Below are 56,196 nucleotides of genomic sequence, written 5' to 3' on the forward strand. Positions count from 1 at the left end.
TTCTCGGCGGCGTCTTTCGATGTCTGTGGCTTCTTCGTCATCTCGATCTCCTAATCGATAAGATGAACCAGAAATCCTCCGTTATTCAAAGCTTCAAATCTGTCCCAATGGTGCTGACGTCAGACACGAGCGCACGCAGCACAAAATCAATAGGTCCGGTGTGGGCTCTTCGGGAACCTTTGCCGCTGATTGCAGCAATGACCGGTCTTAGTCGACTGCGTCACCTTGAGCTCCCAAATACCAAGCAAGCCTGATCCGCCCATGGCAATGCAGTGCTCTCAGTCAGTTGCATGAAAGTGATGGCGGTAACCTCACGCTTGAAAATCAGTCGCCTCAGCACATCCGGCGCAAGATAAGCCAACCTCAACTGCCTGCTGACATGGCGCTCTGCGAGGTTCACGGCGATGGCAAGATCGCGGACGGTGTCGAACTCGCCAACCTCCATGCGCCGCTGCCAGGCCCACGCGCGGCCGATTGCACGCAGGATATGCGGGTTTTGGTTCTGGTCCTCGCTGGGCAGGCAATCAGCGGGCGGCAGAATTTTGGGTCGCCCATTTTTCTTGCGCATTTCAAGGGGGGCGAACACTTGGATGGTATATGGCGCGGACATTATTCTGCGGCCTCAAGCCGGCGCGGTGTCATCATTTCCCGGATTACGCCGGCAATTCCGTCGGTGCGCAGGTCGATGATAAGGCCTTCAGCTGTCACCGTGACGCGCCGGACAAGGAGCTGAATAATACGGGCCTGCTCGCCGGGAAACAGCTGATCCCAAAGCTTGGGGAAGTGCTGTAGAGCGTCAATGACATCCGTTTCAGGGATGTCGTCACGGTTCAATGCGGCAATAACCTGCGCTGTGGTTCCCGGCGTGCCAGAATACGGCAGACTTCTGTGATGACGGCAGCTTCTGCAGTATCGGCTGGCAAACGCCTCGGGATGCCGTCCTCTGGCGTCTCTCGGTTCTTCAGAAGGTCCATGGAGACATAATAGCGATACCGCGCGTGCCTTTCTTGGTACCAGACGGTGTCATTGCTGAGCCAGTGGCCCTGAAGAGCAATCCCTTGAGCAGCGCCGGCGTCTGCGTCCGGCTGTTGTTGGCCCGCTTGCGGGGGCTCTCAATCATAATGTCATTGACTTGTTCCCAAAGCTTTGCGTCGATGATAGCATCATGCTCGCCTGGATATGCTGTGCCTTTGTGCACGGCTTCACCGAGATAAACGCGATTGTTGAGCAGGCGATAGAGATAACCCTTATCGATGAGCGTACCTTGCTTGTTGCGGAAACCGTCACCGCGCAGTTCGCGAGCTAGGACGGTGGCAGAGCCAACTTCCACAAAACGTTCAAAAACCATGCGGACCTTGGCGGCTTCCTTGTTATTCACCAACAGCTTGCTGTCGACGACGTCGTAGCCGAGAGGGACATAGCCGCCCATTCACATGCCCTTCATGCGCGAGGCCTTCACCTTGTCACGGATGCGCTCGGCTGTGACCTCACGCCCAAACTGTGCAAATGACAATAGGATGTTTAGTGTTAATCGCCCCATTGACGTGGTGGTATTAAACCGACTGCGTCACGGAGACAAAAGTGACGCCGTTTCGACCGAACACCTCGAACAGTTTAGAAAAGTCCATGAGAGCGCGGGATAGGCGGTCGATTTTGTAAACGACAACCACGTCAACCAAACCATCCTCAATATCGGCCAGCAACGGAAGTGCTAGCAACCGGTTTGGCGGCACCAGTACCTACAATTGCTACATCGAAAGCCTTTCTGGAGGCGGGACCGTGGGGGCGATCACAGTCACCGCCAATCGCCGAACGTTTAACTGTAACTGTGCTTGCAAATGTTAGGCGCTGACGTGCGCTCCACACAATATGAGCTCTGGCCCATACAGGTCAGTCTCTTTGAGACGCCCATTGAGTGGGATGTGAATGGCCAACTCGCGTGGGCGGCGATTGAGGCTGTCGGATCAATTGACGCCAGCACTATGCAGAAAGCTGCGAAGCGGCGGGTCTGCGGCATTTTAGAGCAGAGCGCGGCTGGCCAAGCGCTCAAGGCCCACCTCTTCGTGAAGTGGTCCGGAAAATTTGGACAGCGTACCAAGGTGTATCCAACGCAGGGAGCCAACTTTACTCCACGCTTTCCGTACCAAAAAGTAAGCTTGAAAGCGCTCCAGCGGATGGCAGCGCTGCAAATTTGGTACGCCCTAAATTTGCCGGGGTGTCGTGATGCTTCCCATTCGCCAACTGCGTCACGACCGAGAGGCTCCAAGGAATAGTTAAAGCTCTGCCTCATAGTCGGTGCTGGCTTGATGACGGTGATCTGTCCTTTTGGCGCTTCTGAACCCCACTCCCAGTGAAGGCCAAAAGTGCCCAAACCAGAACATGGCAGTCGTTAATTCAGGGCAGGGGGTATGTCGCGCCCTTTGTGTTCCGATTGGTTCCCTCGATCAAAAACGGCAGGCTACTGAGCTGCACTACTTCAAATTTCCTAACCAGCGCAGAAACTCGCTTAAGTCTGCAATGGCTGCCGCTGGCACGAGAGAGAGTTGGACGCGTGAGTAATCCGCTCCGCCACAATCTCTCATAAAAATCTCGATCAGCCATTAACTGTTCAGCATCCGGTAGTCTGCTAGTGTAGTCGTTGCACCAGTATAATCGCTGACCTGGCCAGTTGTGATGAAGCAACGGATCGGGCGTCCGCTCGTGTCCGTGACAGCATGCAGTTTGGTGTTCTTGCCACCCTTTGTCTGATCATTTAGACGTCGACGCCCCTTTTTCGGCCACAGGCTTGAGGCTGTGCGGTGTGCTTCCGGATAGGTAGTGGAGAGCGGATAGGTTAAATCCAGTTCGGATAAAGCTACGGCATCACGGCTTGCACATTGCAATCACGAGATCAGGTTCCTGACGGGGTCGTTTTTGTTTCAACGGGGTTTAGCGGAGCAATCCGACTTTCGAAGACTGGTGATCTGGCTGATATCGGTCTCTGAACGCTTCGCGTCTCTTTCCACCCGTCCTTCGGTAAAATCGAGGCGGATTTAAAAAGTACATCCCTTTCAGTGGGTTGGCACGGAGGGCCGCGCCACCGCTGTAGAAGGTTGATCTGCTTCTCGGTGCGAATAGAACCACCCCAAGGCGGCGTGGTTGTTGATCATGTTGCGTATTTCGGCCGAGTTGAACTCTGGCGACCGCGCGTTAGGTCACCCAGAGGACAATATGAGATCGAAAGAATGACAGACTTAATCCCGACCCGCACCGCTGGCGAAGAGCTCTTAGCGGCTTCTGTGCCTCGAATGGGGCGTCGATACGCCAATGGCCGCAATACGGATCATGGCCCAGGCGCACACAAAGCAGTTTCGGTTTTATCCCCCTATATTCGGCGCAGGTTGGTTCTGGAGGCGGATGCGGTCTCAGCGGCGTTAGCCGCCCATGGGCCGCAAGATGCGGAAAAGTTTGTGCAAGAGGTGATCTGGCGCGGCTATTTCAAAGGCTGGTTGGAACAGCGACCGCAGGTCTGGGACAGTTATCGCATGGGGCTGGACGCTGATATTGCCGCGCTTGACCGCGACCGCCGTATGCGCCGCGATGTCGACCGTGCTATGTCTGGGCAAACGGGACTAGAGTACTTTGATGCTTGGGCAGCCGAACTGGTGGAGACTGGCTATCTGCACAATCACGCTCGGATGTGGTTCGCTTCGATCTGGATATTTACTCTTGGGTTGCCATGGAGGCTAGGTGCGGATTTCTTTTTTCGTAACCTGCTTGATGGTGATGCCGCCTCAAACACGCTGGGCTGGCGCTGGGTGGCAGGACTGCACACGCGTGGCAAGCCATATCCGGCCGACGCGCAGAATATCGCGACATTCACAGCCGGTCGGTTTACTCCGCGCCGCAGTGATCTGGCGGTGGTAACCCAAGGTCTTGAGGCAACTGAGCCTGACGGCCTGCCTCCAGTCGTGCCGCTGCGTTCGGTCCTGTCACCGCAACCCGATCTCCCAACGGCACTGCTGATCACGGACGAGGATTGCCGGATCGAGGATTTCGACTGTTCTGCGTTGGATATTCGAACAGCGGCTACGCTTGTGGCGGGTCATCTGCGATCCCCTTTGCCAGTATCCAATCTTGTCCTTCAGTTCGAGAATGGTGCATTGGCAGATGCGGCTGCGCGCGCTGGGTTTGCCTCAGTAGAGATGCAGGCAAACGATCCCAGCGGCTTGGCGCGATGGGCGGCGGATGCGGGTGCAACACAGATCGTTACGCCGTATGTGACGCGCGGTCCTTTGCGAGATTGGCTGGATGCGGCCACTCCATCTTTGGTCAAGCACGGCATAACGCTATGCGAGTGGCAGCGCGATTGGGATAAGGCGATCTGGCCCCACGCCACTGCAGGATTCTTCAAAGTTAAGAAAAATATCCCACGTATCCTTGAACAGGCAGGTCTCGCATGATCGCGGTGCGGATCGGGACTTACGGTCCGGATGACGTTGTGCCGGATGCTCATATTCTGGATCTGACACTTACCATTTCGTCAAATCTTGTGATGGTTCCGCGAGACGAGATGGCGCTTGTGTTTGACTATGACCCGCTCATCCGACGCATCGACACACTGGCGCGCTCACCAGTATGAGACGCAAGAGCGACTGATGACCTGTATCGTCGAAGCCTGCGCTTCCTGAGCCTGTGCAAAGTGCGGATCTGATCGAACGCAACATGATCCCTGTGCGCCATCTCAATGATCTCGCCAACCATCGTAGGGTCGAGGAGATCGCTTTTTCATATGAAGGCAAGTGTCATCGCCTCGAAGAGTCCCTTGCAGCAATGGCCCTTCAAGCATCGCGGGACAGCAGCCTTGACCTGTGCTGGATTGACGGAAGATGTCTTTTTCTGGGTGAGTGTCCGGAAACGGACCTTTTATATTGCTTCTGAAAGGTCGTTGTTAAGCATCATATGTTCAGCGACATCCAGCCACAGTTGATCAATTTGGTCTATAACCTTGGGATCAAATTGATCTGCGACTTTCCAGTATCGTCCATTTGGCACCATGTAGTTTGCGCGCGCTTCGGCGCGCAGTGCACGCTCAATTAGGCTACTTTGAAACCTGATAGGTCGAACAGAGTTTAGGCTTGAATGAACTGCTCTTGGATAAATCAGACGGCTCGTCGGAGCATTCGATAGGTTTACCAAGGCGCAGTTCGACTGAGATGCGAGTGCCAAAAGGCGCGCTGACTTTGCTTCAAGTGATCGCAGGGTGATGTCGTCGCGCAATGGGTCAGCCGTTCCTTGGCCATAGAAATGCGTTGGCCCGGTCTGGGGATAAACCATGTCACAACCGATCATGGCTATAACGCGTGGTTTGAGCGCGGCAAGCGCCCAGTAAGCTGCGGTGAAGGCCATAGTGCCTCCAGCATAAACAAAGCCACCAAATTGGTTTTGAAGAGGTACATAATCATTTGCGCAGATCGTTTTTTGATCTGTTTTAAATAATCGTGGACGTCTGTTTATAGGGAAATCCTCGGGATGAATAAGATAGTCCCAATCGGGGCGTACTTGCCATGCATTGTTGATCGCGACGATGGTTTGGGACGAACTGCGGCGCCAATCTCTTGACTGAAGTGCCCCAGGTCCTGAACCAATAATAATGACTACACCCACGACTTGGACTCCACGTTGCCACTTCTTCTCTGTGTCTGAGATAGGGCAATCCGAGGGTGTAGCAATCAAATGGAGCAACATTCTTTGGTTTTGGCCTAGTCGGCAATCAAGACAGCCGAGGGAATATTAGGACCTTGTGCATCGCTACTCTTGGCGAGTGGTATGCCGATCCAGCGCGAAAGCCGAGTTGACGGCCTCTGTTCCGTAGGCCGCAGGAGATGGGATATTCGCGACGAGTGTGATGCGTCAGCATTGTTGCTGTGTGGCAATCGGAACCAACGGTTAACCCAGTTTTACCAAATCGCTCACGATTGCGGCGGTAGCGGGTGCGAGAGTGACGCCGATGTGGCCGTGTCCAAATGCCATTATCACGTTTTTGTTGTGTTTTGTGGCTCGGATCACGGGGACTGAATCCGGCATGGATGGGCGAAACCCGAACCAAGTTCGACTAGGTTCCCCCAAGGCTGGAAACATGTCACGTGCTCCACGCTCTAGCATTTTTAGTCGGTGTTCAGACTGCGGCAACGAAAGTCCGCCCAATTCGACCGTTCCCGCGATGCGCAATCGTCCGACCATTGGCGAGGCGTAAAAGCCGCGTTTGGCAGAGCATACTGGCCGCGTCACCGGCGGCGTATCCATGTCGAACTCCAAGTGATACCCGCGTTCGGTATCAAGGCGCACAGTCTCGCCCGCCGAGCGAGCCAAAGGTTTCGAAAACGCCCCCGCGGCCACAACCACCTTATTGGCCTGAAGAACGCGGTCTGTGCAGTGAACCTTTATCCGGGTTCCGTCACTGTCGTCGATTGAACGCGCGGCAGTTGGATAGATAGTGACTCCCCGTTCCACCAAATTTCTGGCGAAAATCTTCATAACTTCCCCAAGGTTGTCGATGCTCGTTGCGTCAGGAAAGAAATGAGCGCCGCCCTCAAAGGGCTGTAAATTGGGTTCGTGGCGCAAGACCTCATCGGCGGTTATGACTTCGACCGCAACGCCGTTCTGTCTCCGCAGCCTTTCGTCGTATTTTGCGGCGGCAAAGGCTTTGTTTGACTCATAAAGGTACAAGCATCCTCGCCGATGCAAATGATGTGATGCGCCAAGTTCGAGGCTAAGCTCATGCCACATGTCGCTCGCGTTTTTCAGGAGCGCGCCGATCCTCTGGGCATTGTTTTCAGCTTGCTTGGGGAGGCTTTGGTAGAAAAACTCGATCAGCCAGGGCGCGAGGCTTGGCAAGGTCTGATAACGCAAAGACAACGGACTGTTACGGTCAAAGAACAGACTGGGCAAATTGCGAAGCACATTAGGCGTACCCACTGGAATTGTTGCATAATCTGCAATTGTGCCAGCATTCCCGTAAGACGCACCCATGCCCAATTCATTAGGTTCGATAAGCGCGACCTCTTTGCCTTCTTTGGCAAGGCGAAAGGCTATGCTCATTCCGACGACACCACCGCCGATGACGATGATTTCGTGGTGATCAGGTTTGGGGGTAAGATCAGGCATAAGTGCTCACGTCGCGAAAGCTGACTTCAAGGTCGCCATAGTGCGATTTTAATTTGGCGTGTCAAATTCTCGATTTCGACGCGACGTCTAGCCTAACACGACGAACAGCCGCGTTCGCGTGTGGGGGCGACTGGGGTGTAGCCTTCGCGCAGAATGCGGTTCATGCCGCCTTGGACATCGATCACGGGGCCGTTGATCAATTGGGCGATCTGGCGCGTGGCTTGGGATGTGCGATTGCCCGATCGGCAAACGAGCGCCAGCTTTTGTCCGTCGCGAAGGCGCGGTTGAACGGCTTGAAGGAACGATTGCGGGTCGGTGTAGGTGACGAGCAGAGCGCCCTCAATCACGCCTGTTTGCTTCCATTCTTCGGGGCGCCGAATGTCGACGAGCAATGTGTCCTCTGATGTGGCAAGCGCCTGACCACTGAGCGCTTCTAGCGTGAGGTTTTCGGCGTGAGCCTCAGGTTGATACAGCCCGAATCCGATTGCGGCGGCTGAAATGACGGCGGCGCCCAAGAAAACTCTGCGATTCATCGTTTATCCTCATGAATTTTTGCCACATATAATATAATAAAAATGTAATGTGTAGGGGCCAACTAGCTGCGTTTGGTCGCGGGGTGAGGCAAAAATGACCGACTGAACCCATCAAAAGCATATCCTGATGGGGTATTCTGTCGATTTCATTTGAAATCTCCCTCGCTCTCTGCAAGCTGCGCCAAAGTTCTCTTTGCAAACATAGCAGGAAAAAGATGGAAGTTTCGGTTCGCGACAATAATGTCGAGCAAGCGTTGCGTGTGTTGAAGAAAAAGCTCCAGCGTGAAGGGGTTTATCGCGAAATGCGTCTGAAAGAGTATTTCGAGAAACCTTCCATTCGCAAAGCGCGCGAGCAGAAGGAAGCGATCAGCCGTCAGCGTAAACTGGCTCGCAAACGGGCGCAGATGCTCGGCTAAGCTAGGTTTGTTCGCGCCGAATTGGGCGCGATTATCCAAGGTTGCTGCATTCGTCGAAAGACGTCGATGTAGAACATCACAGAAGCTGCACGACTAGCGCCTGTCATCCTGAACACCGATGTGTCGTTTTGGGGTGAGATCGAGGCGCAAAGTCGGCAGCTTTTTCTGTTTCGCCTTTAAGTCTCTGAATTCACGATAGTTTTAACGCCCGTCTGCTTGACAAAGGCACGTGCTTGTTTGATTGCGGCCGTAGCTGCGTTTGGGATGAAGACATCGCTTCAGGATTTGTAGAAGGTTGGCGGTGGGGCCGTTGGCGTTCGGCTGACGTTTGGGGGTAAGATCACGACCTATAGGCGCCTGTCTGGGCAGTCCGTCGGGTTCTGTCCTGAACCGGACACCTTCGCGCGTCGCTGGAAGGTTGATGCTCGTTTCGAACCCGCGATGGAGGACACGGTCAGAGACCGACGTTACGCAGCATGGAAACGCGCGGTCGCAGCGACGATAAGCGCGGTCTAGCCGATCGGAATACCCGCGAGATGCGCGACGAGCTCCAACCCGTTGCGGGCACCGAATTTGTCCATGAGATTTGCGCGGTGAACCTCGACGGTGCGGGGGCTGATCTCTAGGCGACGGGCGATTTCCTTGGACGTCAGGCCCTCGGCCAGCATCTGCGCCACTTGTCGCTCGCGGCGCGTGAGTTCGGTCACAGGGCGATTGTCCGAAATGTCGGCAAAGCTCCACACCGATTGCGCAAAGGGCTGATCAAGGTCGAGCGATTGCCCTCGAACACGACACCAAAACAGGCTGCCATCCTTGCGACGCATGATGCGTTCGTCGGCATAGCGTCCCAGCCCGCGCATCTTTTCGGCGCCTATCTGGCCAATGCGCTGAAATTCCTCTGAGGAGGGATACAGTTTTGACAGTGAATGCCCCTGAAGTTCGGAGGCCGCAAATCCGAACATTTCGCAAAAACGGGTGTTGCAGCGCTGGATCACCCGATCCTCGGCGTAGATCAAACCGACTGGCGCGCTCTCAAAGGCTAGTGCGGCAAACCTGTCCATCTCTTGTCACCCGTTACGTAGTTTCACGGATCGCGCGGCCCGACCCGCTGGAGTATTCCGATGGAAAGGGAATGGAGGCAAGTATGGACGCAAGAATAGTTGGCTGGGGGCACACCAAATTCGGTGTGCATCGTGACAAGAGCTTAGAGGCGTTAATCCAGCAGGCGGCGTCTGAGGCGATCAAAAGCGCAGGTCTCACGCCGAACGATATCGACGCGATTTGGCTCGGTCATTTTAACAACGGCATGGTGCCTGACGCGTTTGCCGCCTCGCTCGTGTTGGGGATGGATGACGGTTTGCGGTTTAAACCAGCGACCCGCGTAGAGAACGCCTGCGCGTCGGGATCTTCCGCGGTCTATGCGGCGCGCAATGCGATCCGCGCTGGTGACGCGCGTTGTGTGTTAGTGATCGGCGTCGAAAAGATGACCGAACTCGATATTAAAGGCGTGACAGCGGCCCTCGCTGGCGCATCCTATTCCGCCGAAGAAGCAGGCGTGAGTTTCCCGCAAATCTTTGGCCGTATCGCCGCGGGATATTCTGATGCCTTTGGGGATCAGTCCGAAACCCTTGCGCGGATCGCGGTGAAAAACCATCAAAACGCTCTGAGCAATCCGCTGGCCCACCTGCAGCGCGAGGTGACGTTTGATTTCTGCAATAAGGTCAGTGAAAAGAACCCGATGATCGCGGCCCCGCTGCGGCTCACTGATTGTTCGCTGATCAGCGATGGCGCAGCGGCGCTGGTGATGGTGGCAGACGACATGACGGCGGATTTCGACCATGTTGCGGGATTTCGGGCTGCCGTGCAGTTGAACGATTTTCTGCCCATGTCGCGGCGCGATATGACCGAATTGACCGCCGCACGGCGTACCTTTGCAGCCGCATATGAAATGGCGGGGATCACCGTTGATGATCTCGATCTGGCCGAAGTCCATGATTGTTTCACCATCGCTGAACTGATGATCTACGAGGCGATGGGCCTTGCCGAAAAAGGCAAGGGGGCCAGCCTCGTGACTGAGGGCGCGACCCTGCGTGGTGGCCGCCTTCCGATCAACCTGTCGGGCGGGCTAAAGGCCAAAGGGCATCCCGTTGGCGCAACGGGCGTGTCGATGCATGTCCTTGCTGCGCAACAGGTCACGGGGCAGGCGGGCGGCGTTCAGCTGGACGGTGCGGAACTGGCCTGTGTCTTTAACATGGGCGGGTCGGGCGTTGCGAACTACTGCTCAATCCTCGAGGCCGTTCGATGAACCCCGCTGAATGGTTGAAACGAACGGCAACGCGGTCCCCTGATCGTCCTGCGCTCTATTCTGGCGAAACCCTCGTATCGACATACGCGGGTTTTGACCGCGCGGCGGCATCGATTGGGGCTGTGTTGAGGGCACGCGGCATTGGTGCAGGGCATCGCGTCGCGGTGTTCATGTATAACTGTCCTGAGTTTCTCGAAACGCTCTATGGGATTTGGTATGCGGGCGCGGCGGCGGTGCCGATCAATTCTAAACTGCACCCCAAAGAGGCGGCTTGGATCATCGATAATGCGGGCGCTGATCTGGTATTCAGTGATGACGCTTTGGTCGGGGATCTGTCTGATCTGTTGGAGGGGCGAGAGATCATCTCCGTCAACGGGACCGCGTTTGCAGAGATGAAACAGGCCGATCCGATGCCAGTGCCAGTCGGTCTGAACGAGAGCGACCTCCTTTGGCTGTTCTACACTTCAGGCACGACTGGTAAACCAAAGGGCGTGGCCCTGACCTGCGGCAACATAGCTGCGATGACCTTTACTTACTTCACCGATGTGGATGACGTTTTCGCGGAGGACGCGATCCTCTATGCCGCGCCGATGTCGCATGGCGCTGGGCTCTATAACTTTATGCATGTGATGCGCGGGGCGCGGCATCTGGTGCCCGAAAGTGGTGGTTTTGATGCGGCGGAAATCCTGATGCTGGGTAAACGAATGGGGCCGATTTCCATGTTTGCAGCGCCCACGATGGTGCGTCGGCTGGTCGATGCTGCCAAAGCTAGCTCTGAAACGGGCGAAGGCCTTCGGACCATCGTCTACGCTGGCGGTCCTATGTATGAGGCCGATATTTTGGACGCGACCGAGGTGATGGGCGCACGCTTTGTCCAAATCTATGGGCAAGGGGAATGTCCCATGGGCATTACCGCCTTGCCTCGTGGCGACGTGATAGACCGCAGTCACCCGCGCTGGCGGGACCGTTTGAATTCCGTCGGCACGGCGCAGAGTGCGGTGCGCGTGCGTATCGTTGATCGGGACGGCGCAGAGGTCCCTCGAGGTGAAATCGGCGAAATCGTCGTTTCAGGCGCGACCGTAATGCCCGGCTATTGGCAGAACCCCGAGGCGACCCAAAAAGCGATCCGCGATGGGTGGCTTTGGACGGGTGATATGGGGCGCATGGATGACGACGGCTACGTCACCCTGCGGGACCGATCAAAGGACATGATCATTTCTGGCGGCTCAAACATCTACCCCCGCGAGGTCGAAGAGGTTCTGCTGAGCCACCCGAATGTGCATGAGGTTGCGGTTATCGGCACGCCTCATCCCGAATGGGGCGAAGAGGTGATCGCGTTTGTCGTCACACTGCCTGACGCTAACGTTTCGTCCGCTGAATTGGATGCGCTGTGCCTCGACCGCATCGCTCGTTTCAAACGGCCCAAAGTCTATCGATTTATCGATGCACTCCCCAAAAATAACTACGGAAAAGTCCTCAAGACTGAATTGAGAGACCGTATGAAAAAGGAACCCACCACATGACATTCCTGACAGGTAAAACGGCTCTGGTTACGGGCTCTGTCCAAGGCATCGGTTTGGCGATTGCCAAAGAACTGGCGGGTGCAGGGGCACGCATTGCGGTTCATGGATTGGCTGATGCCGCCCTAGCGCAAGCCGCTGTAGACACATTGCTGGCCGCAGGTGCACCTGAGGCGCGGTTCTTTGAGGCGGATATGCGAGATGTGGCAGCCATTGAACGAATGATGGCAGAAGTCGATGAATGGGGTGGGATCGACATTTTGGTGAACAACGCGGGCATCCAGAAAACCGCCATGCTTGCCGATATGGACAAAGAGACGTGGGACGCGATCATCGGCATCAACCTCTCTGGGCCGTTCCACACGATGCGCCTCGGCATGCCAAAGATGGCTGAAAAAGGCTATGGCCGTGTGATCAACATCGCCAGCGTCCACGGCACTGTCGCCTCGGTCGCCAAGGTTCCCTATTGCGCGTCAAAGTTCGGGCTGGTGGGTATGTCAAAGGTCGCTGCCTTGGAGTACGCAGCGGCAGGGTCCAAACGTGATGGCGGCATCACGGTTAACTGTATCGGACCCGGCTGGACCGAGACCTCGATTATTGAACCGCAGATCATCGAACGGGCGGCTAAATACGGTGGCGACCGCGAGAAAGGCATCGCCGAACTTCTCGCCGAAAAACAGCCAAGCCGACGGACTTCTGACCCGACCGAAATCGGGGCCCTTGCCCTCTGGCTGTGCAACCCGATTGCGCACAATGTGACAGGCGCGGTGATCCCTGTAGATGGCGGTTGGACGGCGCAGTAACGGCCCCATCATTAATCTGAAATTAGGCCGCCTCGAAAGGGGCGGCTCGTCATTTGACAAAGGCGCCTCGCAACTACGGAGCGTCAGATTTGGCAATTCAACCCTTGACCTAACTTCGTGTGAGATTTATCTCATGAGTTGTTAAACCTTAAGTGGTGATTTTTTTTACCTCATTTTGATTTCTGCAACGGATCGCTTACCGCTTATTTTGGCGGATGCAGTTGTTACATTTGTATTGATTTATTGGGTTTCCTGCTGCGGCAGGTCTGTTGCTGTGCTTTTTTAAGGCTCATGCAATGCGTTGTTCTGCAATTTACAGAACGACCTCCATACTATCGCTTTGCGCTCTTATCGGTTGTGTCGGCAGTGGTGAGGACGAAACTGACTATTCTTACGGTGGCTCTAGCTCTGCACTGAGCGAGCAATATTCGAAATCGACTTGGGGTCCTGGCGGCGAACTCGGAACTGGGTGGGTTCGTGGGTTCGTGACCGAGTTCTCGATGGCCGCTGTCCGTGCCGTCCGTAATACCGCGAATTTTACCAACAACGTGAATTGGCGTGGTGGCCGTCCGCTTGAAGCGGCGCGTGTCGATTACGCGCGTTCTGTCGGGCTAACGGGGGCAGGGCAAACGATTGCCATCATGGATAATGCGCTCCGTTTGAGCCATGAGACGTTCGACGGCGTGAACGTGACGCACTCTTCCGTATCAAATTTGGATGCGCGCGATGACCATGGCACGGCAGTGGCGAGTATCGCTGTTGGTCGAGGCGGAACTGGCATCGATGCCGTCGAAGGCGTCGCCTCTGGTGCCGATCTATTTCTCGGCACGTGGGATTATCAGACAGGTTCGACGTGGAATGAACGCGCCGTAATGGTGAGTGAAGCCGATACCGCTGGTGCTATTGTGATGAATAACTCGTGGCAGTTGTCGCGTGATTTCAATCAATCGACCTTCGAGTATTACTTTGGCCAGTATTCCGTCGCCTCCTCGTATATCAGTGCGATGCGCGACTATGCACAGAGCGGCGTCGTGGTCTTTGCTCTGTCGAACTACCATGACGAATTGGACGCTTATAACGTCGGGGCTTTGCCGCTCCTTTACCACGACCTCGAAGGGTCGTGGATCACCGTCGTAAATGGTGCGGCGACGTTTGATGAATATGGGATCACCTCGGTAGAGCGTATCTCGTCCGCCTGCATGCAAACCGCGGCGTTTTGCATGACTGCGGATGGGTCGATCTATATCGCGACGGATTACACCGATATCGGCTACACGTCAGGCACGGGCACCAGTTACGCGACGCCGCAAATTTCTGGCGCTGTGGCCCTTCTGGCGGAAGCGTTCCCAGACCTCTCCGCCTCGCAATTGCGCGACCGCCTTTTGGCCTCTGCCGATAACGGATGGATGACCGATTTCACGGGGTCGATCGACTTCGGGTCGGGCGTCACACATGCCTATAACGACGAATTCGGGCACGGGTTCCTTGATTTGCGGGCGGCGCTTTTGCCGATTGGAACGGCCAGCGTTCCAGTTGCCGAAGGACAGAGCATCAATCTGTCCGCGGGGCAGGTGGCTGCTGTATCTGGGGCATTGTCGGGGAACGCCCTTGCCGACGCACTGTCGAGCGAGACCGTTTATGCTTCCGACAGTTTGAACGGCACATTTGATATTGCGGCGTCAGATATCGTTGCAGGGACCGTGGGGTCGCTCAGTTCGATCGACGTTGCTGCGTTGTCAGCAGAGCCGCGCCTTTCGGCCCGCGCTGCGACTGCTCAATCCCTCTCAGCGGGGCAGGGCTATGGAGCGATGATCGAGGCTGAAATCGCCATAAATGCCTATGCGCAAACGGGCAACTACGTGCGCGACCTGACCCTCGGCCAGACCAATCTGCGCGTGATCGAAGGCTCCAACGGGGGCGCTGGTTTAGGCCTCGCTCATACCTTCGCGACAGATGGAGGCTACTTTTCGGCTGGTCTTACTGCGATGCAAGAGGTTGGTTCGGTTGTCGGCGTAACGGCTCCTGGTTTCGAGGATGGCATCCGTGGACGCTCTGCGGCTCTGGACTTTGCCTATGGCGTGCAACTGGCCGACAGCATCGGTCTGCGCCTCGAAGGGGCTGCAGGCAAAGCCGACGGTCACGGGGCAGGGATGCTGGGTCGTTTTAACGACGTCACCTTTAACAGCGTGAAGGTCGCTATGGATCGCGCGATGCCGAACGGCGGGCTGCTCAGTATTTCACTCGCACGTCCGGCAGCGATCACCAGCGGCACGGTGGACGTAAGCCTCGCCAACGAGACGACGGCTCTGGCCGCCGGGTCTGACGCCTTTCGAACGATGCCTGCTGATCTCGCACCAGAGGCCCGTCAAATGGACATCGGCTTTGAATATTCCGCACCGATCCATGCCATCGACAATGCGTCGTTCACCTTTTCCATGGGGCACAGTCTCAACGCTGGTCACATCGAAGGGGCGCATGGAAATATGGTTGGGATCGCGCTTAATTTTAGGCTGTGAAGGTCTCTCGGAGAGTTCACTAATTTGTACCGAAGGCCCAAATGAGGTAATCTAATATTGCTGGTTCCGATGTTAGTTCGGGTAAAGTTTTTGTGGTTAACTCCATTGCCAAAAAGCAAATCTACGTGGGCTATTCGATTACGTTCAATTCCAGTGCCTTAGCCGCACTGCGCAGAATGCGAGCCAAAGCGCCTGCAAACTTTTCGGTCCGATCGCTTGGCACCAAAAGGCTGATGGTACGGTGGGAATCTGGCGTGACCAGCGGCATGACACGCACTTCGCTGCGGTGGATGCCTTGCCTACGGGCGAAAAGGTCGGGAAGGATGCCGATCCCTGCACCCGTCGCTGCCATCAAAACGATTGAATCGAGGCTCGTGCCTTCGTAGTCGTCGGACACAATTGCTCCACTCGCGCCAGCGATGCCGTAGACGATGCGTGACAATCTGTGCCCCGTATCCAACGTCAACAGACGCTGCCCCGTCAGGTCGGCGGCTGTCACGCTCGACCGATGGGCAAGTGGGTGATCCTGCGCGACCGCGACCCAAAGGGGTTCCACAAACAACGGATGTTGCATGGTGTTTGGGTGGTCTTCGGGGGTCGAGATGATCGCATCGAACCGACCGCTGCGGATGCCGTCATCCAACAGGAGGGTGTTTTCCTCGCGCACCACAACGCGCAGATCGGGTTCTGCGTCGTGCAGCGCGGTGATTGCTTGAGGCAACAGATACGGCCCGATTGAGGGCAAAACCCCAAGACGTAACCGACCACCAAACGGCAAGTCCGAGAGCATGGTGCCGCGCAGGGCTTCGACCTCGGCCAAGATACGCTGGGCGCGCTTCACAAAATCCAACCCGCGCGCTGTCGCCTCAACCCCAGCTCGGCTCCGATCAAAGAGCCGAACGCCAAGGTCGCTTTCCACGGCGGCGATTTGGGTCGATAGGCTCGGTTGGCTGACATTCAGCTTTTCCGCAGCGAGGCCAAAGCCGCCCAACTGGTGAACGGTGACGATATATTCCATTTGCCGCAGGGTCGGGCGCATACATAGCCTCAAACTATGAATAGTAATGTTAATTTGTATTTAAGCTATCAATAAATTTAGGGCAACAGGCCGCAAACCTGTTGGAGAGATTAATTATGCAAATGCTCGATAGCCTTGTTGGGAACCTAATGGTGCCAACGATCTTGTTCTTTGTTCTGGGCCTTGTCGCGGCCTTTGTGCGCAGCGACCTGTCCATTCCCGAAGGCGCGGCAAAGTTCATGTCGCTCTACCTGCTGCTCGCCATCGGGTTCAAAGGGGGGCATAGCCTCGCCGAAGGAGGGCTCAGTTTTGAGGTGTTCCTCGCGCTGGCAGCGGGTTTGTTGTTGTCATTCCTTCTGCCGTTCCTCGCCTACATGTTGCTACGTTCGATGACGCGGCTTGATGCGACCACGGCAGCGGCGGTTGCGGGGCACTATGGCTCGATTTCCATCGTGACCTTTGTCGCGGCGTCTAGCCTACTGGACCTGACGAGTCTGTCGGCGGACGGCTACATGGTGGCTGTTGCCGCCGTGATGGAGGTGCCCGCGATCCTCTCTGCGCTTTGGATTGCAAATCGGCTTGGTCGCGACGGCCAAGAGGCCAGCGTCCCGATGCGTGAACTCTTTGCCAATGGGTCAATCGTTCTACTGAGCGGCGCATTTTTGATCGGTGCGCTGACGCAGGACAAAGGGATGGAGATGATCGCGCCCTTCGTTGTGACACCCTTTGTCGGCATCCTCTGCCTATTCTTGCTGGATATGGGTCTGTCTGCGGGGCGGAGCCTCATCACAAACCGTCACCTCCTCAGCTCGGGCCTCTTTGCCTTTGGTATGATCATGCCCCTGATTGGTGCGATCTTCGCCATGGGTCTTGGCTCTGTGATCGGCCTGCAAACGGGTAGCCAGTTTTTGTTGATGGTGCTCTCGGCGTCGGCCTCTTACATCGCGGTGCCTGCGGCCATGAAAATCGCGCTGCCTAAGGCAGAGACGGGGATCTACCTGACGCTATCGCTCGGCGTGACGTTTCCGTTCAACATCACAGTAGGTCTGCCGCTCTACCTCTGGCTGGCCGGCCTCATCTGAGGGACTAGTCGCGCCATCCCCACGTTTGGGCCAAAGCCAAACATTCCGCCGCTGTCTCTACGGTCGTGTAAGTGCCGACCGACCGTAGGCAGGCGGCTGCAGCTGCGTGACCGAGTTTGAGCGCGTCTTGCCCTGTCCATCCTTCGTGAAGCCCGTATTGGAACCCTGCGGCAAAGGCATCACCAGCGCCATTTGCGCCCTTGCGGTCTTTATCCGCGATGCGCACTGAGGGTTGGAAGGTTTCGGTGCCGTCGCGAGTGACCAAAACCGCCCCTTCGGTGAAGTGAACGGCGACGAGTTCCATGGCCCCCATGGCGAGGACCTCTTTGGCGGCGGCTAGCACTTGGTCTCGATCTGTCACGCCGTCCTCAACGGTTTTTCGCCCAGCCAGCGCGCCAATTTCGAAGTCATTGACGACCAAGGTATCGAGATGCGGCAGGCAAGGGTGACCAACCTCTCTGATCTTGTCCTCAGGCCCCGCGACGAATTCAAAGTTCGTCTTTAGCCCTGCAGCCTTCGCCTTGCGCAAAACAGTGACCCAACCATTAGCATCGCCGCCCCACCTTGCGTCCATCTGTTTGTGAATACCCGGAAGCCCGAGGTGTAGAACACGCGCCGAACAGGTCGAAAAATCGTAATGGTCTGGCGTCATCAGGTCCGCGACACCAAAGAACAGGATATGCGTGCGACGACTTGTTTGAGCCGATACATAGGCGTCTGTCACTTGGGTCTGCGCCTCTGACGTGCGGTAAAGGCCACTGCGATCAATGCCGTATTCGTCGGCGATCCCGATCAGGAAATCGCCCATCTCGCCCGCACCAATCAGACCTTGGGTCCAGACGGGCATGTCAGGGTCGAGACGGCGCATATCGACGGCAAAGTTGCAACCAGACCCGCCACCCGCCAGTTCAACCTTTTGAACGGCGGCGATCATGTCCTCTTTGGGCCATAGATCGACGGTAATGTTGCGATCAACGCACCACGTGCCTGCGGTTACAAACCCCTTACGCATGGGTCACACGTTGGGCTTAAGAATGTTTTCCGAAATCACCAGATCGTCGTCGAGCGATCTGAAAGGCGTGATGCCATTGGCCTGAAGATCACCGTGATAAGCCTTCACCGCTTCCTCGCTGGTAACGCCGTCTTCGATCACGTGGCGCATCGCTTTGACCATGAGAACCGAGTCCTCGGAGTAGTAGATCTTGCGCCCGAACAGAGCCACACGTGCACCGTATTTTTCCGCCTGACGGATCAGTTCAAGGCAATCGCGCGTGGTTCCCGCGCCACCGCCAAGAATACCAAAGATCAGGTTCTCAGGATCGTACCCTGCGATTTCTTCGGTCGCGGCGGGACCGTTATAGGCGGCCTTAAGGAAGGCGGGGCGTTCATGGCGCGACACGCCCGCAAGGCAGCGCACGATCATGTCATTGTTGTAGGTCGCAAAGTCGCCGTTGGTTTCGACGGGGATTTGGGGGTTAAAGACCTCGAGGAAGTAATCGACCCCTTCCGCAGAGGCCTCATCACGGAACTTCGCGAACTCTTCGAGCGTTTTATGATCCCGTTCGAGGTCATTATAAAACGTCACCGAATAGAGGCCCAAGGGCGCGACTGCTTTGACCCGATCCAAACGGGCAGAGCGGAAATTCTTCATCATGTGTTTGGGATAGCACCCGCCACGGACGTGCCAAATATCCGTGGTATCGTTCAGGCGCACAGCAGGGGTCACGTGAGATTTGTGGAACAGCCCCTCGGCCTGCATCACCTCTGCGGTCGAGAGGGACATCAGCATGATGTCGACCAAACCAGATTTCGTGACCTTGATCATATCGTCGCGATAGGCACGTAGCGATTTCATGCGGCCATCAGCCCCTTTTCCTGGGGTGGCGCAGCCAAAGGCCATATCGCCGTCTTTGGCGTCCGCAATGATAAAGTCGTTCGGCTTGTATTTGCCCGAACGAATGGCGTCTAACTTACGATCAAGGTTTTTCGGCATAACGTCCTCCACTCTAGGGAAAACGGTATCGCAGTTTCGTGAAATTGATAGCGCTAAACTGTCTGCGAAAAGAAAAGTTTTGCAATGAGCGCGAGGGAGGCTGCGCATATGACTATCAATCTTGGATTGAGGTGCGAACTGCTAACCTAGCCCGTGATGCCTGACATGCAAAAGGGGCGCCGATGGCACCCCTTTCTTTGGTCGTTTCGCCCTCGATTAGAGGTAGCGGTTCACCAGATTTTCCAGACGTTCCTGACGGCCCGAACGGGGTTCTGGGTTAACGTTGTCCGCCAGAACGCGCTCTTGGATCGAGGCCAGATCGCTGCCCAGCATCGCCTTCGCGCCATCGGTATCCCAGCCCGCGTAACGCGCATCACGTGCCGCTTCGAGCTTGCCATCTTCAAGCATCGCAGCCGCCGCCTTGAGGCCGCGTGCACAGCAATCCATGCCACCAATGTGGCTGAGGATCAGGTCTTCTGCGTCGAGCGACTGACGACGGATACGTGCGTCAAAGTTGGTGCCGCCTTTGGTAAAGCCGCCAGCCTTGAGAACTTCATAATAGGCCAGTGCCATTTCCGGGACGTTGTTCGGGAATTGGTCGGTGTCCCAGCCAGACTGGTAGTCGTTGCGGTTCATGTCGATCGACCCCAGCATGCCCAACGACCCAGCCAAGGCCAGTTCGTGTTCAAAGCTGTGACCCGCAAGGATCGCGTGGCCTTGTTCGATGTTCATCTTCACTTCGTTCTCAAGGCCGAAGCGTTTGAGGAAGCCATAAACGGTCGCCACGTCAAAGTCATACTGATGCTTGGACGGCTCTTGGGGTTTCGGTTCGATCAGGATCTGACCGTCCCAGCCCATCTTGTGCTTATACTCGACCACCATTTCGAGCATCCGCGCCGCATGCTCTGCCTCTTTGGTGAGGTCGGTGTTCAGCAGGGTTTCATAGCCCTCACGGCCGCCCCACAGAACGTAGTTCTCACCGCCCAGTTTCATCGTTGCGTCCATGCAAGATTTGATGGTCGCAGCAGAGTAGGCAAAAACCTCTGGATCAGGGTTGGTCGCCGCACCAGCCATGAAACGACGGTGGGTAAAGAGGTTCGCGGTGCCCCAAAGCAGTTTCGTCTTTGAGGTTTCCATTTTCTGCGCAAAGTAATCGACGATCTCTTCGAGGTTGCGTTTGCTTTCGGCAAAGGTCTTGCCCTCGGGGCGCACGTCGAGGTCGTGGAAACAGAAAAACGGCGCGCCGAGGATGTCGAACATCTCGAACGCCACATCAGCCTTCAGTTTCGCGGCATCCATGGAGTCACCGAACCACGGGCGATCAAATGTGCGACCACCGAACGGGTCGCCGCCTTCGTAGGCAAAGCTGTGCCAGTAGGCGACGGCAAAGCGCAGATGGTCTTCCATCCGTTTGCCCATGACGACTTCGTCGGGGTTGTAGTAACGGAATGCAAATTCGTTTTCAGTCTCGGGGCCTTCGTATTTGACGGCCTGAATGCCTTTGAAAAAATCGGTCATAGGAACCTCTAGTTGAGTGTCTTAAGCGCCTTATAGGCCGCTTGATAATCAGCGTGGCGGGCGAGGAATGCCTCTTGCAACGCGGGAACAGGATCAATGGTGCGCGCGATTTGCGGGGCGCTTGCTGCTGCGGTGGTTTCACCTGTTGCTGCCATTAGGCCCAAACGGGCTGCGCCAAACGCGCCACCGTAGTCACCAGCCACAGGCAACCCGATCGGCATGCCGAGGATGGTTGCGATCGCCTGCACCCAGTAGTCAGACTTGGACCCGCCACCGACGGCGATCAACCGTTCGATCTGCGTACCGGTCGAGGTCAGCGCGTCATAACTATCACGCACTGCAAAGGTGACGCCCTCTAGCACCGCGCGTGTCATCGCTGTGCTGTCGGTCGCGTGGTCAAGATGCAGGAACGAGGCGCGGATGGTCGCATCATTGTGCGGGGTGCGTTCTCCGCCCAAGTAAGGCAGGAACAAGGTGCGGGCAGGGGCGGTAAGTGGTCCCAACGCGCCCGTGAGTTCTGCAGGTGCCGCGCCCATGACGCGCCCAAACCAGTTCATCGCGTCCGCAGCTGCGAGGATCACGCCCATCTGGTGCCATGTGTCGGGCAGGGCGTGGCAGAAAGTATGGACAGCGCTTGCCGCGTCAGGGGAATAGGCGTCACAGGCCGCAAAGAGCACACCAGAGGTGCCGAGGCTGATAAACGCATCGCCAGATTTCACAACGCCCACGCCCACGGCGCTCGCTGCGTTGTCACCGCCGCCGCCAGCCACGACGACATTGGCGGGGAGGCCGAATTGTGCTGCGATGTCGGCCCGTAGGGTGCCCGAAACATCGGACCCTTCGACGAGGCGCGGCATGTGATCGCGTGTCAGGTGGGTCGCTTCGAGCAGGTCATCGGACCACGCCCGCGCCCCCGTATCGAGCCACGACGTGCCTGCCGCATCCGACATCTCAGCGACGTGTTCACCTGTGAGCCAAAGGCGCAGATAATCCTTGGGCAGGAGAACCTTGGCCAGCTTGGCAAAGATTTCTGGTTCGTTGTTGCGAACCCAATCGATTTTCGGCGCAGTAAAGCCCGGGAATACGATGTTGCCCGTAAGGGCACGGAACCGCGGGTCAGCATCCAGCGCTGCGGCCTCAGCTGAGGACCGCGTATCGTTCCAGAGGATGCAGGGCCGTAGCACTGCATCCGAGGCATCCAGCAATGTTGCTCCATGCATATGACCAGAGAGACCAATGGCACGCACACCGTCGAGCGAAAGTTTGGACTTGAGAGCACCCAGAACAGTTTGCGCGGCTGTGATCCAATCCGCGGGGTCCTGTTCTGACCAACCATCGGCCTTGCGGCTGACGGTGAGGGGGGCTGTTGCTTCGGCGAGGATAGTTTGGGAATCGTCAATGACGATCCCCTTTAGGCCCGAAGTGCCTAGATCAAGTCCAATGTACATTATGCTGCCAGATGTTCCGGTTTGCGTCCAAGGATGATCATCGCGAGGAGGTCGTCCTCGGTCACTTCATCCACCTTCACAACGCCGACCAACTGACCGTTCTTCATAACCGCCGCACGGTCACATAGCTGTTTTACCGCATGAACATCGTGGTCGATCAAGAAGATACCAAGGCCTTGTTTTTTGAGCTCTTGGATCAGCTCTGCCACCATCTGTGTTTCATGCGGGCCAAGCGCCGCTGTCGGTTCATCCATGATCAGGATTTTGGCGTTGAAATACACCGCACGAGCAATCGCAACCGACTGACGCTGACCACCCGAAAGCGCGCTCACTGGTTCGTTGAACTTGCGGAAGTTGGGGTTGAGACGCGCCATGATCTTGCGCGTCTCAGCTTCCATCTTTGCTTCGTCGAGCATACCCGACTTGGTCACGATCTCGCGACCCAAGAACAGGTTCGACGCTGCATCGAGGTTATCCGCCAGCGCGAGCGTCTGGTAGATGGTTTCGATGTTATAGGAACGGGCATCGCGCGGGTTGTTGATCTCAACGGACTGGCCGTTGATCAGCACTTCACCTGCGTCCTTTTTATACGCGCCCGACAGACATTTGATCAGGGTCGATTTGCCTGCACCGTTGTGGCCCAAGAGGCCGACAACTTCGCCCGGGTAGAGGTCAACGCTGACGTCATCCACGGCTTTGATACCGCCGAATGCGATTTCGATGTTCCGCAATTCGACAAGAGGGTTTTGCGTGTTGGTCATTGTCACGTCTCCTTACTTTGAACGGCTGCGGTAAAGGTTGTCGAGGTAGACAGCGATCACGAGGACGCTACCGACGACGATCTGTTGGACTGCGGTGTCAAAGCCGATCAGGACCATGCCGGTCTGAAGGCTCTGCATCACCAGCGCACCGAGGATCGCACCGTAGATCGTGCCAACACCACCAGCGAGCGAGGTGCCGCCGATCACAGCTGCTGCGATCACGTAAAGCTCGTCCAGAAGGCCAAGAGCGTTGGTCGCGCTGTTCAGACGGGCAGAGGCAACAACAGCCGAGAGGCCAGCCAATGCACCCATCAGTGCGAAGATGCGCAGGGTCATCCAGCGAACGTTGATACCAGCCAGAGCCGCAGCTTCGGGGTTACCACCGATCGCAAAGACGTAGCGACCAAAGCGGGTGCGGGTCATGAGGATGGTCATCAGGATGCCGACCACCATCAGAATGATCACAGGGATAGCAAAGCCGTGGCTGATGAAGAGGCCTTCAGCAGGAACCTCAACGCCGTTTTTCGCCGCCCATTGGTTCACGATGCCTTTCGGCCATGGGTAGGAGTTCACCAGAAGAACCGCACCGACCACAATCGCGCAGCCTAGGCCGCCAACGAACAGTTCAGCCCACATCGGACGCAGCGGGAAGTCGTGCTCGATCCGATTGCGACGACCTGCGTAGATCAGCCAGACGATACCCGCGCAAGCGAGACCGCCAACGATCCAGCTGCCAGTTGCGCCAACGGTGCCGTAAGGTCCGCCGCCCAAAAGCTGGAAGGTCGCGTCAACGGGGGAGATGGTTTTACCATTGTTCGACAGGAATGCAGCGCCGCGCCAGATCATCAGACCACCGAGGGTCACAATGAACGCAGGGATGCCGCGGTAAGCGATAAGCCAGCCGTGGAATGCGCCGATGATCGCACCACACAGGATGCCAACGACAGCGGTGATGATCCAGATCGACGGGTTCCCGAGGCCAAGGTATTGCGGCAGGATTTCGACCTGCAAAATACCCATGATCATACCGGTCACACCAACAAGAGAGCCCACCGACAGGTCGATGTTACGCGTGATGATGACCAGAACCATGCCCGTTGCCATGATCCCGATGGAGCACATCTGAACGGACAAGTTCCACAGGTTGCGTGGTGTGAGGAAGGCGCCAAAATCGTTAAAGATTACGCCATACATGTGAAACCCGATCCAGATCGCCAGCAAAGCGCCGACCATGCCGAGGAGGCGGGTATCAATCTCGGTTGCACGCAGGAATCGCGTGATCGGCCCAGTCTTCGACGCGGAGCCGGTGGGTTTGTTTGTGGTGTCGGTCATGGAACCTTCCAAATATCTGCTTGGTACGCAGGGTGCAGTGCTCAAACCTAGTCTTCGTGGCAAGCGACTGCGGGCGTTTCAGGACGGCAAAGCGTCCGAATGTCGAAAATTCAAAGAGTGTCGGGTGCCAAACCGAGGTCTGGCACCCGTGTCTTAGGCTTAGTTACAGCCGTCAACGCCTGCGATTGCGCCTTCACATGCCTGCTCTTTCGAGATGTGGCCTGCGTCGATTGCAACGCTGAGGTTTGCGCGTGTCAGCGGGGTCGGGGACAGAAGGATCGCGTTCATTTCGATACCTTTTTCGCCGCCCGAGAACTTCACAGCGCCTTCGATTGCGTCGAGAGCGGTGCCCGAAGCCAGAGCCGATGCGATTTCACCAGCTGCAGTGCCGAGCTGACGGGAGTCTTTCCAAACCGAAACGGTCTGGGTGCCACGTGCAACGCGGTTGATCGCAGCCAAGTCGCCGTCCTGACCACCAACTGGGATCACGAGACCCTGAGCGGAGAGAGCAGCAACAACACCACCAGCCATACCGTCGTTTTGAGACAGAACAGCATCAACGTTGTTGTTGTTTGCGGTCAGGATCTGCTCCATGTTTTTCTGAGCATTTTCAGGCTTCCAGCTGTCCGAGAACGCTTCGCCAACGATGTTGATTTTGCCAGCAGCAACGGAGTCGCCGATCACTTCCATCATGCCCTGAAGCAGGAACCCAGCGTTCGGGTCACCTGGGTCACCTTTGATGATCGCGTAGTTGCCTTCTGGAACTTCAGCCGAAACGGTTTCAGCGATGATGCGACCAACGCCGATGTTGTCAAAGGTCAGGTAGAAGGTGCGGTCGTCTTCGATCAAACGGTCGTAGCCTACAACCGGAATGCCCTCAGCCGCTGCCATTTCGATAGCCGGGCCGATTGCGTCTTTGTCCCATGCGTTGATGATCAGTGCGTTAACGCCCTGAGCGATCAGTGCTTCGATGTCAGCAAGCTGTTTGGTGGACGACGACTGAGCGTCTGCGGACACATAGGTGTCGCCAGCAGCTTCGATTGCTGCAACCATTGCTGCTTCGTCGATCTTCCAACGCTCTTCCTGGAAGCTCGCCCAGGATACGCCGATTTTCATGCCGTCTGCCAGAGCAGCAGAGCCGCTGAAGCCTGCAACTGCCACAGCAGCCGCGATAATTGCCTTATGCATAGTGTTTCCTCCCATAGAATTCTATCAACGAAGATCGTTCTCTTCGTAGGCCTCCTTAGCTTGACTGATTAAATTCAATTGTCAAAATAAAAAAATCATAAATTGCGGAAAATTTATGGACAGCGGGCAATTTTCGCCCGAATATTACGCTCACCTGAGGGAAATTCGGAGGAAATCTTCTCGCAGGTGCAGAAATAGTTCAGGAGGTGAACTTATGGAATCTGGGTTGGAGGAGGTCCTTCTCGAATCGCAGCATGCACAGGAAGGGTGCGGGCCGATTAACCTTGTGGGGTTGCGTGATTCCAAATCTCTCCGTCAGCAGGTCTTTGAACAGGTGCGGGCAAATGGGCAGGTGTCGCGGGCGATGATCGCGCGGACTTTGAACGTTTCGCCGGGGTCTGTGACCTCTATTACGGCCGAATTGATCGCCGAAGGGTATCTGCGCGAGGTTGAGGGGGCCGCCCGCGAAGCGGGTCGTGGCCGTCCTCCCGTTGCATTGCAAGTGGTGCCAGAGGTGAAGCGGGTCATCGGGATTAAGATATCTGACGAACGTCACACCGCCGTGCTGACAGATTTCGCGGGGCAGGTGGTTGCCTCTGCCGCGTTGAACATTCCGACCACGAAAAAGCCTGTCGCTACGATCCTCGACGAACTCGAAGAACTGGTGAATCGTTTGATGACCACGGCGGGCCTGCCGTTCTCTGCGGTCTCGGGAATCAGCGTCGGAATCTCTGGTGTTGTCGACCATTCCTGTGGTGTGGTCACATGGTCGCCGCTCATTGTTGAAACCGAAGTCGCGATGGAGCAAGCCATTGCGGATCGGTTCAACTGTCCCGCTCACCTCGAAAACGACGCGAATATGCTGACGCTGGCTGAACTGTGGTTCGGCGCTGGCCGTAGCCGTAAGGATTTTGCGGTTGTCACGGTCGAACATGGCGTGGGTATGGGCATGGTGATCAACAACCAGCTCTATCGCGGCACCCGTGGCATGGGCATGGAACTGGGCCATATCAAAGTGCAACTCGACGGTGCGCTGTGCCGCTGTGGGCAACGTGGTTGTCTTGAGGCCTACCTTGCGGACTATGCTCTGGCGCGTGAGGCATCGACGGCCTTGGGTATTTCGCGGAACAATCCGCAGAGCTTGCCCGTCATGCTCGAAACGCTCTACGAAAAAGCGAAATCGGGCAACCGTGGTGCGCGGACGATTTTCCAGCGGGCAGGGCGCTATTTGGCGGTTGGCCTGTCTAATATCATCAACCTTTTCGATCCCGAGCTGATCATTCTGTCGGGCGAACGGATGCGGTTCGACTACCTTTATGCCGCCGAAGTGCTTGCGGAAACGCATTCCTTGACGCTCAATCAGGCGCGACCAAGAAGTAAAATTGAAATCCAGACGTGGGATGACTTAGTCTGGGCCCGTGGGGCAGCGGCGCTTGCGCTGAGTGAATTGACCAATCGGGTCTTTGGAGAGACGAAGTTACCAGCATGAAATACCTAACGCTCCTCGCGGTCTTTGGCGCGGCTCCGGCCTTTGCGGGTCCAGTTTTCGAAAATATGTCCCAGAATTTGCCGCCCCACGAATACAGCGGCGGCTGGGATCATTTCGTCGGCGGCGGCGTTGCGGTGATGGATTGCAATGGGGATACGCTCCCTGATGTGTTCGCCGCAGGCGGAACGGGGCCAGCATCGCTGTTCATCAACGACGGTGATTTCCAGTTCCACGCAGGTGACTTTCCCGAAATCACAGAGACCACAGGTGCCTATCCGATCGACATTGATGCGGACGGTCACATGGACCTTTTCGTCCTGCGGATCGGCGCGAATAGAGTGCTGAAGGGCGGCGCGGATTGTAGTTTTACTGATGTGACGGCGGATTATGGTGTGCCAGAGACAGATCAGTGGTCCACCTCTTTTACAGCGTGGTGGGTCGATGACGGTCTGCCTCAGATGGCCGTTGGAAACTACGTCGATCGCAGCAACCCAAAGGGGCCGTTTTTCGCCTGTGATAGCAATACCCTGCTGACGCCCGAGAACGGCACATACACTGCTATTAACCTCGAGCCCGGCTTTTGCGCACTCTCCATGCTTGCGGCGCGGGATGCATCGGGTACCCAGCGGCTCCGCATTTCGAACGACCGCCAGTATTACGTGCGCGGCGGTTACGAGCAGATGTGGGACATCGCCGAAGCACGGTTCTTGGGCGAAGAGGACGGTTGGGCGAAAGTCTCCCTCTGGGGCATGGGGATCGCTAGCCGCGACCTGAACGGTGATGGTCGCGACGAGGTCATGCTGACCTCAATGGGCGATCAGCTTCTGCAGATCGCAACGGACGAAGGCCTATATACCGCTGCGCCGTTTAACATGGGCACATCGGCGCATCGCCCATATCTCGGCGATGATGGCCGCCCGTCGACAGGATGGCATGCGCAGTTTGGCGATGTGGACAACGATGGTCGCGCTGATCTGTTCATCGCGAAAGGCAATGTCGATCAGATGCCGTCGAACGCGATCCATGATCCGAATAACCTTCTGATGCAGCAGCCCGATGGTCATTTTGTTGAGGCAGCACTCGAGGCGGGTCTGGCCAGTGGTGAACGTGCCCGTGGTGCTGCGCTAGCCGATTTCGATAATGACGGACGGCTCGATGTTCTGGTGCTGAACCGTCGTGCCCCAATGGAAATCTATCGCAACGTGACGCCTGACACTGGCGCATGGCTCAACGTTGCGCTGGAGCAGGGCGGTGGAAACCGCAATGCGATCGGAGCGCAGATCACGGTTGAGGCAGGTTCGTTTAAAGAAACCCAGCAAGTCACCATCGGCGGCGGTCACGCTGGCGGTCAGGCTGTGCCGTTGCATTTCGGTCTTGGCGACGCGATTGAGGCGACGATCACGGTGGAATGGCCGAACGGGACAGTGACCACGGCCACCGCCCCTGTGAACCAAACGCTGACCCTAACCCATTAAGGGTTAGGGATCGTCAATCCGCTCGGCACCGTTTCGGGAATACCCAAACGACCTGTCTGCGCGGTGGTGTCTGTCAGGCTGTTCAGGAACGCGACAATCGCCGTAACCTCGTCATTCGACAGTTCAACGGGTTCAATGCTGACTGCTGCGGCGATAGCTGCCACCTCTGCGGGATCATCCATGATCCGCCAATCGGCGAACTCGGCCTCGGGCAGCACGACCTGCGAACGATCGTAGGATTCGAGCCCCGCAACGGGATCAATGTGACCTTTGACAAAGGCCGTCAGGTCCGAATAGGCCCCCGCGTGGCCCCATGGCCCAGTGAGTGCTACATTGCGCAATGATGGAGTGCGGAACGCGTAAAGGTCCGCGGGATCGCCTGTCACTCGGAACCGCCCTTCGTCGCGGGCATTGGTTTCAAACCGCGCGCCTTTACCCGGTCCGACCTGAGGCTGCCCCATCGCGTGGAAACTATGATCGGTCAGGAATTTTCCTGCGTGACAGGATGCACATCCAGCCTCGCCATAAAACAACTCCATCCCTAGGGCAGCGGTGTCTGGTAGCGGAGCAGTCCCGCGCAAGGCCGCATCAAATGGCGATGTATCCGACCGCCATTCAAACTCCATAAACGCGGCAATTGCGTTGGAAATATCGGTAAAGGCGATGTCGTCGGGGGACGAAATGTGGTCATACACCGCGCTGAATTTATCAGCGTATTCAGGAATGGCCGCAACGCGGCGCGCGATCAAATCCCATGCACCACCTTCGCCCGTCAACGTGCCCAGACGCACGGCCTGCGAAATCTCGTTCTCGGAATAATGGCCCGCCATTTCATCGGCGGACAAAACGGGGAACATTGTCTGCGCGGAAACGATAGAGGCAAAGCCCGCGACCATCTCGTCCTCAAGAGGGGTGCGAAGGCCATTCGGACGGCTCGGGTCTACTTCAACACGGCCATCGTGAAACAATACTCGGAACTCTTTTGCGCCGAGGTTAAAGAGCGGCTGGGCGTTACGGGGAATCCGTTGTTCAGGCAGGTTCGCCATGTCCAAAACGCGGTTCGGGCCTAGCCCGCGACCACCATCCCCGATGGATAGCGATAGCCCGTCGCCTGTTCCCTCGGACGGATGGTGACAGGTCGCGCAGGCAACCTCTTTGTTACCCGATAGGATGGGATCATAGAATAGCAACTGGCCCAGTTCGGCCTCGTCTTGGCGCACCGGCAGGAAGTCATCATCCGTCAATGGTGCTGGTATGCCCGCCGCCTGAACCATTGGGGCTGCCAAAGCCAAAACTAAGGTCAATGAACGCATTCGATCTCTCCTCTTCCCTTGGCAGTAGAGTGTCGCAAAGCCTTGGGTTTGGAAAGGAAAAGAGGATAGATTTTTCGTATATAAACGGTGTTTTGAACAGAAAGAGGCCCCACCTGATCTCTCGGGCTGGGCCTCTTTGCAGGGAGAAGCAGTTTAGCTGTTTGTGGCGTTGCGATACCACTCCACGATCATCCGACGTTCGTCGTCTTCCATGTAGCTGACGTTCGCGGGCGGCATGGCGTGGGTGACGCCAGCCTGCAGGAAAATCTGGGTCGCGGCGCGAGCAATATCGTGGTCCGTTTCGAGCAGCATTCCCTTGGGCGCGTTGCGGATACCGTCATAAAACGGCTCACGCGCGTGGCACATCGAACAGCGGCCAGGGATCACCGATGCAACGTCCTCGAACCCTTCGGCATTTGCGAACTTCTGTTCGGTCGGGGTCAGCGGACGCGCGTCAGATTCTTCCCACGTGTCGTAGCGCAGCGGTGCGGTCGACAGCCACGCGATCAGGATGAACAGGATCGCAGTCACGGCCCATGTCCAGCTTGGGCTGCCTTTGCGAGCGTGGCGGGTGTTGAAATAATGGCGGATTGTTACGCCCATCAAGAACACCAGCGCTGCGATGATCCAGTTGTAATCGGTGCCAAAGGCCAGCGGGTTGTGGTTCGACAACATCAAGAACACGACCGGAAGGGTCAGGTAGTTGTTATGCGTCGACCGCAGTTTCGCGATTTTCCCGTATTTCGCATCAGGTGTGCGACCTTCTTGGAGGTCTTTTACCACGATGCGCTGGTTCGGCATGATGATGAGGAACACGTTCGCCGTCATGATCGTAGCGGTGAACGCGCCGAGGTGCAGCATGACCGCGCGACCTGTGAACACTTGATTGTAGGCCCAGCCCATCACCACGAGAAGGATGAACAGCAGAACCATCAGGACGGTGGGGCGTTCGCCCAGAGGCGACTTGCATAGGAAATCGTAGACCAACCAGCCGATGCTGAGGGAGGCCGCGGAAATCAGGATACCCTGCCAAAGGGCGAGGTCAGCCTTGGCTGGATCAATGAGGTATAGCTCACCACCCACCCAGTAGATGATCATCAACAGGGCCGCGCCAGAGAGCCAAGTCGTATAGCTCTCCCATTTGAACCACGTCAGGTGGTCGGGCATGTTTTCAGGGGCAACGAGGTATTTCTGGATGTGGTAGAACCCACCGCCATGCACCTGCCATTCTTCGCCGTGCGCGCCCACTGGAAGGTTCGGCACTTTGCGAAGACCGAGGTCCAACGCGATGAAATAAAAGGATGATCCGATCCACGCCATCGCGGTGATCACGTGAAGCCAGCGCACTGCAAAGGCGGCCCAATCCCACAATACTACAAGGTCCTGCATATTTCCCCATCTCCTGTCTTTGCGAAGAGTCTAGTCCTGTGATAGCTTTTCGAGTATTCTTGAAAATCCCAAGGCAGCTTCAAGAAATACGGAAATATCACGTGGCTTACCTCGACAATATCAGAACCTTCATTCGGGTCTATGAACTTGAAAATATGTCGGCGGCTGCACGAGATTTACGCATTTCTGCCGCGGTTGCATCATCTCGAATCTCGCAGTTAGAAGAACACCTTAACACACGGCTCTTCCAGCGGACGACCCGCAAACTCGCTGCTACTGAACAGGGGCGGATGTTTTACGAAGGGGCCTGCCGCATCATTGAGGCCGTCGATATGGCCGAAGCTGACATTAGCACCGCGACCAGCACCTTGCGTGGAACGCTCTACGTCGCGGCACCGCTCGGGCTGGGTCAGCGGGTCATCGCGCCTGCTTTGCCTGCTTTTCGGGCGCAAAACCCGCTTGTGGATATTCGTCTGCGTCTGTCCGACCGCAAATTGGATATGGCCGAGGAAGGGCTTGATGTGTTGTTTTTCCTTGGCAATCCAGAGGACAGCAACCTGCGCATTCGCAAAATCACCGACTGCCAAAGGGTGCTCTGCGCGTCGCCTGATTACCTCGCGCGACGGGGCTATCCGACATCGAGCGCGGAACTCTGCACCGATGCGCATGATTGTTTGAACCTGCGCTACCCCGGCGCGCCAGAGTTTCGCTGGCCTTTGCAAGGTCCAGAGGGTGTGCGTCGTGTCCCCGTGACAGGGCCGTTTGAAACTGACCACGGTGACGTGCTGACCAATTGGGCCTTGGACGGGCAGGGGATCATTCTGAAATCCGTGTTCGAGATTTCAGAGCACCTCGAATCTGGGCGTCTGGTGCCTGTGCTGCAAGACGAACCACCCGTGCCCATTCAGTTGGGATGCCTGTTCATGCACCGCAGACGGCAAGACCCCAAGGCACGGGTTTTTATCGATTTTATGGTCAAACGGATCGACGAACAGCTATCGGTTTAGCTGCCGCGATAGGTCGAATATCCGAAGGGCGAGAGAAGCAGCGGCACGTGGTAGTGTGATGCCTCTGACATGCCGAACCGCAGCGGGATTACATCCAGAAACCGTGGGGTTTCAGGTGGGGTGCCGCAAGCATCGAGGTAGTCGCCCGCATGGAACACCAGCTCATAAACACCCGTCGCAAATTCGGCTGCGGGCAGGATCTGTTCGTCGGTGCGTCCATCCGCGTTCGTCGCAAGGCTACGGATGTGCGTGCGGGTTTCGTTTTCAATCCGATAGAGGTCAATCTTCAGACCCTGCGCAGGGCAGCCACGCGCCGTGTCCAAAACGTGAGTAGTCAAATATCCAGACATATCAGTCTCCTTTTGCCCTTTTTTGCCGCAGTTTCAGAATGAAGCGATACCTGAGCAGCAATAAGGACTTTCAAGATTAAATTGAAACCGTTTCACTGGCTCTCAGAATACAGTGTTGCGAACTGCAGGAGAATTCAATTGCGTCGATATACTCGCAACATGCGCGGATACGGGCCGCAGGCCCCCAATGCGAACTGGCCCAACGGGGCCAAAGTGGCTGTGCAATTTGTTCTGAACTACGAAGAAGGCGGTGAGAACTGCTTGCTCCACGGGGATGCGGGCTCTGAGGGGTTCTTGTCCGACATTCCTGGTGCTGCGCCGTGGGCAGGTCAGCGTCATTGGAACATGGAGTCGATCTACGAATACGGCGCCCGCGCTGGGTTCTGGCGTTTGCACCGTTTGTTTACGGGCGCAGATATTCCCGTGACGATCTACGGTGTCGCCTCTGCCTTGGCCCGCAACCCTGAACAGGTTGCCGCAATGAAGTCCGCAGGCTGGGAAATCGCGAGCCACGGGCTCAAGTGGGTTGAACACAAAGACATGCCCGAGGACGTGGAACGCGCAGCTATTGCTGAGGCAGTCCGTCTTCATACTGAGGTCGTCGGTGAACGCCCGCGCGGTTGGTACACGGGCCGTTGTTCGATGAACACCGTCGCGCTCGTCGCCGAAGAGGGTGGGTTCGACTACATCAGCGATACCTACGACGATGACCTGCCGCATTGGATGGAATTCGGCGACCGCGATCAACTGATCATTCCTTATACGCTCGAGGCAAACGATATGCGGTTTGCGGGTGCACCGGGGTGGGTCACAGGGCAGGACTTTGGCGACTACCTCATTGATGCCTTCGATACGCTTTATGCCGAAGGCGAGGTAGGCGCGCCCAAAATGATGTCCGTCGGGTTACACTGCCGTTTGGTGGGCCGTCCCGGTAAAATCGCGGGTCTCAAGAAATTCATCGACCACATTCAGTCACATAGCGATGTTTGGTGTCCGCGCCGCATCGAGGTCGCAGAGCATTGGGCGACGCATCATCCACACAAACGGATCGAACGACCGAGCCAGATGACCAAAGACCGTTTTGTCAGCCTTTATGGTGGCATCTTTGAACATTCCGCATGGATTGCCGAACGTGCGTTCGAGTTGGAGCTCGGCCCCGCGCATGACTGCGCTGCAGGCGTTCACAACGCGCTATGCCGCATGTTCCGTTCCGCGACCGAGGATGAACGTCTGGGCGTTCTATTGGCGCACCCTGATCTGGCTGGGAAACTGGCTGCGGCTGGGCGTCTGACTGCAGAGAGCACATCAGAACAGGCCAGCGCAGGCCTCAATATGCTCACCGATGAGGAGCGCGAAACCTTTACCGCGCTGAACACGGACTACGTCGCGAAACACGGGTTCCCCTTTATTATCGCTGTGCGCGACCATGATAAGGCGTCGATCCTTGCTGCGTTCAAACGTCGGATCGACAACGACCGCGCGACCGAATTTGCAGAGGCCTGCCGACAGGTCGAACGCATCGCAGAGTTCCGTTTGCAGGATCTCTTCGCATGACAGTCAACGTGACGCCCAAACCCCTCACCGCCGAAGCCTTTGCGCCTTATGGTGACGTGATCGAAGTTTCGGGCGCCCCTGACATGATCATCAATCAGGGCATGTGCGGGCGTCACCACGACCGCGCAAACGTCGATTTCGGCGAGGGTCGCGCGGGCATCAGCCTCTTTGATGCAAAGGCGCGTAGCCTGCCGATGACGGTCGCTTTGGTCGAACGACACCCCTTGGGCAGTCAGGCCTTTGTGCCGATCTCGGGCGTTCCGATGATTGTTGTGGTGGCGGCTGCTGGCGAAACCCCTGGCCCGATCGAGGCTTTCATCAGCCAGCCGGGGCAATCGATCAATCTACATAGAAACACTTGGCATGGCGTTCTGACGCCACTGGATCGCGATGGCCAATACATCGTGATCGACCGAATTGGGGACGGCAATAATCTGGTGGAACACTGGTTCAAAGAGCCAGTGATTATTGGCGTCCCACAATAAACGCTCCCCGCAGAATGGGGGCGACTAACAACAGTCAAAAGGGAGTAACACTATGGCTGATACGTCACTTGGGACAGCTGCACAGCTAAAGGACCCAAATTATACACCTCCATTAGGCCAAGCGATCCCGCTCGGTATCCAACACGTTTTGGCGATGTTCGTCTCGAACGTCACACCTGCGATCATCGTTTGTGGCGCGGCTGGTTTCGGCTTTGGGTCGAACTCGCCTGATTTCCCGCAGATGGTCTATATGATCCAGATGTCGATGTTCTTTGCGGGCATTGCGACATTGTTCCAAACCATTGGTTTCGGTCCTGTCGGCGCACGTTTGCCCATCGTTCAGGGCACATCTTTTGCTTTTATTCCGATTATGATCCCGCTCGTTGCGGGCAAGGGCGTTGATGCTATCGCCGTCCTGATGGGCGGTATTTTCGTGGGCGGTCTGTTCCACGCGCTCCTTGGCACGGTCATCGGTAAAATCCGCTTTGCCTTGCCGCCGCTGGTGACTGGCCTTGTGGTTATGATGATCGGTCTCGCGCTGGTGAAGGTCGGTATTCAGTACGCCGCAGGCGGTGTTCCTGCGATTGGCACGCCCGAGTATGGCTCTGGCGCGAATTGGCTGGTGGCCGGCACGGTGATCGTTGTCACGCTGGGTCTCAAGTTCTTTACCCGTGGTATGCTGTCGATCTCTGCCGTTCTTGTTGGTCTGATCGCAGGCTATGTCGTCGCTTATGCGCTGGGCATGGTGAGCTTTGGCAACGTGGGGCGCGCTGCGGCCTTCTCGCTGCCGAACCCGTTCCACTTTGGCATGGAATTCACCGCGGCGTCGATCATCGGCTTCTGCGCAATGGCGTTCGTGTCGGCTATTGAAACCGTGGGTGACGTATCTGGTATCACCAAAGGTGGCGCTGGCCGCGAAGCGACTGACAAAGAGATCGCAGGCGCGACCTATGCAGACGGTCTGGGCACTGCTGTGTCTGGCCTCTTTGGCGCACTGCCGAACACCTCGTTCAGCCAGAACGTTGGCCTGATCGCAATCACTGGCGTCATGAGCCGTCACGTTGTGACCCTTGGCGCTGTGTTCCTGATCGTTTGTGGTCTGGTCCCCAAAGTAGGCGCGATCATCTCCACCGTTCCGATCGAAGTTCTGGGCGGCGGCGTGATCGTCATGTTCGGCATGGTCGTGGCGTCGGGCATTTCGATGCTGTCGGATGTTGAATGGAACTCCCGCAACATGGTGATCTTTGCGATTGCTCTGTCGCTGGGTCTGGGCCTCCAGCTCGAACCTGATGCGCTGCAGTATCTGCCGGGCACGATCAAGATCTTGGCAACTTCGGGCATCCTGCCTGCAGCTCTGATCGCGATTGTTCTGAACCTCGTTCTACCTGCACACCTCTCAGTTGAAGCAACTGATGAAGTGTCGGGCGGCATGTCGGGCTCCAAGAAGTAATCAAAAACCCTGCTCCGCATTGGCGGGGCAGGGCATAAGGCAAAGCAAAAGCCCCAGAGGAAACTCTGGGGCTTTTCGTTTATCGGGCCAGTGGTGCAAAGGGCATGTGGCGGTTCACGTCCTTGTAGAGGAGGTATCGGAACGGCCCCGGTCCCCCCGCGTAACAGGCTTGCGGGCAGAACGACCGTAGCCACATGAAATCGCCCGCCTCGACCTCAACCCAATCATCGTTGAGACGGTAGACAGCTTTGCCTTCAAGCACATAAAGCCCGTGTTCCATCACATGCGTTTCCGCAAATGGGATCACGCCACCGGGTTGGAAAGTCACGATGTTCACATGCATGTCGTGGCGCAAGTCGGTCGGATCAACGAACCGCGTCGTCGCCCATTTGCCATCGGTGTCAGGCATCGCATTCGGGGCCACGTCCGCTTCGTTCGTGACAAAGGCAGGCGGCATGTCGAGCCCGTCAATCGCTTGATACCGTTTGCGCAGCCAATGGAACCGTAGTGGGGCCGCTTTGGTATTGCGCAGGGACCATGTCGCGTTTGGCGGCAAGAATGCATATCCGCCCTCAGCCAACACATGGGTTTCGCCGTTCAGCGTGAGCGTCATTTCGCCCGCAACGACAAAGAGAACAGCCTCAACGCCCGTCTCCGTCTCTGGGCGATCCGAACCGCCGCCCTCAGCAACCTCAGCGATGTATTGCGAAAACGTCTCTGCAAATCCAGACAGCGGGCGCGCCAGAACCCAAAAACGGGCGTTGTCCCAGAACGGCAGGTAGCTGGTCACGATATCGCTCATCGTGCCTTTGGGGATTACGGCATAGGCGTCTTTGAACACAGCGCGATCCGTGAGCAACTGTGTCTGCGGCGGCAGCCCGCCCGTCGGGGAGTAGTATCGAGATTTTGTCATGATAATCCGAACCTTATAGATCGATCCCACTCAACCTAACTTTGGCGCGACGCACCACAGCGATTTGACGATAAGGTTTCGTAGCTTGGGTTTGATAATCGCGTCTCAAGCCGCAGCCAGTAGCCAATCTCGCAACTCAATCGCCCGCGCAGGGGCGTTTTTCCGAGCGGTGATATAGAACCCATGCGGCGCCTCAATGCTGTCGGGAAAGAGTTTGACCAGCGATCCCGATGAGATCAGCCCGCGTGTGAGCGTTTCCCACCCCAACACCGCACCAACGCCGTCTTGGGCGGCTTGAAGCGCAATGGCGTAGTTGTTCACGTAGTGCGAAGGACCCAGATCAATCGTCACCCCCAGCATTTCGAGAAAGCTCTGCCAGCCCGTCCATCGCGCATCTGACGCGGTTAAGTGGATCAAAGGCATCTTAGTCAAATCGGTCAAATTTTGGGCAGAAAAACGCGCTGCGAACTCTGGTGAGGCAAGAATAGAAATGCGGTCACGGAACAGCAGACGGCAATCACCCGAATTCGGCGCGTCCTCACCATAGAAAATGCACAGGTCACTGGTGGGCGACGTCCCCGGCAAATCGGTGACGTTTTGCGACACTGGGATGTGTCCCCGATGCGCCCAGAACCGTGTCAGACGCGGGGTGAGGAAGAACGCGGATACCGCCGTCGTCGCCTCAATCGTCACCGCGTCATCATCCGCACGAAGCTGTAACTGTTCGATTGCGCTTGATATTTCGCCAAAACCGCGCTGGATTGCGACATAGAGAAACGCGCCTGCCTCGTTCAATTCGACACCACGGTGATACCGGTTGAACACTTGGAACCCCAGTTCGGCCTCCAGCGATTTGACCTGATGGCTGATCGCGGCAGGCGTGACGTTCAAATCATCGGCGGCCTTTTTGAAACTGGCACACCGCGCGGCGGCCTCAAAACTGGCAATCGCGGTGAGAGAGGGGAGCGAACGATAGCGGGCTGGCATGGGGCAATCCTGAGGTGAACTCCAAAACCATTATGGCTTAATTCAAGTAAGTCAATGATAGGTTTTTTGCGATTGCGAGAGACCTGCGTTTTGCGGTTCTGTATCGCTGATTCAACGAAAGACCGACCGATGCATTCGAACAGTGATGTCCTCTCTCTCCTCCTGTCCCGTAAACCGTGGCATTCGCTGCCGCAGGGGCTTTATTTGTCCCAAGCGGCCTATGACGCCGACATGCGCGACCTATGGCACCGCGAATGGATTTTCGCGGCGAGCACTGCGGAACTGCCTGCCGCTGGCAACTATGTGACCGTCACCTTGGGCGATGCGTCGATCATCGTGGTGCGGGGCGCTGATGGTGTCGCGCGTGCGTTCCACAACTCCTGCCGTCACCGTGGCAGCCGCATTTGTTCGGCGACCAAAGGCACCTCTGCTAAACTCGTTTGCCCCTATCACCAGTGGACCTATGACCTCGACGGATCGCTCCTTTGGGCGCGTGAAATGGGTGATGATTTTAACCCCAAAGAACACGGCCTTGGCGTCGTTCACTGTCGCGAAGTGCAGGGTCTGATTTACATCTGCCTCGCCGCCGTTGCGCCCGACAGCGGTGACCTCGCGGATCAAGCTGCCCGTTACCTCGGCCCGCACGACGTGGCCAACCTCAAGGTCGCCTACCAGTCCACCATCGTCGAAGAGGCGAACTGGAAGCTGGTGATGGAAAACAACCGCGAATGCTACCATTGCGCATCGAACCACCCGTCGCTTTGTGTGACGTTCCCTGATGATCCTAACCTTGTTGGCGCGGATGATGCGACGACCAGCAACATGGGCCGCGAACATATCGAAAAATGCGAGGCCGCGAATTTCCCTGCCCGTTACGTGATCGACCCGACCGAAACATGGCGTTTCGTCCGTATCCCGTTCCTGCGTGATACCGTCAGCTATACGATGGACGGTAAGGCTGCGGTGTCAAAACGTATTGGCACAGTGCCCTTTGATGATGCAGGCAGCTGTCTCTATTTCCATTACCCTAACTCGTGGAACCACTTCCTGTCGGATCAAGTGCTGACCTTCCGCGTCATGCCGCTTGGCCCAGATCGGACCGAAGTCACAACGACGTGGCTCGTTCACAAGGATGCGGTCGAAGGCGTGGATTACGATCTGAACCGTTTGACTGAAGTTTGGATTCACACCAACGATGAGGACCGCCAAATCGTTGAGGAAAACCAGCGTGGCGTCCAATCTCCTGGCTATAAACCCGGTCCCTACAGCAAGGCCCAAGAAGGCGGCGTGAACCAGTTCGTGGACTGGTACTGCAAGACGCTGCAAAACCACATGGTGTCGTCATGATTCCGATGCCGAACCGCGCTTCGCCTGTTTGGACCGATGCGGAATTGCTAGAGTGTGTCGCCGTTCTGCCTGAGGCGCCGAACGTAAAAACCTTTAGTTTCCGCGCACCCTCTGGTGCGACATTCGTCTACAAGGCGGGGCAGTTCATCACGCTTGATCTGCCTGTGCCTGGTGGGAATGTGCAGCGGACATTTACCATGTCCTCTTCGCCCCTGTCGGCGGGCTACATCAGTGTGACCGTCAAGGTCCAAGAGGGTTCTGTCGGAAGCCGCTGGATGCATGATCATCTGACGGTTGGCACGTGGATCAAGGCCTACGGGCCTGCGGGTATCTTCCACCTGCCTGACCAGCCCGATGGCAAATACCTCTACATTTCGGCGGGCTCTGGCGTGACGCCGCTCATGTCGATGGCCACGACATTGTATGAATTGGGCAACGATCCCGACATCTGCTTCATACAATGCGCCAAACGTCCGCGTGACCTGATTTTCCGCCAAAAGCTGGAACTAATGACCTCGCGGACCGCTGGCATCGACCTGCATTTTGTCGTCGGTCAAAACGATCCCTACGAGGTTTGGACGGGCTATCGCGGTCGATTTAACCAGTTGATGCTGGGCCTGATGTGTCAGGACTATCTGGAGCGCGATGTCTATTGCTGTGGTCCAGAGAGCTTTATGGACAGCGTGCGCGAAATCCTGATTTCGCTCGGCTATGATATGGATCGCTATCATCAAGAGGCGTTTTCCGCGCCTGTTGATGACCCCGAAGACCTGCCCGAATTCAACGATGTTGAGGCCGATGCCACGGCAGCCGCAGAGGTTACCTTTGCGAAATCGGGCAAGACCGCGATGGGCAAAGAAACGGACACCGTCCTTGCCTTGGCGCGGGCCAATGGTGTGCCGCTGCCGTCTGGCTGTAGCTTCGGTCTGTGCGGAACCTGCAAGATCAAGAAAATCTCGGGCGACGTGCATATGGTCCACAACGGCGGGATCACCGATGCCGAAGTTGACGCTGGCTACATCCTCGCCTGTTGTTCGCACCCCTTGGGCAATGTGGAGGTGGAGGCTTAATCCGCCCCCATATCCTTGGCCTTTTGGGTTGCGGCAGACAGACCAGAGTAGAGCGCGGTGGAAAACCCACCCGTCTCTGCTGTGGTCAGACCCGCCGCCGTCGTGCCTGCATAATCGACAAAGACTTTCACCCACTCGGTCGCGTTCTGCGCCTCACCCCGCAACAACTGCGCCGCGTCACAGATGGTCGCCTCGGTCGCACGCGCGGCAATGTCGGGGCTGACGCCATTGTCCGTTAGAAATTTCATCATCGCAGCAGCCATAAGGGCAGGGTAGGCGGGACCTGATCCCGAAAGCGCGGTCATCAAATCGATATCCGTCTCTGACGCGAGTTCATCACAGGTGCCAAAGGCCGACAGGATGTCATTCGCGGTCGCTTTGTCATCCGCAGTGACCGCAGGTCCAGCGAACCACGGCGAATAGGACGTGCCGATCTCTGCGGCTGCGTTCGGAATGGCGCGGATCACACGATCACCCAAGGTCGCGATGTTCACGCTTGCCATAAACGAAATCGCCAGTTTCCCCTTGGCTTCAAAATTCAGTGCGGGCCAATCCTGTGGCCGCACAGATAGGATGATCACGTCCGAGCGGTTAACCAGATCGGCCACATCCGCCGCCCACGCGACCTGCCGCCCGAAATAGTCCTCGCGCGGACCGCTACGGTTCAGGATCACCAGATCGCTCGGCGCATGACCACGATCTAACAGCGCCTTACCCAAAGCCGAGCCGAGCCATCCCGTGCCGCCGAGAATTCCGATTTTCATAGTGTTACTCCGAACCGCGAATAGAACCGCGCGACTTCGCGTTCATTGGGTTTTTGGCCCGTGTAGACCTCAACATAATTGGCAACGCGGGCCAGTCGTTCGGTCAGCGGTTCGGTTGTTTGCATTGAGATATAGCCAATCTGAACAAGGTAGATCGTCCGCGCCCGCACATCGGCATCTTGGGCGTCATAGCCCCAGACCTCAAGCATCCCGCGCAGCGCATCGAGCCGCCGATTGTCTGCAGCCTGCAGTTCGGTGAGCATCTTTGGGTCTTGGATCGCCCAACTGCGCACCGCGTGTTCCATTCGCGCGTCAAAGGCATCTTCGCGTAGGAAGCAACTGATGACGTTGAACATCGCCTCAGTTCGGGTCTCTGCGTATTCCTTTGTGGCAGCGATCAGGGGGGTTGTCGTGCGGTCTTCCCACAATGCCCTCAACGCTTGGAGTAGCGATCCGCGATTGTCAAAGAACCAATAAAAGCTGGTGCGCGACAGTTTCAGCTGCGCCGCAAGCGGTAGGATTTTCACCGCATCGATGCCGTTCTCGATCAACGCATCATAGGCCGCTTGCAGCCATAATTCTGGCGATCCGCGCCATCCGGTGTCGATGTCTTCAGCCTGAGTCATGCGGGTAGGCTACCTGTGAATGACAGGGTGCTCAAGTAAATGTTCATAGGTGAACCTAAACTTGACAGTTATGAACATTTTCGGAATCCTGCGGCAAATCCAATTGCGGAGTCGCGCTATGTCCAACGATCCACTTCTCCAGCCGTATCAGCTGAAACACCTCACTTTGAAAAACCGGATCATGATTACTAGTCATGAACCTGCCTATCCCGAAGACGGCATGCCCAAGGAACGTTACCGCGCCTATCATGTAGAGCGGGCAAAGGCCGGCGTGGCGCTGACGATGACCGCAGGGTCGGCCTCAGTCGCTCGTGACAGTCCGCCCGTGTTCAACAATATCCTTGCCTGGAAGGACGAAGTCGTCGGCTATATGAAGCAGATGGTCGATGAATGTCACGACCATGGCGCCGCTGTGATGATCCAATTGACCCACCTTGGCCGCCGCACGCGCTGGGACAAAGCGGATTGGTTGCCCGTTGTAGCGCCCAGCCACGAACGCGAAGCATCGCACCGTGCATTCCCAAAACGCATAGAAGACTGGGACATCACTCGTATCATCGAGGACTACGCGGATGCCGCTGAACGTATGCAAGCGGCGGGCGTCGACGGGATCGAGCTCGAAGCTTACGGCCACCTCCTTGAACAATTCTGGTCCCCGCTGACCAACGACCTTGACGCGCCCTATGGTGGTTCGCTCGAAAACCGTCTGCGGTTCACGATGGAGGTTTTGCAAGCCATCCGTGCCCGCTGTGGCGAGAAGTTCATCGTCGGTGTGCGCTACACGGGCGATCAGGATATGGCGGGCGGCATGGGCAAGGATGAGGGGCTTCAGGTTTCTCACATGCTCAAAAACAGTGGCCACGTGGACTTCCTCAATATCGTGAAGGGCCATATCGACACTGACCCTGGTCTGACTGATCTGATCCCGATCCAAGGGATGCGGAACGCGCCGCACCTCGACTTTGCGGGCGAAATTCGCGCGGCAACCAATTTCCCGACCTTCCACGCCGCCAAAATTCCTGACGTTGCCACCGCCCGTCATGCGATTGCGAGCGGGAAGCTGGATATGGTCGGCATGACCCGCGCCCACATGGCCGACCCGCATCTGGTGCGCAAAATCATTGAGGGGCGCGAGGATGACATTCGTCCCTGCGTTGGTGCGAACTACTGCCTCGACCGTATTTATCAGGGTGGCATGGCGCTCTGCCTGCATAACCCCGCAACGGGCCGCGAACTGGAAGTCCCGCAGACGATCACCCCTGCAGACACGAAAAAGCGGGTCACGATCGTCGGTGCAGGCCCCGCAGGGATGGAGGCCGCGCGCGTCGCCGCCGAACGTGGTCACACTGTCACCGTGTTTGAGGCCGCCGACCAACCCGGTGGGCAAATCCGGCTGACTGCGCTGCAGGAACGCCGTCGGGAGATGACGTCGATCATCGCGTGGCGCTTTGACCAATGCACCAAGCGTGGCGTGCAGTTCCATTTCAACACCTTTGCCGACATGGACACCGTTCTGGAAACCAACCCAGACGAGGTTATCATCGCGACAGGTGGTCTGCCCCATACCGAGGTGTTGGAAGCTGGCAATGAACTGGTTTGTTCCGCGTGGGATATTCTGTCGGGCGATGTGAAGCCGGGCACGAACGTGCTGGTTTTTGACGATGCAGGCGATCACGCGGGTCTACAGGCGGCGGATGTGATTTCAGAGACGGGCGCGAAGGTCGAAATCGTCACGCCAGACCGCAGTTTCGCGCCTGAAGTCATGGCGATGAACCTTGTTCCTTACATGCGTAACCTGCAAAAACGCGACACGACCTTTACGGTCACGTGGCGTCTGATGGCGGTCGCGAAAGAGGGTAACCAACTACGCGCCACCTTGGGTAGCGATTACGGCGGGGTGATCCGTGAACAGATCGTGGATCAGGTTGTGGTGAACCATGGCACGCGCCCGCTCGATGACATCTATTTCGATCTGAAACCGCTGTCGTCGAACCTCGGTGAGGTGGACTACGACGCGCTGTCGACAGGTGCACCGCAGACCGTGATGCGCAATCCCAAAGGCACGTTCCGTCTGTTCCGCATCGGAGACGCTGTTTCGGCCCGCAACACCCACGCGGCAATCTATGATGCCCTTCGGATCGGTAAGGATCTCTAACCGATTGGCATCGTAAAGCCGACCTTCACGCGGTCCATAACCGCGCTCGTTCTAAATCGCGCGACGTTTTCTTCTGCAAAGAAGTGGCGTCGCGTGAAATCTTCGTAATCGGCCATGTCTTTGGCTGAGAGGATCAGGATAAAGTCCGCGTTTCCAGTGACATAGTAGCACTGCATCACTTCTGGCGCGGCTTTCATCTTGTCCTTAAAACGGTCCAATTCCGCAGGCCGTTCATTTTGGAGCGTCACCTCCACAATCATGATCAAACCTCGGCCAATAGTCTGCGGATTGAGGATCGCGACCTCTTGTTCAATCGCATCCGATGACCGCAATTTGGCAAGCCGTTTGCGGCAGGCGTCAGGCGATAGCCCCACTTTTTCCGACAGCGCTTCGGCTGTGAGGCGGTTGTTGTGCTGTAGGGCGTCGAGGATGAGTGTGTCAAAGCTGTCCATGTGGGGATTTGGTCGGAATATATGCCCCATGTCACGGGAAATTATCGAATAGGTCCGAAAATCCGCAATTTGTGGCTCAACACGCGGTTTTTCGGCCTCAACATGTCCCTCTTTGCCGAGATCGGATTGACCGCCTGCGCTACTCTCATTGCAAAGTAAAAGGATTCCTAATGCCCAACACACGTCCCAACCCTTTTCGTGGCACTGGCCTGCCGAACATGACGCTTTACCCGACCGCGGACGCCAGTGCCGTGGGTAAACTGTTATCGATGTGCCCCGCGCACGCTCAAACGCCGTTGGTCGAAGCCCCCGAACTGGCCAAGGCCGTCGGTGTGGCCCGCATCACGATCAAGGATGAACGCGGGCGCATGGGCTTGGGCAGTTTCAAGGCGCTCGGCGCGGCATTCGTGATCGCACGTGAGGCGGCAGAGGCCGTGCAGGGCGACGATTGGGGCAGTGCCCTTTCGGGTCGCGTTTTCGTCACGGCGAGCGCAGGCAACCACGGTTTGTCGGTCGCTGCAGGGGCGCACCTCTTTGGCGCGCAGGCGGTGATTTTCCTGTCGAACACCGTGCCCGAAGCCTTTGCCACAAGGCTCAAAGCCAAAGGGGCCCAGGTCGAACGGGCAGGCGCGAATTATGAGGAAAGCATGGAGGCCGCGTTGGTTTGGGCGGCGGAGAAGGGCTACACGCTGCTCTCTGACAGCTCTTGGCCGGGCTACACCGATCCGCCGTTCCACGTGATGGAGGGCTATCTTCAGTTGGCGGCAGAGGCGGCAAAGCAGATCGACACGGCCCCCACGCACATCCTGTTGCAAGCGGGCGTAGGTGGGCTTGCCGCCGCGGCGGCAGTCTATGCGCGGTCGGTTTGGGGCGATGGTCCGCAGATCATCGTCGTGGAGCCTGACCAAGCACCCGCCTTGTTCGATAGCATCGGCGCAGGCGAGCTCGTAACCTCATCTGGCGGCGTGTCCGAGATGGGCCGTTTGGATTGCAAAACCCCGTCGATGATCGCTCTGGCGGGGCTGTCGCGGGATGCCGATACGTTCCTAACCCTGACCGAAAATGAGGCCGCAGACGGGATCGCAGTTTTGGCCCAGCATGGCTTGGCCACGACACCTTCGGGCGGTGCGGGGTTGGCGGCGCTTATTGCAGGGATCGACGGGATCGGGCCTGATGCGCATGTGATGTGTATCCTCAGCGAAGGCCCCGAAGATGTCTGACCGCTCTCTCATTTTTCCGCGCAGTGAATACCGTGGTCGCGTTGATCGACTGCAAGCGCGGATGGCTGTCGCTGGCCAAGATGCGCTGTTGCTGACCTCGCCCGCGGATGTGTTCTACGTCACGGGGTTCCTAACGCGCTTCTGGGAAAGTCCCGCGCGTCCGTGGTTCATCGTCGTGCCTGCGCAGGGTGATCCGATTGCCGTGATCCCCGCGATTGGGGCCGATCTGATGGGGCGGACGTGGATTGACGACATTCGGACGTGGGCCGCGCCTGACCCTGTGGATGATGGTGTTTCGCTGTTGTCTGATACGCTCTGCGATCTGGTGCCTGCGGGCGGCGTCATCGCGACTCCGATGGGGTTGGAGACCTCGGCCCGTTTGCCGTTGGGTGACTTCATGCGGATCGCGGATCGCATCGCGCCGCGTCGATTTGTGGACGGCACCGACACCATCCAGCGCGTTCGCGAGGTGAAATCCGAGGCCGAGATTGCGAAAATCCGCACCATTTGCGGCGTCGCTGATCGCGCCTTTGCCCGCGTGCCAGAGTTCGCAGGCGTTGGCCGTCCGCTCGACCAAGTTTTCCGCGATTTCCAAAAGGTTCTCTTGGATGAAGGCGCGGATTGGGTGAGCTATACCGCAGGCGGCGCAGGGCAGGGCGGGTACGGAGATGTGATCTCTCCCGCTGGGCCAGAGCCGTTACGGACAGGTGATATCCTCATGCTCGACACGGGTGCGGTGAAGGACGGGTATTTCTGCGATTTCGACCGCAATTATGCCGTCGGCGTGCCGTCCGATGACGTCAAACGCACCCAAGCGGCGCTGACCCATTCGATTGATGTTGCGTTAGATATTTTGCGTCCGGGGATGCTGGCTCGGGACGTCCACCGTATCCTCACCGATGCCATAGCGAACAAGGGTGCCGTGGCTGGCGGTGGTCGGCTTGGGCATGGTTTGGGCATTACTCTGACGGAATGGCCGTCCTTTACCCCGCTTGATACGACTGAACTGCGGGCAGGTATGGTGCTCACCCTAGAGCCGGGGGTTGAGATCGCCCCGAACCGCATCCTCGTTCACGAGGAAAACATCGTCCTGCGCGAGGAGGGTCCAGAACTCCTCTCCACCCGTGCACCAGGATTCTTGCCAGAGGTTTGATATGACGACCTATCCCTATGATTTGACGGGCCCGATAGGGTCCACTGCGATCCTCGGTCTGATCGCGCTATCCACCGACGAAACGGTCGAACAGGACTTTTGGCACATGTTCCCCCAACGGGATGTCGCGGTCTATATTAGTCGTGTGGCTGCGGGGGCAGAACTGAACCCAGATACCATCGCGACGATGGCGGGGCACATCACGGGTGCGGCGTCTCTGTTCCCGACCTCTCTGGATTTCGACACGATTTCATATGCTTGCACCTCTGGCACAACGCTGATCGGCGAGGATCGCGTGGCCGATCTCGTCGCTGAGGGGGCCAAGACGCGGAACGTTACGAACCCTCTGACGGCCTCGGTCGCGGCATTGCGGGCGCTTGGGGCTACGCGTTTGGGCGTCGTGTCGCCCTATATCGCCACGGTTGCAGATGCGATCAGGGATGCCTTTGTCGCACGAGGAATTGAGGTGCCAAAAACGCTATCCTTTGGCGAAGAGCTAGAGGCCCGCGTCGCCCGCATTGACCCCAAATCGATCCAAGCCGCCGCGCTGGAAATCGGTCGCGATCCCGAGGTTGACGCTGTGTTCCTATCCTGCACCAACCTGCGCACGATGGATATCATCGACGCGCTAGAGGACGAATTGGGCAAACCCGTTGTCAGCAGCAATCAGGCGCTGGCATGGCATATGGCGCAGTTGGCAGGCTGCAAGGCAGGGCCAAACGCACCGGGGAAATTGTTCCGCCTTTGAACGCTTAAGTAAACAGGCGGGTCAACCTCTGGTCGAGAGGGAAGAGATCCGCCTGAATAGCGTGGTAATGGTCGGGCTTGCCGATGAACTGCTTCTCCGCAGGGTTCCCGTGGGCATCGACCTCATGGAACCAACCGCCGTTTTCGTGGTCGATAAAGAGGTCAGAGGCCGCTTGCCAAAGGCGGCGATACCATGCCTCGTCACTGTCGCGACCGTCGAGTTTGATCAGCGAAACTATGGCCCCGATGGCTTCGGTCAGCGGCCACCAGTAGCGGTCTGTGACTTGCGGCGCGCCAGAATAGTCGAGGGTGTAGACAAACCCGCCGCCCTCAACCCACGCATCGTTCAGCGCGGTTTCGATCAGCGAACGCGCACGATCAACAGAGCCATCATCCTTGCGGCCCGCCAAATCCCAATACTGCAGGTAAAGCCGGCCGAGTTCGAACGAATGCCCCGGTGTTGTGCCGCGCGGACGGAACATTGGGTCGCCTTGATACGTTAGATCGGGCGTCCAATTTGGGGTGTAGTGCTCTGGCAACCGCCAGTCATGCGAGGGCGCGATGGTCTCCATAAAGAACGACAGGATGCGGCCCGCTCGGGTGAGGAACAGCGTCTCGCCCGTCGCCTCATATGCGGCCAAAAGCGCCTCAACCCCGTGCATATTGGCGTTGTAGCCGCGGTAGGTTGAAAACGGTGACCAGTCGCGGTTGAACTCGTCAAAGAACAGGCCTGCACCGTCATCCCAGAACCGCGTGTCCAGCACCTCTGCCGCGTCCGCGATCAGACGGTCAGCATCTGGGTGGCCGATATTCTTTGCGCTCGATCCCGCAAGGAGTACAAAGACATGCCCATAGGCGAGCTTTTTGTCATCGACGATTGCGCCGTCCTTTAGGCCGTAGACATAACCGCCATGTGTTTTATCGCGGTGCTGGTTCCACAGGAACGCCATGCCTGCGTCGATCATGTCGTCGTGCCCCTTCGCCCCCCAGAGCGAGGCCAGCGCATAGGAATGCACCATCCGCGTGGTGTTGTGGAGCTGCTGAGCCGACCCCGCGATAGGGGTGCCGTCAATGGCCAGAACGTCATAGGCCCCATCCGCACGCAACGCCTTGCGATAAAACGCCAATTGCGCGTGGGCGTCGTTTTCCAGAAACGCCCGATGGACGGGATCGTTGATCCAATGGCCGTTGAAACCGTCTGTGCCGATCTGGGTCATGCTGTGCCTATTCGTGCCAAGTGTCACGAATTGATACCGCTAACGCCCGTTACCGCGCAACGCTTACCGCCTTGAGCACCGCAAATACTTTTTGCCCAGCGGTCAGGCCGAGGGTTTGAACCGAACGGCGGGTGATCCGTGACAACAGCGTCGCGCCGCCAACCTCCATCTGGACCATCGCACCGGGGCCGTCACCCATGCGGATCGATTTGATTGTGGCCGGCAGGACGTTGAGGGCCGAGATGCCTTGCGGGGCTTGGGTGGCGATCATCACATCTTGGGCTGCGATGCGCAGGCGAACCAGATCGCCGATCTGACGGCCGCAATTGGGGATGGTGACGACCAGATCGCCGATCAAGAGGTCGCTCAAACCGTCGTCAGAATGGGCGCCAACGCGCGCCTCAATCATCGCGCCAGCCTCGCGCACGCCGACAGGGATCACCGACGGGTCAGAGAGGACTTCGCCCGCTGGCCCCATTTGTTTGACGCGCCCCTGATCCATGACGACCACCGTGGTGGCAAGCCGTGCAACCTCTCCCGCGGCGTGGCTTACATAGACAATCGGGATACCCACCTCGTCGCGGAGCCGTTCGAAATACGGCAGGATGTCATCTTTGCGGGCCTCATCCAGCGCCGCCAAAGGTTCATCGGCGAGGATCAGTTCTGGCCCAGACAACAATGCTCGCCCAATCGCAACCCGCTGCTTTTCCCCGCCAGAGAGGGCTACAGGGCGGCGGTTCAACAGATCACCAAGGCCGAGCATTTCGACCACGGGATCAATCGGAGCCTTCGTCGCGCTGAACCGTTGTCCGTAGGTGAGGTTCTGGCGCACCGACATATGCGGGAATAGGCGTGCGTCTTGGAACACATAGCCGATCCGCCGTTTATGGGGCGGCAGCCAGAAGCCCGTCGCGCTGTCTTGGAGCACATGCCCCCCAATCGCGATACGACCCGCGTCAGGGCGCAGCAGGCCCGCAATGGCGTTAATCACGCTCGTTTTGCCAGAGCCGGAGCGACCAAATAGAACCGTCAGCCCATCAGGCGCGTCAAATGCCACATCAAGGGTAAAGTCGCCCTGTTTATGTGTGATCTGAACCGAAACCGTCATGCCGACACCCTAGCGGCGATGCGTTTCGATACGACCTCGGACAAGAGGAGGGCGCCCATTGCAATGACCACAGCAATGATAACGAGCCTCAGGGCAGAGGCTTCACCACCGGGGACTTGCAGGAAGGCATAGATCGCAGAGGGCAGGGTTTGCGTCTGGCCAGGTATGTTCGACACAAAGGTGATCGTGGCGCCAAATTCGCCCATCGCCTTGGCGAAAGCGAGGATGGAACCCGCCAAAATACCGGGGAGGATCAGAGGCAGGGTCACGGTCACGAACACCCACGCCCGCGATGCGCCGAGGGTTGATGCGGCTTCTTCCAGCTTTGGGTCCACGGCCTCGATCGACAGGCGGATCGCACGGACCATCAGCGGAAACGCCATCATCGCCGCAGCGAGGACAGCTCCCGTCCATCGAAAGGCGACGATGATCCCGAACGTTTGTTCGAGGAACTCACCGACAGGGCCACGCCGCCCAAAGGTTAGCAAGAGCAGATAGCCCGTCACCACGGGCGGCAGGACGAGCGGCAGGTGGACGATCCCATTCAGGATTTGCTTCCCGACAAAGGACCAGCGGGCCAATGCGTAGGCGGTGAATATCCCGACGGGGAGGCTCAGCACGGTTGCCCAAAAGGCAACGCGCAGCGACAGGGATACCGCCTGCCATTCCGCTGGTGAGAGCCAATCCGTCACGCTGTCCGCCTCCATTCCTCGGGCTGACTATTGCGGAGTGACGGCAGAGGAGCAAGCCAGATCAACGTCTTACCGCAGCCCGCAGCCAATCGCGAAAGAGCCTGACCTCGGCGCTGGGCTCTTGACCATCGGGAAGGATCAGGGCGTAGGCATCGCCCGTTTCGAACTTTCGCCCGCTGGCCAGAACCAGAGTGCCACGGTCGAGCGATTGCCGTGCAATCACATGCGGCACGATGCCAACGCCAAGCCCCGCAATCGCGGCATCAATCACCATGTCGAAATGGTCGAGCCGCGCCCCCCGTAGCGCCCGACGCGGGTCCGCCTCTCCATCGCGAAACCAGTCGAGCCAGAGGGTGGGTCGAGTGGATTGCTGCAACAGGGGCAGGTTCAACAGGTCGGTGTCCGACAGATTTGATGCCCCTTTGAGCAGTGCAGGGGAGGCCACGACAACCAGATTTTCGGGCAGGATGATCTCTGCCGTAGATCCTGTCGGTTGATGCGTATTGCGCATGATCGCCAGATCGACGGGATCGCGGATGAAATCCACGGGGTCGAGGCGGGCAGAAATGTCGAGGCTGATGTCAGGTGCAATCGCCGTAAATCCTGGTAGGCGCGGGATCAGCCAGCTGCGGACAAAGCTGGGCAGGGCGGCGATCCGCAGGATCGATGTGCGGCCACCAAAGGCCATTACGCCAACCGAGGCATCATCGAGTTGCGCTAATATGGCTTCGGCCTTGTCTAGAAAGGCATGGCCGGCAGGGGATAGCACCAACCGTTTACGGACGCGGTTAAAGAGGGCAACGCCCAAACGATCCTCAAGCGTGGCAAGTGACCGCGATACCGCGCTCTGCGTGAGGTTCAAATGGCCCGCGGCGAGCGTTGTGGTGCCCAGTCGTGCACAGGCGGTGAAAGACTGCAGTTCAGGAATGGATGGGGTGTAACTCTGGCGCATGTTCATGACTATAACTCATCAAATTCAATTTTTAAATCGTTTGTTTTTTGGCGCTCTTACGGGCACTCTCTGCACAACTTCAGACGAAAGGTTTCCCCCATGCCCGCACTCAAGCCCAAAGACGCCCCTGATCTTGGTTCCTTTGACTGGACCGATCCGCTGCGCATGTCTGGTCAGCTGACCGAAGATGAACGCATGATCGCAGAGAGTGCGCGGGCCTATGCGACCGAAAAATTGCTGCCACGGGTGAAGGACGCCTTCCTGACCGAACACACCGATCCCGCGATTTTCCGCGAGATGGGCGAGATGGGCCTTTTGGGCGTCACCGTGCCAGAGGAATACGGCGGGCTTGGCGGGTCGTATGTATCTTACGGCCTCGTTGCGCGTGAAATCGAACGTGTAGACAGCGGCTATCGGTCTATGATGTCGGTGCAGTCCTCGCTCGTTATGTATCCGATCTACGCTTACGGCACCGAAGAGCAGCGGATGAAATACCTGCCGAAACTGGCGTCGGGCGAATGGATCGGCTGTTTTGGCCTGACTGAACCCGATGCGGGTTCTGACCCTGCGGGCATGAAAACCCGCGCGGAAAAGACCGCGAATGGCTACAAAATCACTGGCTCCAAAATGTGGATCAGTAACTCGCCCATCGCGGATGTGTTTGTTGTTTGGGCAAAGTCCGAAGCACATGACGGTAAGATCAAAGGCTTCGTCCTTGAAAAAGGAATGAAGGGTCTGTCGGCGCCGAAGATCGAAAACAAAGTATCCCTGCGGGCGTCGATCACGGGCGAGATTGTCATGGACGGCGTTGAGGTGGGCGAAGATGCGCTGTTGCCCAATGTGTCGGGCCTCAAGGGGCCGTTCGGCTGTCTGAACCGCGCACGCTATGGCATCGCGTGGGGCGTTATGGGCGCGGCAGAGTTCTGCTGGCACGCGGCACGCCAATACGGTCTGGACCGCGAGCAGTTCAACAAACCGATCGCGCAGACCCAACTGTTCCAGAAAAAGCTCGCGGATATGCAGACCGAGATTACGTTGGGCCTTCAGGCTGCGTTGCAGGTCGGTCGTTTGATGGATGCCGCTGAGGCCGCGCCAGAGATGATCAGCCTGATCAAACGCAACAACTGCGGTAAGGCGCTCGATGTGGCGCGTCACGCACGCGACATGCATGGCGGCAACGGGATTTCGGCTGAATTCGGTGTGATCCGCCATATGGTCAACCTTGAGACGGTGAACACCTATGAGGGCACGCATGACATTCACGCGCTGATCCTTGGCCGTGCGCAAACTGGTCTGCAGGCGTTCTTCTGATGCAACCCTTGAACGGTGTGAAAGTCGTCGAGTTGGCGCGGATTCTGGCTGGTCCTTGGGCTGGTCAGGTTCTGGCCGACCTCGGGGCTGAGGTTATCAAGGTCGAAAGCCCTAACGGCGACGATACCCGCACTTGGGGGCCACCGTTCATGGATGACGGCACCGCTGCCTATTACCATGCGACGAACGCTGGAAAATCGGTGGTGACTGCTGATTTCCGCACCGAAGAAGGGCGGCAGATCGTGATCGACCTGATCCGTGACGCCGATGTGGTGATCGAGAATTTCAAGGTCGGTGGGCTGGCGAAATACGGGCTCGACTATGCGGGGCTGTCGGCGATCAATCCGCGGCTGGTCTATTGTTCGATCACAGGGTTCGGGCAGGATGGGCCTTATGCCGACCGTGCGGGCTATGATTTCCTGATCCAAGGCATGGCGGGCTGGATGGACCTCACAGGGGCGCCAGACGGTGAGCCGCAAAAGGTCGGTGTGGCTTTTGCCGACATTTTCACGGGGCTCTATTCGGTGATCGGTATTCAAGCCGCGCTGAAAGCTCGCGAAACCACGGGGCGCGGGCAGCACGTCGATATGGCGCTGCTCGATTGCGCGGTTGGGGTGCTGGCCAATCAGGGGATGAACTACCTCGTGTCGGGGAATGCGCCGCGCCGTATGGGCAATGCGCATCCAAACATCGCCCCGTACGAAGTTCTTCCGACGTCGAATGGCGATATTATCGTGGCCGTCGGCAACGATGGCCAATTCCGTCGGTTCTGCGACGTGCTGGGTCTGGAGGAGGATCCGCGCTTTGCAACCAATGCGCTGCGCGTGGCGAATAGGGTGCCCTTGCGGGACAAGGTCGTGGTGGCCTTGTCGCGCTGGGATCGGTCCGAGCTGTTGTTGGCGTTGGAAAAGGCGACTGTGCCAGCTGGCCCGATCAATTCGGTCGATCAGGTCTTTGCCGATCCGCAAGTCGTCGCGCGGGGGATGCAGGTTATGGAAAACGGCATTCCCGCAATCCGAACGCCTATTCGTCTATCAGAGACACCGCTCCGCCGCTAACGCTGGATTGGCTCTAGTGGGTCATAGGGTGGGGCGTCCGCGTCCCCCCATGCCACAGCCGCGAGGCTATCGGGCTTGACCCTGAGTTTCGACATTTCTTCTCGCGTGACCCAACGACGGTGGCTCACGATGCCTTCGGGATCGGTCCAGTCGCCAAAGGGATCGCCCGCCATAATCTGACAACGGAAATAGAGGTCGACCTGATGGAAATCGCCCTTCGGGTCGTGGAATTCGTTGATCAGGCAGGGTTCACCCACCTTAACGATCAGTCCCGTTTCTTCGTGCACTTCACGCGATAGGTTGGCAGGCAGGCTCTGATGCGCTTCGGCGCCGCCTCCAGGTGCACACCACAGGTGATCGCGATTTTTCCAAGCGTTCACGAGTAACAATTTGTTTTCGTGTAAAATAATGGCGCGTGTGGCAAGACGGATTGATCTGGACATGCGCTACAGTGGCCTGTGCCGCAGCGTCGCGCAAGCTGGTTGATTGGATTATGCGTTTTTGCGCTTATGTGGTGTATATGAAAACTTTACTCGCCTCACTTTTGCTTCTCGCCGCTGCCCCTGCCAAGGCTAATGACTGTGTTGTTCTGCTGCATGGGTTGGCGCGTGGGCCTGCCTCGCTTTTTGTGATGGGAGAGGTGTTAGAGGCTGAGGGCTATAAGGTCGTCAATCGCGGCTACCCGTCGACCAAGCAGCCGATTGAAGGACTCGTCGGGCAGATCACCGATGATGTGGCGGCTTGCGGCGCACGCAAGGTTCATTTCGTGACCCATTCGATGGGTGGCATTCTGATCCGTGCGTGGCTTCAGGGGCATACGCCTGCTGATATGGGGCGCGTTGTGATGCTGGCCCCGCCGAACCAAGGGTCTGAACTGGTAGATGTATTCGGCGATTGGGAGCCGTTCGAGTGGATCAACGGTCCTGCAGGAGAGCAGCTCGGCACTGGGGCGGGGAGCGTGCCGCTATCGCTGGGCGATCTGAATGTCGAAGTTGGGATAATCGCGGGTGATCAGAGCCTGAACCCGATCTATTCATCGCTAATCGACGGTCCCGACGATGGCAAAGTGTCGGTCGCGTCGACCCGATTGAAGGGCGCGGATCACATGATTTTGCCCGTGACCCACACCTTTATGATGAACAACCCCCAAGTCATCGCGGAGGTTGTCACGTTTTTGAAAGACGGCCACTTCGATCGGAGCGGAGAGGTCGTCTATGACGTGATCGAAGGGCTTATTGACCCGCAGGACCAGTGACGCGGTTCACGTGACCCATCTTGCGACCGGGTTTTGCGTCAGCCTTACCGTAGAGGTGGATGGCATCGCCTGATTTGGCGATATCTGGAATGCGGTCCACGTCGTCGCCGATCAGGTTTTCCATCACAACGTTCGAATGGCGTTTGCCGTCACCCAATGGCCAGCCCGCAACAGCGCGGATGTGCTGTTCGAACTGATCGACCGCACAGCCGTTTTGGGTCCAGTGGCCCGAGTTGTGAACACGCGGCGCGATTTCGTTGACGATCAGCCCATGGGGGGTGACGAACAGCTCAACGCCCATGACGCCGACATAATCCAGCGCATTGAGGATTTTCCCAGCGAGGAGAACCGCATCAACGCTCTGCATGCCTGTAAGGTTCGCAGGAACGGTGGTAGTGTCGAGTATGCCGTCCTTGTGGACGTTTTCACCCGGATCGTAACAGGCGACTTCGCCGTTGGTGCCGCGCGCGGCGATCACGGAAACCTCGTGGGTGAAGTTCACAAAACCCTCGAGGATTGACGGTGCGCCGCTCATGTCAGCCAGTGCTTGGGCCGCATCATCAGCGGATTTCAGACGCGCCTGACCTTTGCCGTCATAGCCGAACCGACGGGTTTTCAGAATGGCAGGGGTGCCAATCTCGGCGATGGCTTCGACCAGATCAACCTCATCATCGACCGCCGCAAAGGGTGCGGTTTTCAGACCCAGATCGTTCAAGAACGCTTTTTCGACAAGGCGGTCCTGCGACACCGCCAATGCCTTGCGGTTCGGGCGAATTGGGCGCACGGATTCGAGAAGGTCCAGCGCTTCGGTCGGGATGTTTTCAAACTCGTAGGTGATCACATCGACAGAAGCCGCGAAATCAGCGAGCGCTTCGGCGTCGTCATAGGGCGCAGTGGTCACACGGTCCGCAACATGGCCCGCGGGCGGGTTCGCGCTGGGTTCATAGATGTGGGTTTTAAAGCCCAACCGCGATGCAGCGACAGAGAGCATGCGCCCCAACTGGCCACCGCCAAGGATGCCAATCGTCGAACCAGGTTTCAGCATATCACTCATCGACGGGCTCATCAGGAATAGAAG

At 57.4% G+C, this 56,196-nt stretch carries 54 protein-coding genes and 1 pseudogene (1 of these 55 only partly in view); 22 read left to right on the top strand and 33 right to left on the bottom strand.

Annotated features, from left to right (window positions below; genetic code table 11):
• Positions 1–220: 220 nt before the first annotated feature.
• The 6 genes and pseudogenes from AC07ED_RS01230 to AC07ED_RS01255 all read right to left on the bottom strand — a co-directional run.
• Complete coding sequence (locus AC07ED_RS01230) at positions 221–610, bottom strand: hypothetical protein (RefSeq protein WP_105234613.1); 390 nt, start codon at positions 608–610, stop codon at positions 221–223.
• Positions 610–834, bottom strand: a complete 225-nt coding sequence (locus tag AC07ED_RS01235) for a hypothetical protein (protein WP_105234614.1) — start codon at positions 832–834, stop codon at positions 610–612. Before AC07ED_RS01235 ends, AC07ED_RS01230 begins: the two co-directional genes overlap by 1 nt.
• 127 nt (positions 835–961) lie before the next feature.
• Positions 962–1,429, bottom strand: coding sequence for a recombinase family protein (locus AC07ED_RS01240; RefSeq protein WP_478241697.1), 468 nt, complete (start codon positions 1,427–1,429; stop codon positions 962–964).
• Positions 1,430–1,540: a hypothetical protein gene (locus tag AC07ED_RS01245; RefSeq protein WP_478241699.1), complete on the bottom strand. Its 111-nt coding sequence runs from the start codon at positions 1,538–1,540 to the stop codon at positions 1,430–1,432.
• 13 nt (positions 1,541–1,553) lie between these two features.
• Positions 1,554–1,718, bottom strand: coding sequence for a recombinase family protein (locus AC07ED_RS01250; protein ID WP_478241701.1), 165 nt, complete (start codon positions 1,716–1,718; stop codon positions 1,554–1,556).
• Positions 1,719–2,585: 867 nt separating this feature from the next.
• Positions 2,586–2,816 (bottom strand): annotated as a pseudogene (locus AC07ED_RS01255) (transposase); the annotation flags it as partial.
• Positions 2,817–3,224: 408 nt separating this feature from the next.
• On the opposite strand from AC07ED_RS01255, the gene AC07ED_RS01260 reads away from it, so the two are divergent.
• Positions 3,225–4,442: an FAD-binding domain-containing protein gene (locus AC07ED_RS01260; RefSeq protein WP_105234616.1), complete on the top strand. Its 1,218-nt coding sequence runs from the start codon at positions 3,225–3,227 to the stop codon at positions 4,440–4,442.
• A 463-nt stretch (positions 4,443–4,905) separates the two neighbouring features.
• Here the strand turns inward: AC07ED_RS01260 and AC07ED_RS01265 are convergent, their stop codons facing one another.
• The 3 genes from AC07ED_RS01265 to AC07ED_RS01275 form a co-directional block, all read right to left on the bottom strand.
• Positions 4,906–5,646, bottom strand: coding sequence for a hypothetical protein (locus AC07ED_RS01265; protein ID WP_105236311.1), 741 nt, complete (start codon positions 5,644–5,646; stop codon positions 4,906–4,908).
• Positions 5,647–5,928: 282 nt separating this feature from the next.
• On the bottom strand, positions 5,929–7,146 hold the full coding sequence (locus AC07ED_RS01270) for an NAD(P)/FAD-dependent oxidoreductase (protein ID WP_105234617.1): 1,218 nt from the start codon (positions 7,144–7,146) through the stop codon (positions 5,929–5,931).
• A 92-nt stretch (positions 7,147–7,238) separates the two neighbouring features.
• Positions 7,239–7,679 (bottom strand): rhodanese-like domain-containing protein, encoded by a 441-nt coding sequence (locus AC07ED_RS01275; RefSeq protein WP_105234618.1) that lies wholly within the window; start codon positions 7,677–7,679, stop codon positions 7,239–7,241.
• Between the two features lie 215 nt (positions 7,680–7,894).
• Between AC07ED_RS01275 and rpsU the strand changes: the two genes are divergently transcribed.
• Entirely contained in the window at positions 7,895–8,095 is a 201-nt protein-coding gene (rpsU, locus tag AC07ED_RS01280; protein ID WP_067546482.1) for a 30S ribosomal protein S21, read from the top strand.
• A gap of 512 nt (positions 8,096–8,607) precedes the next feature.
• On the opposite strand, the gene AC07ED_RS01285 is transcribed toward rpsU, so the two are convergent.
• Complete coding sequence (locus AC07ED_RS01285; RefSeq protein WP_105234619.1) at positions 8,608–9,156, bottom strand: LuxR C-terminal-related transcriptional regulator; 549 nt, start codon at positions 9,154–9,156, stop codon at positions 8,608–8,610.
• An 83-nt stretch (positions 9,157–9,239) separates the two neighbouring features.
• Here AC07ED_RS01285 and AC07ED_RS01290 point away from each other — a divergent pair, with 83 nt between their 5' ends.
• The 4 genes from AC07ED_RS01290 to AC07ED_RS01305 all read left to right on the top strand — a co-directional run bounded on the left by AC07ED_RS01290 (position 9,240) and on the right by AC07ED_RS01305 (position 15,239).
• Entirely contained in the window at positions 9,240–10,400 is a 1,161-nt protein-coding gene (locus AC07ED_RS01290) for an acetyl-CoA acetyltransferase (protein ID WP_105234620.1), read from the top strand.
• A complete protein-coding gene (locus AC07ED_RS01295; RefSeq protein WP_105234621.1) occupies positions 10,397–11,923 on the top strand; it encodes an AMP-binding protein in 1,527 nt (508 codons plus the stop codon). Before AC07ED_RS01290 ends, AC07ED_RS01295 begins: the two co-directional genes overlap by 4 nt.
• A complete protein-coding gene (locus tag AC07ED_RS01300; protein WP_105234622.1) occupies positions 11,920–12,723 on the top strand; it encodes a 3-hydroxybutyrate dehydrogenase in 804 nt (267 codons plus the stop codon). The genes AC07ED_RS01295 and AC07ED_RS01300 overlap by 4 nt, the downstream gene beginning before the upstream one ends.
• A gap of 296 nt (positions 12,724–13,019) precedes the next feature.
• A complete protein-coding gene (locus tag AC07ED_RS01305) occupies positions 13,020–15,239 on the top strand; it encodes a S8 family serine peptidase (RefSeq protein WP_105234623.1) in 2,220 nt (739 codons plus the stop codon).
• 130 nt (positions 15,240–15,369) lie between these two features.
• Here the strand turns inward: AC07ED_RS01305 and AC07ED_RS01310 are convergent, their stop codons facing one another.
• Positions 15,370–16,278 carry a hydrogen peroxide-inducible genes activator gene (locus tag AC07ED_RS01310; RefSeq protein ID WP_105234624.1) on the bottom strand — a complete coding sequence of 303 codons (909 nt, stop codon included), beginning with the start codon at positions 16,276–16,278 and terminating at the stop codon, positions 15,370–15,372.
• A 95-nt stretch (positions 16,279–16,373) separates the two neighbouring features.
• Between AC07ED_RS01310 and AC07ED_RS01315 the strand changes: the two genes are divergently transcribed.
• Positions 16,374–17,339, top strand: coding sequence for a sodium-dependent bicarbonate transport family permease (locus tag AC07ED_RS01315; RefSeq protein ID WP_478241706.1), 966 nt, complete (start codon positions 16,374–16,376; stop codon positions 17,337–17,339).
• A 4-nt stretch (positions 17,340–17,343) separates the two neighbouring features.
• Here AC07ED_RS01315 and AC07ED_RS01320 read toward each other — a convergent pair whose 3' ends face one another.
• The 7 genes from AC07ED_RS01320 to AC07ED_RS01350 form a co-directional block, all read right to left on the bottom strand.
• Positions 17,344–18,351, bottom strand: coding sequence for a carbohydrate kinase family protein (locus AC07ED_RS01320; protein WP_105234625.1), 1,008 nt, complete (start codon positions 18,349–18,351; stop codon positions 17,344–17,346).
• A gap of 3 nt (positions 18,352–18,354) precedes the next feature.
• Complete coding sequence (locus AC07ED_RS01325) at positions 18,355–19,332, bottom strand: hypothetical protein (RefSeq protein ID WP_105234626.1); 978 nt, start codon at positions 19,330–19,332, stop codon at positions 18,355–18,357.
• Positions 19,333–19,548: 216 nt separating this feature from the next.
• Entirely contained in the window at positions 19,549–20,850 is a 1,302-nt protein-coding gene (gene xylA / locus AC07ED_RS01330; protein ID WP_105234627.1) for a xylose isomerase, read from the bottom strand.
• A gap of 8 nt (positions 20,851–20,858) precedes the next feature.
• Complete coding sequence (xylB, locus tag AC07ED_RS01335) at positions 20,859–22,298, bottom strand: xylulokinase (protein ID WP_105234628.1); 1,440 nt, start codon at positions 22,296–22,298, stop codon at positions 20,859–20,861.
• A complete protein-coding gene (locus AC07ED_RS01340) occupies positions 22,298–23,059 on the bottom strand; it encodes an ATP-binding cassette domain-containing protein (protein ID WP_105234629.1) in 762 nt (253 codons plus the stop codon). The genes xylB and AC07ED_RS01340 overlap by 1 nt, the downstream gene beginning before the upstream one ends.
• A 12-nt stretch (positions 23,060–23,071) precedes the next feature.
• Positions 23,072–24,391 (bottom strand): sugar ABC transporter permease, encoded by a 1,320-nt coding sequence (locus AC07ED_RS01345; RefSeq protein ID WP_105234630.1) that lies wholly within the window; start codon positions 24,389–24,391, stop codon positions 23,072–23,074.
• 159 nt (positions 24,392–24,550) lie between these two features.
• Positions 24,551–25,579, bottom strand: a complete 1,029-nt coding sequence (locus AC07ED_RS01350) for a substrate-binding domain-containing protein (RefSeq protein WP_105234631.1) — start codon at positions 25,577–25,579, stop codon at positions 24,551–24,553.
• Between the two features lie 214 nt (positions 25,580–25,793).
• On the opposite strand from AC07ED_RS01350, the gene AC07ED_RS01355 reads away from it, so the two are divergent.
• Both AC07ED_RS01355 and AC07ED_RS01360 read left to right on the top strand, forming a co-directional pair.
• Positions 25,794–27,068: an ROK family transcriptional regulator gene (locus AC07ED_RS01355; RefSeq protein ID WP_105234632.1), complete on the top strand. Its 1,275-nt coding sequence runs from the start codon at positions 25,794–25,796 to the stop codon at positions 27,066–27,068.
• Positions 27,065–28,543: a CRTAC1 family protein gene (locus tag AC07ED_RS01360; protein WP_105234633.1), complete on the top strand. Its 1,479-nt coding sequence runs from the start codon at positions 27,065–27,067 to the stop codon at positions 28,541–28,543. Before AC07ED_RS01355 ends, AC07ED_RS01360 begins: the two co-directional genes overlap by 4 nt.
• Here the strand turns inward: AC07ED_RS01360 and AC07ED_RS01365 are convergent.
• Together AC07ED_RS01365 and AC07ED_RS01370 are read right to left on the bottom strand one after the other, a co-directional pair.
• A complete protein-coding gene (locus AC07ED_RS01365; protein ID WP_105234634.1) occupies positions 28,540–29,856 on the bottom strand; it encodes a cytochrome-c peroxidase in 1,317 nt (438 codons plus the stop codon). The genes AC07ED_RS01360 and AC07ED_RS01365 overlap by 4 nt on opposite strands.
• 153 nt (positions 29,857–30,009) lie before the next feature.
• The gene (locus AC07ED_RS01370; RefSeq protein ID WP_105234635.1) at positions 30,010–31,245 is read right to left on the bottom strand and encodes a urate hydroxylase PuuD; all 1,236 of its coding nucleotides are present in this window, start codon (positions 31,243–31,245) and stop codon (positions 30,010–30,012) included.
• Between the two features lie 101 nt (positions 31,246–31,346).
• On the opposite strand from AC07ED_RS01370, the gene AC07ED_RS01375 reads away from it, so the two are divergent.
• A complete protein-coding gene (locus AC07ED_RS01375; RefSeq protein WP_105234636.1) occupies positions 31,347–32,252 on the top strand; it encodes a LysR family transcriptional regulator in 906 nt (301 codons plus the stop codon).
• Here the strand turns inward: AC07ED_RS01375 and uraH are convergent.
• On the bottom strand, positions 32,249–32,602 hold the full coding sequence (gene uraH / locus AC07ED_RS01380; protein ID WP_105234637.1) for a hydroxyisourate hydrolase: 354 nt from the start codon (positions 32,600–32,602) through the stop codon (positions 32,249–32,251). The genes AC07ED_RS01375 and uraH overlap by 4 nt on opposite strands.
• 138 nt (positions 32,603–32,740) lie before the next feature.
• Between uraH and puuE the strand changes: the two genes are divergently transcribed.
• The 3 genes from puuE to AC07ED_RS01395 are packed head-to-tail and all read left to right on the top strand — an operon-like array spanning position 32,741 to position 36,091.
• A complete protein-coding gene (gene puuE / locus AC07ED_RS01385) occupies positions 32,741–34,156 on the top strand; it encodes an allantoinase PuuE (RefSeq protein ID WP_105234638.1) in 1,416 nt (471 codons plus the stop codon).
• Positions 34,153–34,641, top strand: coding sequence for an ureidoglycolate lyase (locus tag AC07ED_RS01390; RefSeq protein ID WP_105234639.1), 489 nt, complete (start codon positions 34,153–34,155; stop codon positions 34,639–34,641). The genes puuE and AC07ED_RS01390 overlap by 4 nt, the downstream gene beginning before the upstream one ends.
• Before the next feature lie 52 nt (positions 34,642–34,693).
• Positions 34,694–36,091, top strand: coding sequence for a uracil-xanthine permease family protein (locus AC07ED_RS01395; protein ID WP_105234640.1), 1,398 nt, complete (start codon positions 34,694–34,696; stop codon positions 36,089–36,091).
• Positions 36,092–36,170: 79 nt separating this feature from the next.
• On the opposite strand, the gene AC07ED_RS01400 is transcribed toward AC07ED_RS01395, so the two are convergent.
• Together AC07ED_RS01400 and AC07ED_RS01405 are read right to left on the bottom strand one after the other, a co-directional pair.
• On the bottom strand, positions 36,171–37,004 hold the full coding sequence (locus tag AC07ED_RS01400) for a bifunctional allantoicase/(S)-ureidoglycine aminohydrolase (RefSeq protein WP_105234641.1): 834 nt from the start codon (positions 37,002–37,004) through the stop codon (positions 36,171–36,173).
• A 105-nt stretch (positions 37,005–37,109) separates the two neighbouring features.
• Positions 37,110–37,991 carry a LysR family transcriptional regulator gene (locus AC07ED_RS01405; RefSeq protein ID WP_105234642.1) on the bottom strand — a complete coding sequence of 294 codons (882 nt, stop codon included), beginning with the start codon at positions 37,989–37,991 and terminating at the stop codon, positions 37,110–37,112.
• A 129-nt stretch (positions 37,992–38,120) separates the two neighbouring features.
• Here AC07ED_RS01405 and AC07ED_RS01410 point away from each other — a divergent pair, with 129 nt between their 5' ends.
• Together AC07ED_RS01410 and AC07ED_RS01415 are read left to right on the top strand one after the other, a co-directional pair.
• Positions 38,121–39,338, top strand: a complete 1,218-nt coding sequence (locus tag AC07ED_RS01410) for an aromatic ring-hydroxylating oxygenase subunit alpha (RefSeq protein ID WP_105234643.1) — start codon at positions 38,121–38,123, stop codon at positions 39,336–39,338.
• Positions 39,335–40,408: an FAD-binding oxidoreductase gene (locus AC07ED_RS01415; protein ID WP_105234644.1), complete on the top strand. Its 1,074-nt coding sequence runs from the start codon at positions 39,335–39,337 to the stop codon at positions 40,406–40,408. Before AC07ED_RS01410 ends, AC07ED_RS01415 begins: the two co-directional genes overlap by 4 nt.
• Here the strand turns inward: AC07ED_RS01415 and AC07ED_RS01420 are convergent.
• Complete coding sequence (locus tag AC07ED_RS01420) at positions 40,405–41,172, bottom strand: pyrroline-5-carboxylate reductase family protein (protein ID WP_105234645.1); 768 nt, start codon at positions 41,170–41,172, stop codon at positions 40,405–40,407. The two genes, AC07ED_RS01415 and AC07ED_RS01420, sit on opposite strands and share 4 nt — an antisense overlap.
• Positions 41,169–41,798: a TetR/AcrR family transcriptional regulator gene (locus AC07ED_RS01425; RefSeq protein ID WP_105234646.1), complete on the bottom strand. Its 630-nt coding sequence runs from the start codon at positions 41,796–41,798 to the stop codon at positions 41,169–41,171. The genes AC07ED_RS01420 and AC07ED_RS01425 overlap by 4 nt, the downstream gene beginning before the upstream one ends.
• Before the next feature lie 118 nt (positions 41,799–41,916).
• Here AC07ED_RS01425 and hpbA point away from each other — a divergent pair, with 118 nt between their 5' ends.
• Positions 41,917–43,953 (top strand): N-methyl-L-proline N-demethylase HpbA, encoded by a 2,037-nt coding sequence (gene hpbA / locus AC07ED_RS01430; RefSeq protein ID WP_105234647.1) that lies wholly within the window; start codon positions 41,917–41,919, stop codon positions 43,951–43,953.
• Here the strand turns inward: hpbA and AC07ED_RS01435 are convergent.
• Entirely contained in the window at positions 43,950–44,405 is a 456-nt protein-coding gene (locus tag AC07ED_RS01435; RefSeq protein WP_105234648.1) for an Lrp/AsnC family transcriptional regulator, read from the bottom strand. The genes hpbA and AC07ED_RS01435 overlap by 4 nt on opposite strands.
• A gap of 170 nt (positions 44,406–44,575) precedes the next feature.
• Between AC07ED_RS01435 and AC07ED_RS01440 the strand changes: the two genes are divergently transcribed.
• Genes AC07ED_RS01440 through AC07ED_RS01450 form a run of 3 tightly spaced genes read left to right on the top strand, consistent with a single transcriptional unit; the run spans position 44,576 to position 47,526 of the window.
• Entirely contained in the window at positions 44,576–45,625 is a 1,050-nt protein-coding gene (locus AC07ED_RS01440; protein ID WP_105234649.1) for a pyridoxal-phosphate dependent enzyme, read from the top strand.
• Positions 45,618–46,778 (top strand): M24 family metallopeptidase, encoded by a 1,161-nt coding sequence (locus AC07ED_RS01445; protein WP_105234650.1) that lies wholly within the window; start codon positions 45,618–45,620, stop codon positions 46,776–46,778. Before AC07ED_RS01440 ends, AC07ED_RS01445 begins: the two co-directional genes overlap by 8 nt.
• Before the next feature lies 1 nt (position 46,779).
• A complete protein-coding gene (locus AC07ED_RS01450) occupies positions 46,780–47,526 on the top strand; it encodes a maleate cis-trans isomerase family protein (protein WP_105234651.1) in 747 nt (248 codons plus the stop codon).
• Between the two features lie 4 nt (positions 47,527–47,530).
• On the opposite strand, the gene AC07ED_RS01455 is transcribed toward AC07ED_RS01450, so the two are convergent.
• The 4 genes from AC07ED_RS01455 to AC07ED_RS01470 form a co-directional block, all read right to left on the bottom strand.
• A complete protein-coding gene (locus AC07ED_RS01455) occupies positions 47,531–48,742 on the bottom strand; it encodes an AGE family epimerase/isomerase (protein ID WP_105234652.1) in 1,212 nt (403 codons plus the stop codon).
• A gap of 49 nt (positions 48,743–48,791) precedes the next feature.
• Positions 48,792–49,850, bottom strand: a complete 1,059-nt coding sequence (modC, locus tag AC07ED_RS01460) for a molybdenum ABC transporter ATP-binding protein (RefSeq protein ID WP_105234653.1) — start codon at positions 49,848–49,850, stop codon at positions 48,792–48,794.
• Positions 49,847–50,542 carry a molybdate ABC transporter permease subunit gene (gene modB, locus AC07ED_RS01465; protein ID WP_478241716.1) on the bottom strand — a complete coding sequence of 232 codons (696 nt, stop codon included), beginning with the start codon at positions 50,540–50,542 and terminating at the stop codon, positions 49,847–49,849. Before modB ends, modC begins: the two co-directional genes overlap by 4 nt.
• A gap of 61 nt (positions 50,543–50,603) precedes the next feature.
• Positions 50,604–51,494 carry a LysR substrate-binding domain-containing protein gene (locus AC07ED_RS01470; protein ID WP_105236313.1) on the bottom strand — a complete coding sequence of 297 codons (891 nt, stop codon included), beginning with the start codon at positions 51,492–51,494 and terminating at the stop codon, positions 50,604–50,606.
• A 99-nt stretch (positions 51,495–51,593) separates the two neighbouring features.
• Here AC07ED_RS01470 and AC07ED_RS01475 point away from each other — a divergent pair, with 99 nt between their 5' ends.
• Together AC07ED_RS01475 and AC07ED_RS01480 are read left to right on the top strand one after the other, a co-directional pair.
• Positions 51,594–52,805, top strand: a complete 1,212-nt coding sequence (locus AC07ED_RS01475) for an acyl-CoA dehydrogenase (RefSeq protein ID WP_105234655.1) — start codon at positions 51,594–51,596, stop codon at positions 52,803–52,805.
• A complete protein-coding gene (locus AC07ED_RS01480) occupies positions 52,805–53,863 on the top strand; it encodes a CaiB/BaiF CoA transferase family protein (protein WP_105234656.1) in 1,059 nt (352 codons plus the stop codon). The genes AC07ED_RS01475 and AC07ED_RS01480 overlap by 1 nt, the downstream gene beginning before the upstream one ends.
• Here the strand turns inward: AC07ED_RS01480 and AC07ED_RS01485 are convergent.
• Complete coding sequence (locus AC07ED_RS01485) at positions 53,860–54,306, bottom strand: NUDIX domain-containing protein (protein ID WP_105234657.1); 447 nt, start codon at positions 54,304–54,306, stop codon at positions 53,860–53,862. The genes AC07ED_RS01480 and AC07ED_RS01485 overlap by 4 nt on opposite strands.
• 77 nt (positions 54,307–54,383) lie before the next feature.
• On the opposite strand from AC07ED_RS01485, the gene AC07ED_RS01490 reads away from it, so the two are divergent.
• The gene (locus tag AC07ED_RS01490; RefSeq protein ID WP_105236314.1) at positions 54,384–55,118 is read left to right on the top strand and encodes an alpha/beta fold hydrolase; all 735 of its coding nucleotides are present in this window, start codon (positions 54,384–54,386) and stop codon (positions 55,116–55,118) included.
• On the opposite strand, the gene AC07ED_RS01495 is transcribed toward AC07ED_RS01490, so the two are convergent.
• Together AC07ED_RS01495 and purE are read right to left on the bottom strand one after the other, a co-directional pair.
• A complete protein-coding gene (locus AC07ED_RS01495) occupies positions 55,096–56,172 on the bottom strand; it encodes a 5-(carboxyamino)imidazole ribonucleotide synthase (RefSeq protein ID WP_105234658.1) in 1,077 nt (358 codons plus the stop codon). The two genes, AC07ED_RS01490 and AC07ED_RS01495, sit on opposite strands and share 23 nt — an antisense overlap.
• Positions 56,165–56,196 carry the final stretch of a 5-(carboxyamino)imidazole ribonucleotide mutase gene (purE, locus tag AC07ED_RS01500; protein ID WP_105234659.1) on the bottom strand. Its footprint extends 457 nt past the window's final position, so only the last 32 of its 489 coding nucleotides appear in the window; its start codon lies beyond the right edge, outside the window; its stop codon occupies positions 56,165–56,167. Before purE ends, AC07ED_RS01495 begins: the two co-directional genes overlap by 8 nt.

The sequence above is a fragment of the Aestuarium zhoushanense genome, from assembly GCF_056431045.1.

Bases quoted from the DNA above. Each gene is read 5' to 3' on its own strand.
- AC07ED_RS01230 (WP_105234613.1), bottom strand. From the start codon at position 610: ATGTCCGCGCCATATACCATCCAAGTGTTCGCCCCCCTTGAAATGCGC.
- AC07ED_RS01240 (WP_478241697.1), bottom strand. From the start codon at position 1,429: ATGGGCGGCTATGTCCCTCTCGGCTACGACGTCGTCGACAGCAAGCTG.
- AC07ED_RS01245 (WP_478241699.1), bottom strand. From the start codon at position 1,540: ATGGGGCGATTAACACTAAACATCCTATTGTCATTTGCACAGTTTGGG.
- AC07ED_RS01260 (WP_105234616.1), top strand. From the start codon at position 3,225: ATGACAGACTTAATCCCGACCCGCACCGCTGGCGAAGAGCTCTTAGCG.
- AC07ED_RS01270 (WP_105234617.1), bottom strand. From the start codon at position 7,146: ATGCCTGATCTTACCCCCAAACCTGATCACCACGAAATCATCGTCATC.
- AC07ED_RS01275 (WP_105234618.1), bottom strand. From the start codon at position 7,679: ATGAATCGCAGAGTTTTCTTGGGCGCCGCCGTCATTTCAGCCGCCGCA.
- rpsU (WP_067546482.1), top strand. From the start codon at position 7,895: ATGGAAGTTTCGGTTCGCGACAATAATGTCGAGCAAGCGTTGCGTGTG.
- AC07ED_RS01285 (WP_105234619.1), bottom strand. From the start codon at position 9,156: ATGGACAGGTTTGCCGCACTAGCCTTTGAGAGCGCGCCAGTCGGTTTG.
- AC07ED_RS01290 (WP_105234620.1), top strand. From the start codon at position 9,240: ATGGACGCAAGAATAGTTGGCTGGGGGCACACCAAATTCGGTGTGCAT.
- AC07ED_RS01295 (WP_105234621.1), top strand. From the start codon at position 10,397: ATGAACCCCGCTGAATGGTTGAAACGAACGGCAACGCGGTCCCCTGAT.
- AC07ED_RS01300 (WP_105234622.1), top strand. From the start codon at position 11,920: ATGACATTCCTGACAGGTAAAACGGCTCTGGTTACGGGCTCTGTCCAA.
- AC07ED_RS01305 (WP_105234623.1), top strand. From the start codon at position 13,020: ATGCGTTGTTCTGCAATTTACAGAACGACCTCCATACTATCGCTTTGC.
- AC07ED_RS01310 (WP_105234624.1), bottom strand. From the start codon at position 16,278: ATGCGCCCGACCCTGCGGCAAATGGAATATATCGTCACCGTTCACCAG.
- AC07ED_RS01315 (WP_478241706.1), top strand. From the start codon at position 16,374: ATGCAAATGCTCGATAGCCTTGTTGGGAACCTAATGGTGCCAACGATC.
- AC07ED_RS01320 (WP_105234625.1), bottom strand. From the start codon at position 18,351: ATGCGTAAGGGGTTTGTAACCGCAGGCACGTGGTGCGTTGATCGCAAC.
- AC07ED_RS01325 (WP_105234626.1), bottom strand. From the start codon at position 19,332: ATGCCGAAAAACCTTGATCGTAAGTTAGACGCCATTCGTTCGGGCAAA.
- xylA (WP_105234627.1), bottom strand. From the start codon at position 20,850: ATGACCGATTTTTTCAAAGGCATTCAGGCCGTCAAATACGAAGGCCCC.
- xylB (WP_105234628.1), bottom strand. From the start codon at position 22,298: ATGTACATTGGACTTGATCTAGGCACTTCGGGCCTAAAGGGGATCGTC.
- AC07ED_RS01340 (WP_105234629.1), bottom strand. From the start codon at position 23,059: ATGACCAACACGCAAAACCCTCTTGTCGAATTGCGGAACATCGAAATC.
- AC07ED_RS01345 (WP_105234630.1), bottom strand. From the start codon at position 24,391: ATGACCGACACCACAAACAAACCCACCGGCTCCGCGTCGAAGACTGGG.
- AC07ED_RS01350 (WP_105234631.1), bottom strand. From the start codon at position 25,579: ATGCATAAGGCAATTATCGCGGCTGCTGTGGCAGTTGCAGGCTTCAGC.
- AC07ED_RS01355 (WP_105234632.1), top strand. From the start codon at position 25,794: ATGGAATCTGGGTTGGAGGAGGTCCTTCTCGAATCGCAGCATGCACAG.
- AC07ED_RS01360 (WP_105234633.1), top strand. From the start codon at position 27,065: ATGAAATACCTAACGCTCCTCGCGGTCTTTGGCGCGGCTCCGGCCTTT.
- AC07ED_RS01365 (WP_105234634.1), bottom strand. From the start codon at position 29,856: ATGCGTTCATTGACCTTAGTTTTGGCTTTGGCAGCCCCAATGGTTCAG.
- AC07ED_RS01370 (WP_105234635.1), bottom strand. From the start codon at position 31,245: ATGCAGGACCTTGTAGTATTGTGGGATTGGGCCGCCTTTGCAGTGCGC.
- uraH (WP_105234637.1), bottom strand. From the start codon at position 32,602: ATGTCTGGATATTTGACTACTCACGTTTTGGACACGGCGCGTGGCTGC.
- AC07ED_RS01390 (WP_105234639.1), top strand. From the start codon at position 34,153: ATGACAGTCAACGTGACGCCCAAACCCCTCACCGCCGAAGCCTTTGCG.
- AC07ED_RS01395 (WP_105234640.1), top strand. From the start codon at position 34,694: ATGGCTGATACGTCACTTGGGACAGCTGCACAGCTAAAGGACCCAAAT.
- AC07ED_RS01400 (WP_105234641.1), bottom strand. From the start codon at position 37,004: ATGACAAAATCTCGATACTACTCCCCGACGGGCGGGCTGCCGCCGCAG.
- AC07ED_RS01405 (WP_105234642.1), bottom strand. From the start codon at position 37,991: ATGCCAGCCCGCTATCGTTCGCTCCCCTCTCTCACCGCGATTGCCAGT.
- AC07ED_RS01410 (WP_105234643.1), top strand. From the start codon at position 38,121: ATGCATTCGAACAGTGATGTCCTCTCTCTCCTCCTGTCCCGTAAACCG.
- AC07ED_RS01415 (WP_105234644.1), top strand. From the start codon at position 39,335: ATGATTCCGATGCCGAACCGCGCTTCGCCTGTTTGGACCGATGCGGAA.
- AC07ED_RS01420 (WP_105234645.1), bottom strand. From the start codon at position 41,172: ATGAAAATCGGAATTCTCGGCGGCACGGGATGGCTCGGCTCGGCTTTG.
- AC07ED_RS01425 (WP_105234646.1), bottom strand. From the start codon at position 41,798: ATGACTCAGGCTGAAGACATCGACACCGGATGGCGCGGATCGCCAGAA.
- hpbA (WP_105234647.1), top strand. From the start codon at position 41,917: ATGTCCAACGATCCACTTCTCCAGCCGTATCAGCTGAAACACCTCACT.
- AC07ED_RS01435 (WP_105234648.1), bottom strand. From the start codon at position 44,405: ATGGACAGCTTTGACACACTCATCCTCGACGCCCTACAGCACAACAAC.
- AC07ED_RS01440 (WP_105234649.1), top strand. From the start codon at position 44,576: ATGCCCAACACACGTCCCAACCCTTTTCGTGGCACTGGCCTGCCGAAC.
- AC07ED_RS01445 (WP_105234650.1), top strand. From the start codon at position 45,618: ATGTCTGACCGCTCTCTCATTTTTCCGCGCAGTGAATACCGTGGTCGC.
- AC07ED_RS01450 (WP_105234651.1), top strand. From the start codon at position 46,780: ATGACGACCTATCCCTATGATTTGACGGGCCCGATAGGGTCCACTGCG.
- AC07ED_RS01455 (WP_105234652.1), bottom strand. From the start codon at position 48,742: ATGACCCAGATCGGCACAGACGGTTTCAACGGCCATTGGATCAACGAT.
- modC (WP_105234653.1), bottom strand. From the start codon at position 49,850: ATGACGGTTTCGGTTCAGATCACACATAAACAGGGCGACTTTACCCTT.
- AC07ED_RS01470 (WP_105236313.1), bottom strand. From the start codon at position 51,494: ATGCGCCAGAGTTACACCCCATCCATTCCTGAACTGCAGTCTTTCACC.
- AC07ED_RS01475 (WP_105234655.1), top strand. From the start codon at position 51,594: ATGCCCGCACTCAAGCCCAAAGACGCCCCTGATCTTGGTTCCTTTGAC.
- AC07ED_RS01480 (WP_105234656.1), top strand. From the start codon at position 52,805: ATGCAACCCTTGAACGGTGTGAAAGTCGTCGAGTTGGCGCGGATTCTG.
- AC07ED_RS01485 (WP_105234657.1), bottom strand. From the start codon at position 54,306: ATGTCCAGATCAATCCGTCTTGCCACACGCGCCATTATTTTACACGAA.
- AC07ED_RS01490 (WP_105236314.1), top strand. From the start codon at position 54,384: ATGAAAACTTTACTCGCCTCACTTTTGCTTCTCGCCGCTGCCCCTGCC.
- AC07ED_RS01495 (WP_105234658.1), bottom strand. From the start codon at position 56,172: ATGAGTGATATGCTGAAACCTGGTTCGACGATTGGCATCCTTGGCGGT.